This window comes from Sediminibacillus terrae (genome assembly GCF_009602435.1).
Lineage (GTDB): Bacteria > Bacillota > Bacilli > Bacillales > Amphibacillaceae > Sediminibacillus > Sediminibacillus terrae.
Window position 1 is genome coordinate 57672 of the sequence record NZ_VZDQ01000011.1, and the last position, 57671, is coordinate 115342.

The 57671-nt window shown below is 43.7% G+C and carries 49 protein-coding genes (2 of these 49 cut by a window edge); 7 read left to right on the forward strand and 42 right to left on the reverse strand.

Annotated features, from left to right (window positions below):
* The 5 genes from F6X55_RS02880 to F6X55_RS02900 all read right to left on the reverse strand — a co-directional run.
* Positions 1-721 carry the 5' portion of a dienelactone hydrolase family protein gene (locus tag F6X55_RS02880; protein ID WP_037329053.1) on the reverse strand. It extends 290 nt beyond the left edge of the window, so 721 of the gene's 1011 nt are visible here — the first part of the coding sequence; the start codon lies at positions 719-721; the stop codon falls past the left edge of the window.
* Positions 722-948: 227 nt separating this feature from the next.
* Complete coding sequence (gene kduI, locus F6X55_RS02885) at positions 949-1782, reverse strand: 5-dehydro-4-deoxy-D-glucuronate isomerase (RefSeq protein ID WP_153461870.1); 834 nt, start codon at positions 1780-1782, stop codon at positions 949-951.
* A 25-nt stretch (positions 1783-1807) separates the two neighbouring features.
* A complete protein-coding gene (gene kduD, locus F6X55_RS02890) occupies positions 1808-2563 on the reverse strand; it encodes a 2-dehydro-3-deoxy-D-gluconate 5-dehydrogenase KduD (RefSeq protein ID WP_026570606.1) in 756 nt (251 codons plus the stop codon).
* Positions 2564-2674: 111 nt separating this feature from the next.
* Complete coding sequence (locus F6X55_RS02895) at positions 2675-4210, reverse strand: tagaturonate reductase (protein WP_153461872.1); 1536 nt, start codon at positions 4208-4210, stop codon at positions 2675-2677.
* A 27-nt stretch (positions 4211-4237) separates the two neighbouring features.
* Entirely contained in the window at positions 4238-5734 is a 1497-nt protein-coding gene (locus tag F6X55_RS02900) for a UxaA family hydrolase (protein ID WP_153461874.1), read from the reverse strand.
* A 186-nt stretch (positions 5735-5920) separates the two neighbouring features.
* On the opposite strand from F6X55_RS02900, the gene F6X55_RS02905 reads away from it, so the two are divergent.
* Genes F6X55_RS02905 through F6X55_RS02915 form a run of 3 tightly spaced genes read left to right on the forward strand, consistent with a single transcriptional unit; the run spans position 5921 to position 8476 of the window.
* Positions 5921-6898 (forward strand): LacI family DNA-binding transcriptional regulator, encoded by a 978-nt coding sequence (locus tag F6X55_RS02905; RefSeq protein WP_026570609.1) that lies wholly within the window; start codon positions 5921-5923, stop codon positions 6896-6898.
* Positions 6899-6925: 27 nt separating this feature from the next.
* Positions 6926-7624 carry a rhamnogalacturonan acetylesterase gene (locus F6X55_RS02910; protein ID WP_026570610.1) on the forward strand — a complete coding sequence of 233 codons (699 nt, stop codon included), beginning with the start codon at positions 6926-6928 and terminating at the stop codon, positions 7622-7624.
* A gap of 12 nt (positions 7625-7636) precedes the next feature.
* The gene (locus tag F6X55_RS02915; RefSeq protein WP_153461878.1) at positions 7637-8476 is read left to right on the forward strand and encodes a sugar phosphate isomerase/epimerase family protein; all 840 of its coding nucleotides are present in this window, start codon (positions 7637-7639) and stop codon (positions 8474-8476) included.
* A gap of 285 nt (positions 8477-8761) precedes the next feature.
* Here F6X55_RS02915 and F6X55_RS02920 read toward each other — a convergent pair whose 3' ends face one another.
* The 25 genes from F6X55_RS02920 to F6X55_RS03040 form a co-directional block, all read right to left on the reverse strand.
* Positions 8762-9682, reverse strand: coding sequence for an AEC family transporter (locus F6X55_RS02920; RefSeq protein WP_026570612.1), 921 nt, complete (start codon positions 9680-9682; stop codon positions 8762-8764).
* Between the two features lie 154 nt (positions 9683-9836).
* Positions 9837-10472 (reverse strand): YesL family protein, encoded by a 636-nt coding sequence (locus tag F6X55_RS02925; RefSeq protein WP_153461880.1) that lies wholly within the window; start codon positions 10470-10472, stop codon positions 9837-9839.
* A gap of 54 nt (positions 10473-10526) precedes the next feature.
* Positions 10527-11819 carry a Gfo/Idh/MocA family protein gene (locus F6X55_RS02930; RefSeq protein WP_026570613.1) on the reverse strand — a complete coding sequence of 431 codons (1293 nt, stop codon included), beginning with the start codon at positions 11817-11819 and terminating at the stop codon, positions 10527-10529.
* Positions 11820-11842: 23 nt separating this feature from the next.
* Positions 11843-12961, reverse strand: a complete 1119-nt coding sequence (locus tag F6X55_RS02935) for a glycoside hydrolase family 88/105 protein (protein WP_371068660.1) — start codon at positions 12959-12961, stop codon at positions 11843-11845.
* A 27-nt stretch (positions 12962-12988) separates the two neighbouring features.
* A complete protein-coding gene (locus F6X55_RS02940; protein ID WP_026570615.1) occupies positions 12989-13828 on the reverse strand; it encodes a carbohydrate ABC transporter permease in 840 nt (279 codons plus the stop codon).
* Positions 13829-13846: 18 nt separating this feature from the next.
* Positions 13847-14761 carry a carbohydrate ABC transporter permease gene (locus tag F6X55_RS02945; RefSeq protein WP_035426839.1) on the reverse strand — a complete coding sequence of 305 codons (915 nt, stop codon included), beginning with the start codon at positions 14759-14761 and terminating at the stop codon, positions 13847-13849.
* A gap of 202 nt (positions 14762-14963) precedes the next feature.
* A complete protein-coding gene (locus tag F6X55_RS02950; protein ID WP_026570617.1) occupies positions 14964-16277 on the reverse strand; it encodes an ABC transporter substrate-binding protein in 1314 nt (437 codons plus the stop codon).
* 499 nt (positions 16278-16776) lie between these two features.
* A complete protein-coding gene (locus F6X55_RS02955) occupies positions 16777-18339 on the reverse strand; it encodes a response regulator transcription factor (protein ID WP_026570618.1) in 1563 nt (520 codons plus the stop codon).
* Positions 18340-18344: 5 nt separating this feature from the next.
* Positions 18345-20069 carry a sensor histidine kinase gene (locus F6X55_RS02960; protein WP_026570619.1) on the reverse strand — a complete coding sequence of 575 codons (1725 nt, stop codon included), beginning with the start codon at positions 20067-20069 and terminating at the stop codon, positions 18345-18347.
* Positions 20070-20149: 80 nt separating this feature from the next.
* Positions 20150-21469 (reverse strand): multi antimicrobial extrusion protein MatE, encoded by a 1320-nt coding sequence (locus F6X55_RS02965; protein ID WP_161993047.1) that lies wholly within the window; start codon positions 21467-21469, stop codon positions 20150-20152.
* Between the two features lie 43 nt (positions 21470-21512).
* On the reverse strand, positions 21513-22586 hold the full coding sequence (locus F6X55_RS02970) for a M24 family metallopeptidase (RefSeq protein WP_161993048.1): 1074 nt from the start codon (positions 22584-22586) through the stop codon (positions 21513-21515).
* Positions 22587-22798: 212 nt separating this feature from the next.
* Positions 22799-23599: a 5-deoxy-glucuronate isomerase gene (gene iolB / locus F6X55_RS02975; protein ID WP_153461886.1), complete on the reverse strand. Its 801-nt coding sequence runs from the start codon at positions 23597-23599 to the stop codon at positions 22799-22801.
* A gap of 380 nt (positions 23600-23979) precedes the next feature.
* Complete coding sequence (locus tag F6X55_RS02980) at positions 23980-28095, reverse strand: bacterial Ig-like domain-containing protein (protein WP_153461888.1); 4116 nt, start codon at positions 28093-28095, stop codon at positions 23980-23982.
* A 190-nt stretch (positions 28096-28285) separates the two neighbouring features.
* On the reverse strand, positions 28286-29182 hold the full coding sequence (locus tag F6X55_RS02985; RefSeq protein ID WP_153461890.1) for an ROK family protein: 897 nt from the start codon (positions 29180-29182) through the stop codon (positions 28286-28288).
* Between the two features lie 90 nt (positions 29183-29272).
* Complete coding sequence (locus F6X55_RS02990; protein ID WP_153461892.1) at positions 29273-29881, reverse strand: 3'-5' exonuclease; 609 nt, start codon at positions 29879-29881, stop codon at positions 29273-29275.
* Between the two features lie 403 nt (positions 29882-30284).
* Complete coding sequence (locus tag F6X55_RS20010) at positions 30285-30596, reverse strand: hypothetical protein (protein ID WP_051382050.1); 312 nt, start codon at positions 30594-30596, stop codon at positions 30285-30287.
* Positions 30597-30672: 76 nt separating this feature from the next.
* On the reverse strand, positions 30673-31575 hold the full coding sequence (locus F6X55_RS03000; RefSeq protein WP_026771483.1) for an ROK family protein: 903 nt from the start codon (positions 31573-31575) through the stop codon (positions 30673-30675).
* A 76-nt stretch (positions 31576-31651) separates the two neighbouring features.
* On the reverse strand, positions 31652-33082 hold the full coding sequence (locus F6X55_RS03005) for a glycoside hydrolase family 1 protein (protein WP_153461894.1): 1431 nt from the start codon (positions 33080-33082) through the stop codon (positions 31652-31654).
* Positions 33083-33136: 54 nt separating this feature from the next.
* Complete coding sequence (locus F6X55_RS03010) at positions 33137-34696, reverse strand: response regulator transcription factor (RefSeq protein WP_153461896.1); 1560 nt, start codon at positions 34694-34696, stop codon at positions 33137-33139.
* Positions 34686-36455 carry a cache domain-containing sensor histidine kinase gene (locus F6X55_RS03015; protein WP_153461898.1) on the reverse strand — a complete coding sequence of 590 codons (1770 nt, stop codon included), beginning with the start codon at positions 36453-36455 and terminating at the stop codon, positions 34686-34688. Before F6X55_RS03015 ends, F6X55_RS03010 begins: the two co-directional genes overlap by 11 nt.
* Positions 36456-36492: 37 nt before the next feature.
* Positions 36493-37374 carry a carbohydrate ABC transporter permease gene (locus tag F6X55_RS03020; RefSeq protein WP_026570628.1) on the reverse strand — a complete coding sequence of 294 codons (882 nt, stop codon included), beginning with the start codon at positions 37372-37374 and terminating at the stop codon, positions 36493-36495.
* A 14-nt stretch (positions 37375-37388) separates the two neighbouring features.
* Positions 37389-38264 (reverse strand): carbohydrate ABC transporter permease, encoded by an 876-nt coding sequence (locus F6X55_RS03025; RefSeq protein ID WP_026570629.1) that lies wholly within the window; start codon positions 38262-38264, stop codon positions 37389-37391.
* 60 nt (positions 38265-38324) lie between these two features.
* Entirely contained in the window at positions 38325-39593 is a 1269-nt protein-coding gene (locus F6X55_RS03030; RefSeq protein WP_153461900.1) for an ABC transporter substrate-binding protein, read from the reverse strand.
* Between the two features lie 516 nt (positions 39594-40109).
* Positions 40110-40553 carry a DUF5392 family protein gene (locus F6X55_RS03035; RefSeq protein WP_153461902.1) on the reverse strand — a complete coding sequence of 148 codons (444 nt, stop codon included), beginning with the start codon at positions 40551-40553 and terminating at the stop codon, positions 40110-40112.
* On the reverse strand, positions 40553-40690 hold the full coding sequence (locus F6X55_RS03040; protein ID WP_152525520.1) for an FbpB family small basic protein: 138 nt from the start codon (positions 40688-40690) through the stop codon (positions 40553-40555). The genes F6X55_RS03035 and F6X55_RS03040 overlap by 1 nt, the downstream gene beginning before the upstream one ends.
* A gap of 390 nt (positions 40691-41080) precedes the next feature.
* On the opposite strand from F6X55_RS03040, the gene F6X55_RS03045 reads away from it, so the two are divergent.
* Positions 41081-41386 (forward strand): iron-sulfur cluster assembly accessory protein, encoded by a 306-nt coding sequence (locus F6X55_RS03045; protein ID WP_026570633.1) that lies wholly within the window; start codon positions 41081-41083, stop codon positions 41384-41386.
* Between the two features lie 175 nt (positions 41387-41561).
* Here the strand turns inward: F6X55_RS03045 and F6X55_RS03050 are convergent, their stop codons facing one another.
* Genes F6X55_RS03050 through kynU form a run of 4 tightly spaced genes read right to left on the reverse strand, consistent with a single transcriptional unit; the run spans position 41562 to position 45744 of the window.
* Complete coding sequence (locus tag F6X55_RS03050; RefSeq protein ID WP_026570634.1) at positions 41562-42914, reverse strand: sodium-dependent transporter; 1353 nt, start codon at positions 42912-42914, stop codon at positions 41562-41564.
* A gap of 47 nt (positions 42915-42961) precedes the next feature.
* Positions 42962-43801 carry a tryptophan 2,3-dioxygenase gene (gene kynA, locus F6X55_RS03055; protein ID WP_026771491.1) on the reverse strand — a complete coding sequence of 280 codons (840 nt, stop codon included), beginning with the start codon at positions 43799-43801 and terminating at the stop codon, positions 42962-42964.
* A 19-nt stretch (positions 43802-43820) separates the two neighbouring features.
* Positions 43821-44450, reverse strand: a complete 630-nt coding sequence (gene kynB, locus F6X55_RS03060) for an arylformamidase (protein WP_026570636.1) — start codon at positions 44448-44450, stop codon at positions 43821-43823.
* A gap of 1 nt (position 44451) precedes the next feature.
* Positions 44452-45744: a kynureninase gene (gene kynU / locus F6X55_RS03065; protein WP_153461904.1), complete on the reverse strand. Its 1293-nt coding sequence runs from the start codon at positions 45742-45744 to the stop codon at positions 44452-44454.
* A 234-nt stretch (positions 45745-45978) separates the two neighbouring features.
* On the opposite strand from kynU, the gene F6X55_RS03070 reads away from it, so the two are divergent.
* A complete protein-coding gene (locus F6X55_RS03070) occupies positions 45979-46440 on the forward strand; it encodes a BsuPI-related putative proteinase inhibitor (RefSeq protein WP_153461906.1) in 462 nt (153 codons plus the stop codon).
* Between the two features lie 476 nt (positions 46441-46916).
* Here F6X55_RS03070 and F6X55_RS03075 read toward each other — a convergent pair whose 3' ends face one another.
* The 5 genes from F6X55_RS03075 to F6X55_RS03095 form a co-directional block, all read right to left on the reverse strand.
* Complete coding sequence (locus F6X55_RS03075) at positions 46917-47477, reverse strand: GNAT family N-acetyltransferase (protein ID WP_026570638.1); 561 nt, start codon at positions 47475-47477, stop codon at positions 46917-46919.
* A 26-nt stretch (positions 47478-47503) separates the two neighbouring features.
* On the reverse strand, positions 47504-48061 hold the full coding sequence (locus F6X55_RS03080) for a sugar O-acetyltransferase (protein ID WP_026570639.1): 558 nt from the start codon (positions 48059-48061) through the stop codon (positions 47504-47506).
* Positions 48062-48336: 275 nt separating this feature from the next.
* Positions 48337-49485, reverse strand: a complete 1149-nt coding sequence (locus F6X55_RS03085) for a M20 family metallopeptidase (RefSeq protein ID WP_037329058.1) — start codon at positions 49483-49485, stop codon at positions 48337-48339.
* A gap of 194 nt (positions 49486-49679) precedes the next feature.
* The gene (locus tag F6X55_RS03090) at positions 49680-50207 is read right to left on the reverse strand and encodes an HD domain-containing protein (RefSeq protein WP_026570641.1); all 528 of its coding nucleotides are present in this window, start codon (positions 50205-50207) and stop codon (positions 49680-49682) included.
* Positions 50208-50431: 224 nt separating this feature from the next.
* On the reverse strand, positions 50432-51364 hold the full coding sequence (locus tag F6X55_RS03095) for an aldo/keto reductase (RefSeq protein WP_026570642.1): 933 nt from the start codon (positions 51362-51364) through the stop codon (positions 50432-50434).
* Positions 51365-51632: 268 nt separating this feature from the next.
* On the opposite strand from F6X55_RS03095, the gene F6X55_RS03100 reads away from it, so the two are divergent.
* Both F6X55_RS03100 and F6X55_RS03105 read left to right on the forward strand, forming a co-directional pair.
* Entirely contained in the window at positions 51633-52985 is a 1353-nt protein-coding gene (locus F6X55_RS03100) for a glucoamylase family protein (protein ID WP_202616109.1), read from the forward strand.
* A 265-nt stretch (positions 52986-53250) separates the two neighbouring features.
* Positions 53251-55452, forward strand: a complete 2202-nt coding sequence (locus F6X55_RS03105) for an alpha-galactosidase (protein ID WP_153461908.1) — start codon at positions 53251-53253, stop codon at positions 55450-55452.
* 40 nt (positions 55453-55492) lie between these two features.
* Here the strand turns inward: F6X55_RS03105 and F6X55_RS03110 are convergent, their stop codons facing one another.
* The 3 genes in view from F6X55_RS03110 to F6X55_RS03120 are tightly spaced (at most 20 nt apart) and all read right to left on the reverse strand, a layout consistent with a single transcriptional unit that may run on beyond the window.
* Positions 55493-56401 carry a class II fructose-bisphosphate aldolase gene (locus F6X55_RS03110; RefSeq protein WP_051382054.1) on the reverse strand — a complete coding sequence of 303 codons (909 nt, stop codon included), beginning with the start codon at positions 56399-56401 and terminating at the stop codon, positions 55493-55495.
* Between the two features lie 20 nt (positions 56402-56421).
* Positions 56422-56886: a PTS sugar transporter subunit IIA gene (locus tag F6X55_RS03115; RefSeq protein ID WP_237648586.1), complete on the reverse strand. Its 465-nt coding sequence runs from the start codon at positions 56884-56886 to the stop codon at positions 56422-56424.
* Positions 56861-57671: the 3' portion of a PTS fructose transporter subunit IIC gene (locus F6X55_RS03120; RefSeq protein WP_026771496.1), read on the reverse strand. It continues 638 nt past the right edge of the window; the window shows 811 of its 1449 coding nt (coding positions 639-1449); its start codon lies off the right edge, out of view — the gene reads right to left on this strand; its stop codon occupies positions 56861-56863. The genes F6X55_RS03115 and F6X55_RS03120 overlap by 26 nt, the downstream gene beginning before the upstream one ends.

A 57671-nucleotide genomic window follows, 5' to 3' on the forward strand; every position in this document is an offset into this window, starting at 1 on the left:
CCCGAAACAGACCTGGATACCCCGCCAACACCGTCGCCTTCAGTCTCTCGTCTAAGATCGCTGTAAAACCAGCTACTGCAGCCCCGCCGGAAAAGCCAAATACTCCTATATTACATGGAAGAACATCATCAAAGGATGAAATGACATCTAGTAACTTTCCGGTTTCCCAAACCCTGGCACCTAGAAGTGTTTTTCCTTGCATTAAAAACAAACGGGCGAGCCGCTCACACGACTTGTCTTTCCCTTCCTCGGCATCTATTTGAAAAATCCTTTCCCCAATGCCCAATAATGCCGGTACGAACACTTTACACCCCTGTTCCACCAATTGTAATGCATAGTCTGCCTGATTAGCTGAAATGGACTCGGTTTTCCCTTGTTTCGTAAGCCCGATGATTTGTTTGGGACCATAACCATGTCCGTGCAGGGCAAGGACAACTGGATAAGCCGCTTTTTCCTGCCTGGGTGTAAGCACATAGAAAGGAACCTCAAGCTGATTGCCTAATCGAACATGCATTCGTTCCCGCCGATAAGAGTCAAATTGCTCGACATCTTCAATTACAGGGCTCGACGTCGCTTTATCCCACTCGGAAAAATCCCCCAACAACTCTTTCAGTTTCTGTTTCAGCTCAAAGCACTTACTTTGATACTGTTCAAGCGCTGGTTTCTCAACGGTGTTCCTTGTATATTCATCATTGAAAAACCGCTCTAATGTCTTCCCCATTTTTTCCAACTCCCCGATCATGTCTTCTTTTAATTAGCTGTTTCCGGGAAAAAGTTATTTCTCAGCTCAGGATAGTACATGCGGCATTATTACGACACACTCCTTCCGCCTGGAGCTGATGATGTAGAACTTCAAGGAAACGCAAAAGACGTTTGTAATAAAAATCCGATTCACTGTTTAGAAACAATGAACCGGATAAGGCTCGCTCAATTTTCTGTTGGAAAGGGTTATTTTAGTTCATCCATGGATACGCCGTCCATATCGGTAAATGTGTAATTTTCCCCTGCCATCGCCCAAATGAACGTATAGTTGTTGGTACCTACACCAGAATGGATGGACCATGGCGGTGAAAAAACGACTTGTTCATTTTTCATGACAATGTGTCTCGTTTCATCCGGTCGTCCCATAAAGTGAATGACACGGGAATCCTCCTCCATATCAAAATATAAATATGCTTCCATGCGGCGGTCATGAAGATGCGGTGGCATCGTGTTCCACATGTTGTTCGGCGCCAGAAGCGTCATCCCCATCATAAGCTGACAGCTTTGGATACCACCGGCATGGATATATTGATAGATGGTCCGCTTGTTGGACTGGCTGTCAGAACCCAAATGATTAGGCGTTGCTTCTTCAATGGCGATTTTTTTGGTCGGGTATTGTTTGTGGGCGGTCGCAGAGACAATATAAAACCGGGCAGGACTACTGCTATCCTGGCTGGCGAAAGTTACATTCTCATGTCCGAGACCAACATAGACACAATCCCGTTTGTTCAATTCATACTTTTCTCCGTCAACTGTAACTATTCCGGTGCCATCGGCGATATTGATAATCCCCACTTCCCGTCTCTCCAGAAAATATTCTGTTTTAAGAAGATCGCCGGCTTCCAGCTTTAGCGCCTCTTTTACCGGTACTGCCCCTCCTGTGATCAGACGATCATAATGAGAGTAAACAAGGTTCAATTCTCCGATGTTAAAAAGGTTTTCCACTAAAAACTCTTTTCGGATTCTTTCTGTGTCGTAATGTTTCACATCTGTTGGATTGGTCGCATGCCTGATTTCCATTTCTTTTTCCCCTCTCCTTAATTTTTTATGAACTCATCCATCCGCCATCTACGCATAGCACATGGCCATTCACATAATTGGCAGCGTCCGAGGCAAGAAATACCACGGCACCTTTTAAGTCATCCGGGGTTCCCCATCTGCCTTGCGGGATTCTCGATGTAATGAAAGCGTTACGTTCACTGTTTTCTCTAATTGGAGCTGTATTATCCGTGGCCATATATCCAGGAGCGATAGCGTTTACATTAATCCCTTTGCTCGACCACTCATTGGCGAATGACTTCGTCAATCCGGCAACAGCGTGCTTACTAGCTGTATAGGCAGGCACCTTCAAGCCGCCCTGAAAGGATAACATCGAAGCTACATTGATGATTTTTCCTGAACCATTCTCCAACATATGCCGTCCCAGTTCCCTGCTCAGCTGAAAAACTGCATGCTGATTGATATCGATTACTTGATACCAGTCTTCGTCTGTAAAATCCTCCAAGTCCGATCGACGGATAATCCCGGCATTATTGACGAGAATATCAATGGTTCCTCCTAATTCAATCGCTTCATCGGCAAGCTCGACTGCAGCCCTTTGGCGGGATAAGTCTTTGTTCAAACCATGGAAGGTTCGACCGACGGCTTCCACTTTCGTTTGGGTCTCACGCAAATCGCTTGTCCCCGTTCCGATTATGTTTGCCCCAGCTTCTGCAAGACCGACGGCCATGCCCTGGCCAAGTCCCCTGGTGGCACCCGTCACTAGTGCGGTTTTACCTTTTAATGAGAATAGTTCGCCCATAACCAATCTCCTCTCTTGTTCCGTATCATTATGTTCGTTTTTGTTCGATATAGTTTGATTTTAACAAAGAATTGAAAGGATAACAAGACATATTTTCACCTTCGCCCTCATTCACGATAACGAAGAGTAACTTTTTTGAAGCATTTGCGATATTGTACTCTTCATCCCCACAGAAAGGATTTGCTGGACATATTTGCCGACCGTCTGTGTCAGCTGCTCTATTTCGTTTAAGTCTTCGTCCCAAATGGCACGGTTCCCCAAAACGGAAAAAACAAATTCCTCGACACCGACCTTTTCCAGTCGGTATTCTTCCCAACTTTTCGCCAGTGCCTTGCTGACAACCTCACCTTCGCGAGTTTGATAGTTTTGCCCATTCCTTACGCCGACAATCCCGGTATCGTTGATATGTACCGGACGATAAAAGACGAGAATGGCCGCCAGGGCTAGAACCACGGATTCGGGAATACGTCCTGTTTTCTCAGTGTATTTGATTAGAGTGGGAAGTAGTCTGGATTTGAATTTGGCCACGGCATTCATACTGATATCTTGAAGATAATGTCGATTATACGGATTCAAAAACCGGTGTTTTACCTCCTCGGCATAATCAAGTTTTTCCTGTTTGGCGAAAGGAAGTGTCTCACCGATTTCATCAAATCCACATTCGACAAACATGCGAAGCGTTTCATCCTCCATGACATCCAGCACCGTATCTGCACCCGCCAGATAACCAGCAGAAGCAATCATTGTGTGAGGCCCATTCAGTAAACGGACCTTCAATTCCCTGTATCGTTCTATATCTCCCCATTTAACATTCAAACCGGCTTGATCCAGGGGAAACACTTGCTTTATCTCTTCAGATCCGTCAATACAAAATAAATGGTATGGCTCTCCCACTGTAAGAAAGGTATCTTCATAGCCGAGCTTACTTGAAAAATCTGCCGCATTCGATTTTGGATATCCTGTAACAATCCGGTCGACCAGCGTATCGTAAAATCGATTGGCAGTTTCCAGCCACCGTAAAAAACCTTCAGACAGATTCCAATCCCTTGCAATCTGTTTAACAATACATTTAAGCTTTCCGCCATTTTCCTCGATCAGCTCACAAGGAAGGATATGCACACCTGCATTTATGTCACCTGAAAAGTATCGATAGCGATGGTAAAGAAGAGCGGTTAGCTTTCCGGGAAAGGACATCGGCGAGGAATCATGCCGATAAGGTTCTTGCACATAGGTGATTCCCGCCTCGGTAGTATTGGAAATGATTAATTCCAACTCTTCAGATGCAGCCGTTTCCAGTACTTGCCCCCATTCTTCATAAGGATTGATTCCTCTGGAAATAACAGGAACCACTTCTGCTTCGTCCACTTTCCTTCCATCGGAAATACCGCGAAGTATTGTGGTATAAAGCCAATCCTGTTCTTTAAGTTTCGGAAGTACACGCCCATGCGGGGTTGGCTGAACGGCCACTACGGAACCATTGAAAATTCCTTGTTTGTTCATCTGGTGGATCATCCAATCCACAAATCCGCGGAGAAAATTCCCCTCCCCGATTTGCAGCACTTTTTCCGGGTGTTTTTTGTCAGATTTTCGGTATGTCTGTTCAGTAAACGATTCCTCCAGGGCTCTACAATTTAATTTGACCCCCATGCTTTCCCTCCTCTTTTGAATGTCCGTCTATAAAATAACACCGTCTTTAAATATCGAAATTTCCTTAAAACCAAATTTTTCGTTGTTCGTCTGTTTGCTGCCTGAAGCGAGCTCGACTATATAATCAAAAAATTCGTCCGTCAGTTCTTCTTTGCTTTTTCCTTCTACCAATGCACCTGCGTTAAAATCGATCCAGTTCTTTTTCTTCTCGGCGAGGGCTGAATTAGTGGAAATTTTCACTGTAGGGACCGGACCGCCAAAAGGGGTTCCCCGGCCAGTCGTGAAGAGGACAAGATGTGCTCCGGCAGCCGCTAGTGCTGTTGTGGAAACCAAATCGTTTCCAGGCCCCTGAAGCAAATTCAACCCTTCAGATGCCATCCTTTCTCCATATGGCAATACATCGACAACCTCCCCGAATCCGCCTTTCTGCACATTCCCCAACGATTTCTCTTCCAGCGTGGTAATCCCGCCTTGCTTGTTTCCAGGTGAAGGATTTTCATAAACATTCTGGTCATGGCGCAAAAAATATTCCTTGAAATCATTGACTAGATCGACGATTTTATGGAAAGTTTCATCGTCTTTCGCTCTGCTCATCAATATTGTTTCCGCCCCGAACATCTCTGGAACTTCGGTCAGGACGGTAGCACCACCCTGCTGAATCAGCTTATCTGAGAAGGCGCCGAGCAGCGGATTCCCGGTAATACCCGAAAAGCCGTCCGATCCGCCGCATTTCAGTCCGACCTTCAATTTGGAAACTGGTAAAGTTTCTCTTTTGAAGGAACGGGCATAATCAGCCAGTTCATCAATCAAATCCAAGGAATGCTCGATTTCATCAGTGGTCTCTTGCACACTGATGAATTTGACTCTGTCTTCGTCGAAATCCCCTATCACTTTTTTAAACTCAGCTATATAGTTGTTTTCACAGCCGAGGCCCATTACCAGTACACCTGCGGCATTCGGATGATGCACTAGGCTGCTCAATAATTTCTGTGTATTATGCAGATCATCTCCAAGCTGGGAACAGCCAAATAGATGCGAAAAGTGAAAAACCCCGTCAATTTGTTCATCTTTGTGCTGTTCATTGGCCATTTTCGCCACGACTTCTGCTGTTTTGTTAATACAGCCGACTGTGTTGATGATCCAGATCTCGTTTCGGATGCCGACTTCTCCATTTTTTCTGACATAACCTTGAAAAGTTCGTTCCGATTGTCCCTGACTCGTTACTTTATCTGTTGTCGGCTGGTATTCATAGTCCAATGTCCCCGACAAATTGGTCTCGACATTATGGGTATGCACCCACTCTCCGATTTCAATCGGGCTGGATGCCTTGCCAATCGGATAACCATATTTGACAACGTTTTCATTTCGAGGTATAGGTTTTCTTGCGAGTTTATGTCCAGCCCGGACTGCCTGCTGGACAATGATTTCTTCCCCTTCGATTATAATGGATTCTCCCGGAGTCAAGTCCCGAAGGGCTATTGTTACATTGTCACGCTCATGTATCACGATAGTGGACTCACGCATGTTTAACCTCCTGTATGATTAATTTGAAAAATAATAACAACGTTGTTATTATTATAGAGTGCAACGAATATTCTGTCAATGGGAGCCTGGTGGCTGGCTGCCTTCTTCCGTATCTTGGCTTCGTTGTCTCCTGCACCCTGCCGTTATATACTTGGTATACATTTTAATCATAATGGAGGAACATTCATGGGCGTCACGATTAAAGATATAGCAAAATCTGCAGGGGTCAGTTACTCCACCGTCTCTAAGGCATTGAGGGACAGTCCCCTGGTGAAAGAACCTACCAAAAAACGCATTATCGAGTTGGCAGAGCAGCTAGGATATCAACCCAATGCCGCAGCCCGCAGCCTTGTATCGAAAAGGTCACATACCATCGGCGTTGTCTGGCCGACAATTGAGCGGGCCGCCCATGCTGCATTGGTCACGAGGTTGAACAAACAATTGGAGCAGTTATCCTATACGACCTTGATTTCCATCAATGAATTAGAGGACGCTGTGAAGACCTTTAACAGGTATCAGGTCGACGCGATTCTCACTTTCGAAGAAGGAACCAGTCAAACGGACCTGGATACGTTGGTGCCAATGGTTACTTATGGCATTGCCAGCGGCAATACGCCATATCCGGTCATTGATGCCAACCGCCATAAGGCCATCAAAGCAGCAGTCGAGCACTTGATTAAGATGGGACATCGACACATCGGTTATGTAGGTGATATGCAAGATAAAGACCGACTGCAAGCCGACAAAGTAAGTGGATTCCAATCGGCTGTTTCTTCCGCTTCGCTACCGGTAACCGGACGGTTGATTCAAGTATCTGGACTGGAACAATATGACGGGTATGCCGCAGTAAAAAACATGGTGCAACAGCATGAATTGCCTACTGCGATTGTCAGCGGAAGCCACGATTTGACAAAAGGTATCCTGCGCGCTTTTCATGAGCAGGACTTGCGAATTCCAGAGGACATTTCCATTATCAGTTACGATAATCTTCCTCAAAACGAAGGAATGGAAGTATCTTTGTCGACCGTCGGTGTACCGCTGGATACTGTTGCCGAAAAGCTCGCAGAAGCATTGATGGCAGCCATTGAGGAAAAGCCTTTAGAATCAGCCATTTATTTGGAACCCGAGTTGAAAATATCCGGTTCTTGCCGGCAGTTTCCTTGATCGGCGACTGGATGAGGAGGGATAAACATGAATAGGGTACGAATTTTTCTGGCTGGAGATTCGACTGTAAGTAACTATGGAAAGGATCGAGCCCCACAAGCAGGCTGGGGGCAGGCTCTTCCGCGTTTCTTTAAATCGGAAGCTGAAGTCATCAATCGGGCAGCCGGAGGCAGGAGTTCCAAAAGTTTTATCACAGAAGGCAAACTAAATGAAATAACTAATGATCTGCATCCTGGCGATTACCTGTTCATCCAGTTCGGTCACAATGATAACAAGCCCGACCCCGAAAGACGTACAGATCCATTCACTACTTATCAAGACTGTTTGAAACAGTATATTGCGGTCGCCAGGCAAAAGCAAGCCTGCCCTGTTTTACTGACCCCAGTGCAGCGTAGGATTTTTTCAGAAATCGGAAGTTTGAAAGACACCCATGGAAATTATCCAGATGCTATGCGTGCCTTGGCAGAACGGGAATCAGTCCCGTTAATCGATTTAACGAAAGAAACTACGGCACTGTTGGAAGCACTCGGTCATAAAGATTCAAAAAAATTGTTCATGTGGATAGAACAAGGCGAGTCTAAGAATTATCCAGACGGATTACAAGACAACACGCACTTTAACGAACAAGGAGCAATAACAATCGCCAATCTGGTCTGCAAAAACATGAAGAAAATGGAGATTCCATTGCTTGATTACCTTTCACCATCTTTTAATATATTAAATTAGTGGGGTGACGTGATGAGTGTAGGAGTATTAGCACATCTACTGGGAAAACAACCATATGATGATTTGGCTGAAACAGCAGGAAAAGAAGGGTTTTCCCATGTCCAGCTTGCTTTGTGGAAAGCGATCGATTCTCCAGATTTCCAACGCCCGGGATATTTAAGTCCAGGCCTGGCAAGAAATATCAAAGCTGCATTCGCTGGACACCGGATTTCTATCTCGGTACTTGCCTGCTACTTACATCTTTATGAGAGGGATCTGGAAAAACGCCACGAAAATCTGGAAAGGTTCAAAGAACTGATTCGATTTGCGCCTCTCTTCGACTGCTGCGTTGTGGCAGCAGAAGTAGGAAAAATGCCGGTCGGCTTCACTTCCGATGATTGGAGGGTGTTACAAGAGAGCCTGGAAATTCTTTTAGCTGAAGCAGAGAAACATGGCGTTTTCATCGGAATCGAACCAGCGAATGATCACTTGATCGGTGATATCGATACACTCGAGAGAATGATGGCACAATTACCCGCGAGCAACTTAGGCGTCGTTTTAGATCCCGGAAACTTGCTCACGTCCGATAATTTCTTCAGACAGGATGAAGTTATCGAACATGCCTTCAGTCGAGTGGGAAGCCGGATTATCGCCTGTCATGCAAAAGACAGAATCATCGAACAAGGGCAGATTGTCACAGTTCCTCCGGGAAAGGGGCAACTCAACTATGACTTGTATTTTCAGTTACTTCAACGTTATAAGCCTGAAGTGGATATTATTATGGAAGCCGCCAATACCCCAGAACAACGACAAGTCTCAAAAGCTTTTCTTGATAGAAAGCTAAAACTAGCACGAGAGGCTATCTCTTTTTAATAGGTTTTTCGCAGATTTTGTACTTTTTACGTTTTACACTGATGCTGTAAAACTGGACAGACCTTTGTCACGTGATCAGGATAGTGCAAATCCACCGCTGCGGAATTACCTTGTGTTTTCGCAGGCGACTGGTAAGCTTCCTTGTGCCAGCGCTCTGCGAAATCTCTCCGGGGCCTTCCACCCCGGCAAGGTTTATACCAAATCCCCCTGTTACCTTGATCCTGTGATGACAGCTTTCACCTGGATCATGGAATGGCCGAACATACACCTTTAAAGGTTTCCCTTTCAATAAAGCAAGTTGGAAAGATAGATTGTGAGCGTCACCGTAAACATACTGAGTGTCGTCGAAGCAAGAACAGTCTGTGCCGCAAGCTCCGGTTCGTTCTTGTATTCTTGGGCGATTATTGCGCTATTCACCGAGCTTGGCATTGCTGATGAGACGAGGAGCGCCTTGGCAAGCAGTCCCTCGTAACCAAGACACCATATCAAAAGAACCGCTAACCCGGGACCCAGAGCCAGCCTTACTGCCAAGCTGACATAAACAATCATTAGCTTGGGGTGGAATGTCAGTTGTGCCACTTGTGCTCCCAAGGTCAACAAAGCCATTCCAATCATGGCGTCACCTATATACTCTCCCGGTTTAAACAAGAAAACAGGCAGGTCCACTTCCAGGACATTCAACAAAATACCCACTGACATTGCATAGATGGCCGGCATGCGCAACAAACCGAGCAAAGCCCTCAACCGCCCTTCGCTGACCGCCTTCAACGAAAAGATACCGAAGGAATAGGACAATACATTTTGAAAGGTCATGACAATCACTTGAATCGTGGCAGCAAGCGGATTATGTTGAAAGGCCAAATCGTTGACGGGAATGCCGTAATTCCCGGAATTGTAAAGCAGGACACTGTTTGTAAACACTCCTTCTACGCTTTTTCTATATCTTCCTATTTTGGCAATCATTTTGACAATAAGATACAACCCCGCGATAAATAAAACGAAAAAGCAAAACACTTCCCAGAGGATATGAAGAGAAAATTCGGATTCGTATAGATTGATCAGGACGAATCCCGGGCTCAAAAAATATATATTAAGCTTGGCAAGTGTATAAAGGTCTAAGGTAAACAGCTTGTGCAGCCATGCTCCTATGCCAATAAGAATGAAAACAGGAAGGACGATATTTAAAAATATAAAAATAACTTCCATAAGCGAACCACCTATTATTGCTTCTTTTTGATCTGGGTTTCCCTGTTGAAAACCAGCTATCTCTATCGATAAAACATTCTCGATTCTTGACCACTAAGCAAAAAACATGGTCTGAAGGAGTCGTCCTCCGTCAGACCATCATACAAAATTCTCCCTATGAAGCTATCGTCTCAGACAGTTTTGTTTCCTCGATTTGGTCAAAACATTTCAGTGACAGCCACATATTTAAATGAGCAAACACGGTTAAACCGAACAGGGGAATCAAACCAGGGAAATAAATGAAAAAGTAGTAGGACGATAAACCGACGACAAGCATTAACACAAGGTTGGCAGGGTGAAGAAACCCAATTATCAGCGCTTGTTTGATATACCCCCGGATTTTCATATCATAGTGCACAAATACAGGAAGAATATACAACAACATAATCATATATATTAGACCTGTCATGATCATCATGTAATTCATCAGCGAGTAAAACCAACCCTCAAACTGCCGGAAAAAATGAAGGTCAAAATACCAAACAGCTCCTATTCCTGCCAATAGCCATGCCAGCCCGTTTGCCCGTAAAAATTCCTGTCGGTAAACGCTCCAGAACGCCTGGAAAAGCGGCGCATCCTCCGTGAGCATATGTTTGCGGGCGACGGCATACATCGCCGCTGTGCTTGGCGCCAGTCCGAAAACGACTCCGCCGAGGACAGTGCAACCTATCCATAGTAAATGGAGCATGGCAAAATGGGTTACCCACTTACAAAATGCCATAACGCCGTTCAATAACCTTCCTACCTGCATAGTGAACCCTCCCTGTTTCTTCCCTGTTCCTATTTTCGCCGGTCTGCTGCCCTGCTAACTGTTTATCGTTTGTTGGTTCAACAGCTCTTCTATACGAATCGGCCTGTTTTCCTTTGCCGATTTCCAAACTGCTTCCCCGAGTGTTACAGCATACGCACCATCTTGGCTGCCGGATAAAATGGTATAAGGCCTTTTTGGATCTTCTCCCATAAATATATCCTCTTGGATGATTGGATCGCCTCCACCATGCCCTCCTTCCCTTTTCACTACATGAATCGTTTCCTTTGACCCGAATAATGGGAAATATTCTATCGTTTGTTCCGGTACTGGAAAAGGCACCCTCGAAGGGGCATGAAATTCAGTGGTTTCTATCCGCCCTTCTGTTCCATTGATGGCCAGTCGATACCCTTCATATGGCAAAGAAAAGTTGATTGAATAACTTAATAGCGCTCCTTTATCATACTTCACCGTCGCAGTGTAGGTATCCTCAATATTGATTTCAGAATCAAACACACACTGGTCCGGCCGGTAACTGGTATAAGTATCTTTTCTCGCTTCATCTGAATCAATATGATCATCTTGAACAATTACACTGTTGCTTCGTGAATTCCAACGCATATAATAGCCACAATCATGCTTGACGTTGCAGGTCTTGCAATACCTGCCATCTTCCATCAATGGATTGTGCTCCCCTTCCGGACCGTAATAATTCAGCGCTCCAAAAGCAAAAGCCTCCACTGGCTTTTGACCTAGCCACCAGTTCACTAAATCAAAATGGTGGGAGCTTTTGTGGATGGAAAGACCACCGGAAAATTCTCTCATCCTGTTCCAACGTTGAAAATAACTCGAACCATGATACGTATCAATATACCAATTCAAATCTACAGAAGTAACACGTCCTACCTTGCCAGCCATGATCAATTCTTTGATACGCATATGGTAAGGACTATAACGATAATTGAACGTTACCGTAACCTTTGCATCGCTTCGAGCTTCCGCGTCCATAACTCGTTTGCTATCCAGCGCGGTGGTCGTCATCGGCTTTTCTGTAATCACGTCTATGTCCTTTTCCAATGCTTTCAAAATATAGTCCACATGGGTATCATCCCTGCTAGCCACAATGATGACATCCGGTTTCGTTTCGTCTATCATCTTATCGAATTCCGAGTCCCTGTACTCTGGAACATGTTCTATTTCAGGGAATTCCCCTTTACAGACAGCAAATCGCTTTGCATCCATATCAAGCAAAGCTGCCAGCTTACTCGTAGCTGCGAAACTTTCCAACATCGGTTTAATAAACATGCCCATGGCACGTTTACTGATCCCGCATACGGCAAATTTCCTCATGTTTTTTCCTCCACTTCCGCTGATTACAAAGTCGGTAACAGTTCTTGCATTTCAATACTGGCAAGAACAAAGGCACCGACACCATGTAAATCATTTTCTGTTTTCGGCCGATCGATATAGTGCTGATAGTCTCCCACACCTGTTCCTATACATATTTCCGGCATGATGAACCGTCCATTTTCGTCAAATTTCATACGCCCGATCAAACCTCGGTATCCCTTAACCGCAGATGGCAAATAACTTTCATCAAGATGGCCTCCCCGAATAGCTCGGGCAATCGTGTACACAAACAAAGCAGAACATGACGTTTCCATCCAGTTGCCTGGATGGCCCGGTTTATCGACCACTTGGTACCACAGCCCCGTTTCTTCATCCTGATAACCAATCAGGCTTACCGCCAAATCGCGCAAAGCAGAAGACAATTCGATTCTAGAGGCGTGACTCTGTGGTAGAAAATCAAGCATTTCATTAAAAGTGATGCCGTACCAGCCGATGGCTCTTCCCCAAAATTCAGGGGATTTCCCGGTCTCTTTATCTGCCCATGGCTGCTGTCTGCTCTCATCCCAAGCATGATGATACAAACCGGTATGTTGATCCCTCGTATGTTTCCTCATTAACCGCTCTTGTTCCAAAACCATTTCCATCAGTTCCGGCTCATTATATTTTTTGCTGTAATTCATGGCAAAAACGCCACCCATGTACAGGCCATCCAGCCACATTTGATAAGGATAGCCATCTTTATGCCAAAAACCGCCGTCCGAAGTCCTGTTCAAGGTCGGAAACATGTTTCGCAATTTGGCGGCAGCTATCCGATAACGTGGATCATCGGTTTGTTCATCCAGTTCGAACAACAACAAACCAGCCTGGATGGCATCCAATTCTTTGCGATTCCACAAAAAGTTTCCATTTTCATCGATGTTATAATCAACATAGGCTTTTATATATTGTTGGTAGTCTTCACCGCCAGTTCGTCCTTTTAGCTGGCGCATACTTTCCAAAAACACGCCTTGATGGTAATGCCAACGGCCGTCAGGCGGCAATTCGGAGGGTTTATAGGCAGCCATAAGGGAATCACAGGCGGCCTTTGCCCAGGCCAATGGGGTTTTTAATTGATCAATGCTTTTTGTTTGATTGGTTGTCACCACCACAAATCTCTCCTTTTGTTTAGCTTAAGATTTTAATCCACTTGTACTGATACCATCGACAATGTAACGTTGGAAGAGGAAGAAAATAACGAAAATAGGCACGATACTAAGCGTCGACATGGCGAACATCGCCCCCCAGTTCGTTACAGAATTGGGGTCTGAGAACAGTTTCAGCGCCAGGGATACCGGATACTTTTCAGGAGTAGATAAATAGATCAACGGCCCCATGAAATCATCCCATCTCCAATAAAAGGAGAAAATCGCCGAAGTCATCATAGCAGGAACAATCAACGGGACAATAATGCGATAGAAAATTTGAAACGTATTGCATCCATCTATTTTCGCTGCTTCATCAAGTTCTGTCGGTATGGTGCGGATAAACTGCATGATCAAAAAGATAAAAAACGGGATTCCGAAGAATGTCGGCAAAATCAACGGCAAGTAAGTATCTATCCAATTAAATTTGTTGAACATGATGTATTGAGGAATCATCACCATTTCAAATGGCAGCATCATCGTCAGCATCATACAAACAAACCAAATATTTTTCCCTGCGAATTTCACCCTTGCAAAGCCATAGGCAATCAACGTCGAGGATAAAATACTCCCGATAGTAGCCACCACCGAAATGATTGCCGAATTGACAAAAAACGTACTGAAGGAGATTCCGCCAAAACCTTTCCAGCCGGTGATGTAATTTTCAAAATGCCAGCCGTCGGGTATCAGGGAATGGGCGTCGACAAACACACTGGAACTCTCCTTAAGGGAACTGCTGACCATCCATACAAGCGGGTAAATCATGATCAGCGTGAAAATAATCATGATGGTATGCTGTGCTATCTTTTTCCATTTTTTATTTTTCATGCCCAACTTCTCATCTCCTTATTTATTGTCCGATTCATAATGCACCCAGTGCGGTGAACTTTTGAAAATCAATGCAGTGAAAATGGCAATAATGACAAGCATCACCCAAGCCATAGCCGAGGCATATCCCATGTCAAAGTATTCAAACGCACGCTGGTACATGTACAGGACATATAGCAACGTACTGTTGACCGGACCGCCATTGGTCACGACAAAACTCGGTGTAAAGGCCATGAATCCCTGGATTACCTGCATGATTGTATTGAACAAAATGACCGGTGTCAGCAGCGGAATGGTGATAATGAAGAATTGTTTGACCGGACCGGCGCCATCGACACTGGAAGCTTCATAATACGTTTTCGGTATGTTGCGAAGACCAGCAAGAAAAATCAACATCGACGAACCAAACTGCCAGCCATACAGTACGATCAAGGTCCAAATTGCCGTGTCAGGATCTCCAAGCCAGGAATGGGTCGGCAATCCCAATGCCCCTAAAATTGAGTTGACTGCCCCGTCATTCCCGAAAAGTTGTCGCCACATAATCGATACGGCGATGCTGCCCCCTACGACAGACGGCAAATAGAGAAGCGTCCGGTACAGTCCGACCATCTCAACGATTTTATTCAAAGCCATCGCTACCAAGAGCGCAAAAACAAGACGAATCGGAACGGCAATTCCTGCATAAAAAAAGGTGACTTTCATCGATTTCCAAAAGGTTGGATCATCTGTGAACATTCGTACATAGTTATCAAGCCCGATCCAGCTGGGTGTGCCCATCAGGTCATAATCAGTAAAAGACAAGTACAAGGAGTAAAGGATCGGAAAGATAGTCAACGTAAAAAATCCCAGCAAAAACGGTGAAATGAATAAATAACCAGTAGTGTTATGGTTGTCTTTCTTCACCTTGCGCCGGGCAGGCTTGAGCGGCTCCATTTGCTTATGTTTTGGTTTGGGAGACACCTTGGGTACGGTTGTTGTGGCTTGCTCTTCTCTTTTCGGTAACATTGCCCTCACCTCTTTTTGTGGTTTATCGAAGAAAAAGAACATAACGTGCTATTATCCGGCAGGACCGGAAGTGAACGATTTACATCATGAAAATGGCCCTGATCACCTGCTCAGGGCCATCCTTCTTATCTTATCTGTTCAAAATCGCTGTGGCTTTCTCTCTAAATTGAGTGGCACCTTCCTCTGGAGACAATTCTCCATACATTACAAGTTCATCCACTTCCTCCAATGCAGCTAACACTTCAGAAGATTCCGGCGGAAAATTGGAATCGATCGGTGAACTGTTTTCTGTCACCAATTCAATATAATCGAAGACCTTTTTATCCGTCTCGCTCAAATCATCTGCCATCTGGTTACGGATGTCTTCTTTAATCGGAACACCTCTGTCCGAACCGCCGATTTTATAAACCTCAATGTTGTTGGTGAAGAAATCGATAAAACGTACTGCTTCTTCCTTGTGCTCTGAATTTTCACTGACAGACCATAGCATGGCGGGTTTCAAATACATTCCTTCTGTATTGTTCGTTCCTGGCAGCAACGTCATTTCCAAATTACGATCCCCCGCTGCACTGGTCAATGCGGTTGCCTGGTTGGACCACCTGAAATCGAAAGGTGCTTTTCCGTGGACAATCAATTCATCCTCGACCCCTTTTATTTGCTGGATGGTATCGTAACCAGGAGCTACACCTTCATCTACCAACTGTTTGTTCATCGTGAAGTAGTCGGTAAGCAGCTGATCGTCCTCATAACCCAAGGCAGTGCCGTCTTCGTTGAAAAGCTTCTGCCCTTTTTCGCGCAAGTAATATTCAAATAAATTTTTAGGTTCCATCAATCTTGCACCGAATTCACCTGTCTCTTCATGTACTTTTCTTGCTGTTGCAACATAATCGTCCCATGTCCAGTTTTCATCTGGTATCTCCACGCCTGCTTCTTCCAACATATCGGTGTTATAAAAAGCTGTTAATGCATTTGTTCCCGTTGGTATCCCCAGCAATTTCCCTTCCTTCTTACCTGATTCCATTACCGTCTCACTTACACCTTCGACATTGATTTGACCGCTTTCCACGTATTCGGACAAGTCTGCAAGCAGTCCTTTGTCTGCATATTGATTGAGGTATTCTCCGAAGTTCTGTTGCATGATATCCGGCAGATTATTACCTGCTGCTTGTGCTGCCATTTTTTCAAAATAGCCGTCAAATCCTGTAAATTCAGCATCAATCTTGATGTCCGGATTTTCCTCTTCAAATTTTTTGATGATTTCCTGTGTTTGGTCATGTCGACTTTGAGAACCCCACCACGTCATCCTAAGGGTCACTTGATCGCCTTCTTTTCCATTGTCGTCGCTTCCACCCTCTCCAGACGCTTCATCCGAGCCTGAACATGCCGATAAGAACAAAATCAGTGCCAACCCCAAACAAAAACTCCACAACAAGCGTTTCTTCATTTCTACATCTCCCCTTTATGTTTGAAAGCGCTTTCTATAGCTTGATTCCATCATAATGCAAGCATCGAATATAAAAAATAAAATTTTCAGACATTTATGTACAAAAAACAGATATGATTATTTTTTTTAATGAAATTGCAAACGCAAAAGATGAAATGAAACATAGATATGAGCGAAACTATTCTTTGCTCCGATTTACGCTGAGTGAATGTCTGCGTTGCGGCAAGTGTAGCATTCTGCTGTAGTACCAAATGAATCAAAAAAATTAAGTGTATCCTCATTCAAAACAGAAAGCTGGTAAGAGCAGAGGGAGTATCCGAAGACTCCGGTAGGGGAGGCATGGCCTTGGAAAAGCGAGGATATTTTCTGTAACGATGGATTTACTCGGTTCAAAGTAGTCAGGGAAATCCTGGATCGCTTTTATAGTGATTGCGTTAAGGTGACAAGCATTCAAATTTGCGATTTAAAAAATCAAGGCTGATCCGTTGCTGGTCCAGCCCTAATTTAATGAATGTGTTTTATATTCGGTAGGAGTCATTCCGGTATGTTTTTTGAAAACCTGTCCAAAATAACGGGGGTTGTTGCCGAAACCCACCGCTTCTGCGACTTCGAAGACTTTGACCTGATCTGTCTCTTCAATCAGTTTTTTGGCTTTTTCCATTCTCTGGTTAATCAAAAAATTCGAAAAGCGTTCACCCTTCTCCTTCTTGAACAGTTTTCCCAAATAGTCCGGATTCATATAAAGCACATCAGCAGCAATTTGCGAAAGCGACATTTCCTGCTCGGCAAGATTGGTTTCCACATAGTCGATCACCCTGCTAATGATGGTTGTCTGGGTTTGTCTTGTCCGCTCATAATGGTAAGCGGTGATTTCTTCTGCAATTTCACATATATATTGCTTTATTTCCGAAAAACGATTGTATTGCTGAAATATGATAATTTGTTGAAAGTATCGATCCATTGCTTGCTGGTCCGCTTGTCTAATGATGGACATATATAATTCCAAGCAATGGGATTTCACCAAACCCGCCTCAAGCTTTCGACTGTGGATATCTCCGAAAAAATCATTCAAATAATGCCGCATCGCTTCTGTATTGCCACCACGGACCGCCAGCAGCAAATCTTCGTGATCGTATTGCAAGTCTTTAAATCTTGCATTGTCTGCTTCCCCTATGTCCTGGACAGTAATAATGCTGCCATCGGCAAGATAAAAACGCTGTGTCAGGCAATTGATCGCTTCATTGTATAACATCCTCAGTTCACTGATAGTCCCTGAGTTACTTATCGCCGTGGTAAACGTCTTTTGATAGAAATTTTTGTACGCCTTTTTCATTTCTTTCAAATATATGGATAATTCGGTCGCCGGCATGTCCTCCAGCATAAGGACAATCCTTTCTCCGATGGTTGTGGACAGCGGAACCGATTGAAATTCACCCATCCGTTCAGTGACCATTTCTTTCAAAGCGAATTGCTGTTCGTATTCATGTGCGCCATCCACCATCAACACCAACAGACGGAATAATTTGGAAGTTGTTTGCAGACCGAACATTTGACTGTAGTTTTCCCAATCCTGAATACTGTAGCTTTTATTGGTGATAAAGTCTTTCAGAAATTGTTCTTTCGCTTTTGGTAACACTGTTTGCAAATGTTTTCTCATTTTCTCCAAAAAATCGCGTTTTTGATTTTGTTCATCCAGATCAGCCACTACTTCCTTAAGTGCATCCTCGATTTTCTTTTCATTGCTCGGCTTTAACAAATAGTGCTTGACGTTACATTCCATTGCTGTTTTAGCAAATTCAAATTCGTCATAGCCGGACAAAACGATAAAACGGATCTCTGGGTACAGACGGTGTACCTGCTGAATCAATTCCACTCCGTTCATTCCCGGCATTTTGATGTCTGTAATCACGATATCCGGTGGATTTTTCCTGATCAAATCATAAGCCATCCGGCCATTCGATGCCTTTACCTGTAATGATGTATTACAACCAGACCAGTCGACCAATGCGGCAATCCCCTCTAGAATATTTATCTCGTCGTCGACCAACAGTACACGATACAAACCCCTCACCCCGCCATATTCGGAATTAATATTTTCACCTTTGTCCCCTGATTCATTTGGCTTTCAATCGCTATGCCGTAATCTTCGCCAAACATCAGCTTGATGCGCTCATTAATGTTTTTCAGACCAATTCCCGAGCTTTTCGAGCGGATTTCCCCTTTATAAATACCATCCAGTTTACTCTCTTCGATTCCCGGACCGTTATCTTCAATCATGATTTGCAAATTGTTATCCACTTGTTTAAAGCGAATGATTACCCGGCATGGTTGAATCATTTCTTCCAATCCATGCTGAATGGCATTTTCGACTATAGGTTGGATCGTCAATTTTGGAATTTGGCAATCCTCATATTCTTCCCAAGCGCTAAGGGTAAATTCCAATCTGTTTTCATAACGGTACTTTTGAATCGTTATATAATTATCAACAATCTCTAATTCTTCCTTAATGGTAATCATCGGAGCTTTCTTGCTGATTATGTTCCGCATCATGTTACCAAGCGCTTCAGCCATGACCGAAATCTTTTCTTGTTGGTTGATCTTGGCGAGCCAGTTGATTGAATCTAGTGTGTTGTATAGAAAATGAGGGTTGATTTGTGCCTGGAGTGCTTTATATTCTGTTTCCTTGATGATCAATTGTTTTGTGTAGTTTTCTTTAATGAGTTGATTGATTTTGTCCAGCATCGAACGAAAATTGACGTGGAGCTGGCCTACCTCATCATTATAGTATTTTTCCGGAACGGTAGCTTTTTCTTCGAAGTCACCCTCTTGGACTTGCTTCATCCTTGCAGATAACTCCTCCAAAGGTTTAGAAATATTCTCTGCCGCCTTCCTGCTCAGCAAGATTGTCAGTGTAAGCATGAACAAAAAACAAATGATCATAATCCGTTTGATGGTTTGAGACTGTTTGGTAATATCGTTGAATGGTAGTAAATGAAAATAAGTGAGCTTGGAAAAACGAGAATGCTTATAAGTGAGTAAAAAATCTTCCCCGGAAAAATCCATCACTCTGTAACCGTTGTCATTTATGTGGTCAGGCAAGTTTTGTACATCCAGCCCGTTTTCCTTGTTTTGATAATAAATATCTTCCCCATTGGTTACGAAGAAATTTTTATTTTTAGAAAAATCCAGAGTTTGGTCGACAAATTTGTTCATGTCTATAGAAACGATAAGGATACCCATGTTGGCTAGACTGACATTTTCCTTTCTCCGGATTAGCCTTGCTGCCGATATTCCATTTTCCCCTTCTATTTTGGACCAGGTATTGGAACCCTGGGATGCATAAACAAGCTTGCGTATTTTTTCCGCGTCGTTTTCTATTTTTGTATCATAACCAGTCGTGTACTTTTCCCCAAACCGGTCGATTACCTGAATGGAAGATATGTATCTTTCGCTTGAAGCAAAGATAAGCAAACGCTCCAACAAGTTTGCCTTCGTTTTATAATCTTCAAATCCCAGCTTTCGCTCGTTAATTGTCTCCATATATTCCTGGACAAGAGAATCTGTGCTGACTTGGAAGGTGAGATTTTCGATCTTTTTTAGTTCTTCATCGATGACAGTGGAAGATAATTGCAGCATATCTGCAGACTCTTGATAGATCCGTTCTTCGTATAGTTTGGTAAAATAGTGGTAAGTAATCATTCCGATTATGCAAAAAATCAATAAAAGCAGTAAGGAAATCGAAAATATCTTATTTTTTATTTTTATGCTGCTGTAAAAAGGACGAAATCGCATAACATCCCCCTGTCAAGCGTTTACATTTTCTACTATTATAGCATCTTTCATTGGACAGGAGAGGGGGAATCCTCTTATTTTTACCCAGCTTTACAATCCTGTTTTTGCCGTTTTGTTTTCCTCGTCATTCGATAAATGATCATGCTTACCATAATAAGGCCGGCGAATTCCCCTGCCGATGCGGCCAAAGACCCACTGATGCCGTTCCATTCAGGATAAAGCCGGACAAATAGCCATATGCTCATTACGACGGTGATTAAATTGACTAGCTGGGCAATGAGCATTTTTCTCGTTTGCCGGTGCAACATAAGGAATCCGTTCAAGAAGTCTACCCACGGGAATACAAGCGTTTTAATGATGAAAAATTTCATTACCAGCAGGGTCGACTCGGCCAGATCACCATTTGCCCCCATGATCGTTTCCATGAACCAGTAACCAGCGGTTGTATAACAAAGCAGCAAAAGAAACAGTGTCGGCAGTAAACTGACTGCTGCCATAAACCGGATCACCTTCTGCTTATTCGTTTCGTATAATTGCAAGACAAGTTGGTGCGTATACATAAAGAAACTCAATAACATCTGGGTAATACTATAGGCAAGCGCAAAGGAGGCAATGCCCAGTTCTATGTTTTCCGTTTTTGCCAAGAACACATAGATGACAGGAATCAAAATCGTTTGGATGAGAAAATAAAAGACCAACGGCATGTAAAATTGAAAAATCTCTTTTATTGTAAGGTGCTGGACCTGTTTTGGATAATGTTTGCCCAAAATTTGTCTCCCTTTCCAGACACTGATCCCACACTCCATAATCATTCCTGCCAAAAAGATGATCGAACCGGTGACGCTTTTTACATAATCGAACGCGACAAACAAATAAGCAATGACAAACATAGCCACCAGACGGATGACGACTCCGATGGTAAGCCACTTTGTCTGCAAGTGATTGATGATTATTCCTTGATAAATATCGCGGATCGCCGAAAAGATAATTACCAGGGAAATGACAGTAAAAGCTTCTGAAATGGTATGTACCATATTCTGGTCTGCATGGAAAAGATGAATATATACCCAGTCGCCAATCGAGCTAAAAGCCATTGTCATACTTAATCCGATGATGACGGCCAGTATCGAGACCATAAACAGCCTCAGCTTCCGGAATGCCAGCCTGTCATTCACCAAAGCAGAACATGTCTGCCGGAACACGATGACCGGGCGTTCAACAATTCCGAAGAGCGAGAAGGCCACTGCATAACAGGCTATGATAAATGTTGCATGATCTCCCCTGCTTAACGTACCATTTATGATCACATGGGTGATTGATGTCAAGCTCACCGAAAAACCAAGCGGGATAAAAAAACCTGTCAGTTGCTTATAGCCGAATCGTTGAGAAGATTTATTCACTTCAAGCCGCCTTTCTTTCCTGTTTCTCTCCATTCCCGGTTAGTCAACGAATCAGGATATCCGGACGTTCAACGACTTTAGTCCCTGCTTTCACTTCCAACATCGGATATTCTCCGGTATGTGTAACAATTGTTGCCTCCTTTTCACCAACAAGGATGGTGTCTTCCGATTTGACTCCGGAAATACTCGGATTCCAGGCAAACACCTGTCCCGTCTCCACATTCATTTCCGCATTTTCTGGCAAAAGCAGTTTTTCCCTTGTATTATATCCAGACAGACCACCCTGATGGTGGTATTTCCATTCTTCCGGATAACCAGCATCGCTGTACGCAGTCTGCATCACCTCATATAAGTCCTGAAAATCAGCGCCCGGTACAGTGGCTGCAATCAAACGGGAATCTACCGCAATTACTCCCCGGTGCCGGTCTTTCAAAGTGTCGGACGGTTCACCAAAGTGAACAAGACGGGATGCGGATACTATCTTCCCCTTTTTTCTGGTGCAAACAACCAACATGGCATAACGGTCCAATCGATTGGAGGTCGGAAGTGGGTGCCGACGCTTGAAGGTGCGACCATCTACCGCTGCCAGATTCACAATCGGTTCCAATTCCCTTTCGAGACAGCATTTGGCAAGACGTCCGACAAGTTGATACTCACTTTCCCCCCGGTTGAGTTCAAAAGCGACTTGTTCAATCGCTTCACCAGTCAGCACTCCCTGCTTTTGAAATTCTTCTCTATCCTCTTCCATCAATATGGTGCGCATTTGCAATAACTGTTCTTCGACATGAAGATCAAGTAAAATCTCTTGCTTGGCAATATACTTGGATACAAGCAATTCAAATTGATTTGGTTCATACCAGGGAAACACTTCAAGGTAATCGAATTCCAGATCAAATTCTTCTTCAATCAGTCGGTCTGCTTCAATGTTGCTTACAAATAACCCCACTCTTGTTTTTGTAACAAGAATACTTGCCGGTGATTTTTCTGATGCTGTGTTGATAAAACTACGTCCGTTTGCCAGCCATGAAATGTTTTTTTGCAAAGTAAGCAATAAACCGCTTTTTGCCGTAGAGGCTAATAAATCACGCAGACGGTCGATTTTTTGGTTTCCAGCCATTTTTTTCATTCCTTTCTCATTACTGCTTGCCTATTTAATAACGGTCAAATTATTATAGAGATGGGACGATGGCCGGTTATACGATGCATTTATAAAAAGCCGAAAGGGACAGATGCCGGAGCCTGACATCGCTGAAATTACATCTTTTTAGTCTCTCAAACAAAACAGGGAGGCATCCCTTTCCCTCCCTGTTCATCCCTTGCTTTTTTTGCTTATTGCTCGTGCAGCCACTTGTGGTCAGGATCTTCATAAGGATTCAATTTCCGACCTGATTCTCCGGCCATGAACCATAAGTAGTAGACTTGATAGCCGCCAGCAGCTCCAACCGGGTGATAGCCAATATCGATTGCAAAGCTGTCACCGTGTCTTATCGGATATGCTGTGTCGATTTTTCCGTCTTTTGTATAATGGTGCTGCACACCGAAGCCCTGCTCAGGATTTACTTGATAGTGGTAAATCTCTTCCAAATTAGGTTCTTCCGGCGCAAATTCTCCGTCATGTTTGTGCGGAGGATAACCGGACCATTGACCAGCATCATTGACTGTCTCTCCAAGAACCATTCGGTGCACTCTTCCGTCCGCATTATCTGCAATAATGTCATTTACCGTGCGATTCCATTCCTTTTCGCCTCGCTTATGTACGACGACTTCTTCCGGTCGTACGACGAAAGGCTGGTATTTATTTTCGGCTTTGACTTTACAAACCGCTATTTTAACATCCGTATCTGCTGTTATCTGATAAGAAGACTGACAGGGGACATATACTGTCGTAGCTTTCCCATAGAAAACGCTTTTTCTTCCACCCAGATGCTTCCAGTTTTCTCCTTCCGTTTCGACAGTAGCCGTTCCTGTCAGTATGACTAAGGCAGTTTCAAAAGAAGAGGTGTCTGCTGAAAAAGTCTCCCCTTTGTCCAGTGTCAATTTACCAAATGCCAAATATTCCAAGAGCTCATACTCCTCTGAAAAAATATCTCGATATCCTTTTTGGTCTACAGCTTTCACAAAACGTTCCATATGGAATCCTCTCCTTTTTATAATAACAACGTTGTTATTTTATTTTATATAATATTCTGATGATTTTCAAGTTTTTATTTATTCCTGTAAAAATGCCCGAGGTTAACGCACGCATCCCATAAGAAAAAGTATCCGCTCTCTGTCGAAAACGTTTCACCAAGGGTGCTACATGAATCAGCATGTTCGCTCCTCATGAAATCACACGGAAGACTCTAAAGGGAGCCAAGGCATCGGTGAGACCCCACAGAGCCAACGCCCGAGAAGACTCACCAGCACGCCCGTAAAAACCAGAATAGCACGCTTCACAAGCAATGCAAAAAAGACTCAAGGTAAATGCAAAAAGGATAGAAAAAAGCCTTCAAAAACCCACCTTTATCTTTCTATTTTACCAGAATTTCCGCCTGTCCTTGGAACGACAGGGCAGAAGTAAGTTCACCATCAACGGTAATAAGCTGGTTTCCTTTTTCAAGCCTAGCTTCCAATGCTCTTCTGGAAAATTGAATTTTCAATTCTGGAAGACCATCTTTATCATGATCCACGATTTTTACAGACTTCGTCCCGACAGGACGTAAATCCCCATCAAGTCTGACTTTGTTGACTTCTATATCTTCAAGATTGATACCTTTCTCCAATTCTATAAAAACATTCAATTTAGGGCCTTTTTCACCAAGGTTTTTTCCATTGTTTTTCTTTATAACATGCGGTTTGGCGGTAATTTCAGCCGGTATCCGGACTTTAAGGAAGTCACCTTTGATAATCGATCCTTCAGCGTCACGCTGGTAAGGTAATTCCGGCTCCAGACTGACAAAACTATCATCTGTAAGCTCCACGCCTTTACTATTCAAAGTATGCGCGCCATCAAAGAAAAAGTTTGTTTCTGAAATTAATGCTTGTGGATAAACATCGCCGGCCGTATACTCAGATTGATAGGATATAAACCGGTCGATGGTAAAATCTTGGTTGATTGATTCGTATGTGGAAAAATCGATGTTTCCTCCGGCATTATTGTAGGCAATGTTATTTTCTGCAATGACCCCTGGGTTACTGTTGCTGGTAAAACCTGCTGCTCCATTGCCAAATGCGATGCTGTCTTTGATTATATGTGGTACGTGAATCCCCTCTCCACCAAGTTTGAAACCATTTTTATCTCCGTCACCAACCGTGCCATCGCTTAATGTGCCATTCTGATAAGCAATACTATCCTCAATCAGGACGACGCCAATTGCACCGGTACCTGCCTTTGTATATAAATCCCACCCATCATCGATATTATGATGGGCGATACAGCCTTGGAATACGTTGTTTTCTCCGGCCGTTAGTTTCGCCGCAAACCCATCAGCATTATTGTCAGATGGATCCCGATTGTCGAAGGATTCACTGTTCAAAACCAAATTGTCGCTTGGCCACTCTTCTCTGGGTGCTTCCGGAACTGTCCGGCTGATTTGCAATCCTGTATCGCCGTTCTGATAAAAGCGGCTTTTTTCAATGATGTTATGGCTGCCTCCTACTGTAAACCCCTTTGTATTACCTGCAGATTTGGTGAAGTCAATGCCAGTTATATGCCAAAAGTTCCCGCTGAGTACCACGCCCTCTGATTTCTTGTCGAAGTCGATCACAGGCCTCGTCCCTTCTTCTGCAACCAAATACTTCCTAGCCTCTTCGGTTCCGTCATTGTACTTTTCAATTTCCAATTTTTGATTACGAACATACTTGCCTTCGGTCAGTATAATTTTTTGACCAGGTTGTACAAATGCGGTAGCAGTATCAAGGTCAAGAGGACTCTCTTTTGACCCGGTTCCTTCTGGTGAACCGCCAGGAGCTGTATAAATGTCCTGACCATCACGAAAGGTCTTCATCGATACAGTAAAATTTCTGACGATTTTTTTATAGTCAGTCAAATATTGAGTATCATCAGGAATAAAAGAAATACTGAAGTTATTTTCCTGGTCACCGTTAAGCTCTGTTGTTATGACTGAAGTCTTTCCTGCTTGAAGGGAGAGGAATCGGGTAACCTTCTCTTCTCCTTGCTTCACTGTTACGAATCCGTCCACATTCGGTCTTAACCGTAATTCATAGGAAGATTCGGAAGTTTTACTTCTAGACAACACTTCCAGCTTAGGACTTACCGGTTCAGCAGGCGGATTCACCTTAGGCGGATCTGTAGATTGAGCAGTAGTCTCCAATTCCATGTTGTGTACTTCAATGTCTGCCAGACGGGCTGTATAAAAACCGACATACATCTTGGAATCCTGTACGTTCAATATTGCTGGCTCGAAAAAGACAGCTTGTCCGCCTTCGTTGATTTGTCCGGATATACCGCTATTTGTTTTAGACAAAGTGAGACGATAAGCCTTTTCAGGATGTGTGTTGCCTGGTACTGGTTTCGCCTCGTCCAGCATCTTTTTCTGAATGCCATTGCTTCCAGATCCATCAGGGGTATCAACGCCTGTCCGGATAAACAACTGTGTACCGTTTTTTTCCTGAGTGCCACCGCTAAACCCGCCGATCGCAGCAATATTGGAAGCGAAAACGCTAGAATCTCCTTCCACCCCAATCGCATCCCGGGCCATGATGCCAAATGATTCCTGCCCATCATGTGCCGGACTTTTAGCATATTCACGGACAGAAATGTCAGCCGATAACTGAAAATTATCCTCTTCTGCGTCTAATTCTGTATAGTAGAATGTAATGCCATCATGATCTCCAGTTATTTTTCCTGCCCCTGGCTCGGCTACTAACCGAACGGTTCCACCATCCAGTTGTTCCACATAGTTTTTTTCTGGTCCTGTTGATTGTCCGAATTGTATCGTCTTCCATTCCGGTTGCAGCGTTTCTCTGACTGATACCTCGAAGGAGACCGGGTCGATTTCATCAATATCAGGGATGACTTGAATCGGATAAACCCCCGTTTTCCCGCCATCAAACGCAGAGGTATCCAGTTGGTAATCTGATTCACTGATTTGCTCTACATCTTGGTTATCGAACAGTTTTCCCACCTCTAGTCCGGTTGGGTTGAATTCCTCCCCTATTTGATAGGTTGTTTTTGGATAATTCATCACTTTCAAACCCAGTAAATCTCTTTCCTTCACTTGGACAGTAAAGGCTGTCTCCGCTTCCTTATAAAATAGTTGCACCTGTTGATCGCCAAGTGTTCTCGTATCTATTTGAGAGGCGCTCAGCTGCCGCCGCATTACCCGTTCCACCGAACCGTCACTGTAGGTCGCTTCGACAATCAACCCTGCCAAGTCAAGCTCATCGCCGGGATAATAGATTGTTTTCTGCGGAGCCTTTTGAATCTCTAAACCGGTTAGTTCCGCATCTGATACAAAGACATGGAAGTTAACAGAAATAGCAGGATTTTGTTTTGATTGAACAAACACCGTCTGGTTTCCTGATTCGGTAAATCGATATTCGGCTGGGTCGATAATCTCATTGTCGATTATGAATTGTAACTGCTCTTCTTCCACTTCTTCGATCAGATAACCATTGTCGAATTCTCCTTCCACGACTAATCCATCCGTTTCCATGATATCTTGCAAATAATAATCGGTTTTGGCGGGATTATATTTGATTTGCAGATCGGTCAGCGCCAAATCCCGAATCTCAATGTTTAACTCTGTGGAAGATCCTGCGTAATGTATCACTATAGAACCGGTTCCAACTGTGTTGCTGTCAAATCCGGTAACAAAAAAATCATCTGAGTCGAGCAACTCTCTGCTGCCATCTGAATAAACAGCTGTTACAAGAAGTCCTTCTAAATCAAGCTGTTCACCGATCAAATACGATTGCTTCATATTTACTGCATCGGCTTGCAAACTTTCCGGTACCTTGTCTGCGACTGTTAAAGAATAGTCTTCAAAAGTTACAGCCGCTTCTCGGGCAACATAAAAGCCGGCATAGAGCTTATCCGACAAGCCGTCCGGCAAAGAAACAGTTTGTTTGTCCCCGTTTACAGCAACCTCATATCCCTCTCCGGATTTCTTAATCGATAAATCATAAGTTTCCCCGGTAATCGGCGGGCTGCTTTCGGTAAAACCTTTCATTTTAGTCAACCCGTCCAGGTTGTAGAAACCGCGCATTTGATCGTCCAGCCCTCCGACAGCTAAATAATTGGAAGTGACTTTACTGGAATCCCCATTTTCAGCTACTTGGTCACGAATCATCAATCCAAACGAACGCTGGCTGTCAGGGGTGTATCGATCGATTTTCACGGTGGTATGCATCTCAAAGTTGGAATCAGCCGCTAGTTCCATAAAATAGAATGACAGTCCCTCTTCACTACTTGCTATTTTTCCTCCTGTTGCATCCATGCTGAATGAGCCATCTTCATAAAAAAGTGGGGATGGATTTTTTTCTTTACTCGTATTAGAACCGAAAGCGGCAAATTGCCAGTCGTTGCTCTTCAAAAATTTAGTGTATCCTGCTGAAACCGAAAAGGACACATTGCTCCACATAAGCAAACAGGATGCCAAAACAAGAAACAGCTTTTTCTTCATTTATTGATCTCCTTTACAAAAGTTTTCTCCCCTGCGATAAGACCTGAATTTTTTCACCACCTTCTTCATTAAAGAAAACGCTTACATCTTTAACAACGTTGTTATGTGCTGTATCATAAAACTCGGGCAACAAATTGTCAACCGAGTTTTACGAAAATTCATACCATTTACCTAGTAGTAATCTGTTATTTCAATTGGGAGAAAGATTGATTTGCTTCATCAATCCGTAAACCGCTCCGAGTAAATTTGAATTTTGCCTGAAGTGACATGCTGCAATCTTAGGCTCAACAGTGGCAATGTCTATCCTGTTGAGAATCATTTTTATTTTTTCATCGATTCGGTCGGTTAAATCGGACCTGGCACTTATCCCGCCACCAATTAATATCAACTCTGGATCGAATATGTACTGCAAATTATAGATTCCGACAGCCAGATTATGGTAAAATCGGTCGATTGCATTTATACAATCCTTATCCCCGTTTTCAGCCATGGAAAATATTTTTTCACCGGACAACGAACTGCTTTTAACTCGTTTAGCAGCTGCCACCATACGGACCAAAGCAGCAGTAGAAGCTGTTGCACTCCATGTGTTATCTTCTTCGGAAAGTTCGGGTCGTATAAGCATATAGCCAAATTCTCCGCCATGCAGATGTGCGCCTTTGTGCAAGGAACCATTTTTAATAACAGCTCCGCCTATTCCTGTACCTATGACAACCGCCAGTACGTCCTGTTTCCCCTGCGCTGCCCCTTTCCATACCTCGGCATACCCCGCACAGTTGGCATCATTCTCCATGAACACAGGCAAATTCGTCTTTTCTTTAACCATCTGTTTGATATTCGGCCCGTGTATATATGGCAAGGCACTCGATCCATATACTATCCCTTCCTCTGAAACTGCTCCGGGAGCACTTATTGCAATCCCGGCAGTTTCATCGCGGGTCTTCGCGTGATCCACGATGAAACCGATCAATCCTTCAAGGGCATCCGGGGTTGCCGTTTTGCCACTCTCCGCTAACTCTCCATCTTCCGTGATCACAGCATATTTTATAAACGTTCCACCTATGTCAAAAGCTAAATATTTTTCCATTGCTCCACCCTCTTATAGCTAAATAACGAATCCCTTATAATTAAAACAAAGAAGACAGCCAGTGGCTGCCTGTTTCTGCATGAATAGACCTTACCGTTTAGCAGACTTTCGCCGTTTGGTCTGAGTTTTAGGCGGAAAATAACCACGCTCGTAAACCCTGCCCTTCTTACAACCATGCAAAGCCGCCAACGCGTCGAGGTCCTCAACTTGTTGGTGCTTGATCGCTTCTACCATCAGTAATGCTGCAGCTCTGGCATCTTCGAGCGCATTGTGATGAAAGAACTCGATTCCATTATGTGCTGCTACTGTATGGAGCTTATGATTCGGCAATTCCGGCCAAACCTTTTTGGACATGGTCACTGTACAGAGATAGTCAAACTCAGGATAAATCAGTGCGTATCGGTCCAGGGTCTGCCGCAGTACACTCATATCGAAGCTGGCGTTATGGGCGACGACTAATCGGCCGGACAGGTAAGGAATCAACGCGGGCCACAGTTCGTCAAAAGTCGGAGCATCCAATACGTCCTGTTCATTGATGCCGTGGATGTACGTATTAAAGGAATCAAATTCCATCAATGGATTGATCAAGCTGTAATATTCATCTATAATGCCCTTCTCATCAGCGATGACGACTCCGATGGAACAAGCACTGGTACGGTAACGATTCGCCGTTTCAAAGTCTATTGCCGCTATTTGCAAAATATTCCCTCCAAATGAGGTTTTTTCCTCGCTTATGGCTATATTATATAATACTTGAAATAGACAAACAAAAAAATAGTCTTTTAAAATTTATGTTGGCAATACAGCATTCCCCCCCCCTCCCTGAAAAACGAATCAAATTCAGGAGAGGTATATAAACAAGTTAACCCGGAAGCATTGGCGTGGTGTTTAAAAGCAAATGAGGCGGAATGTTTTATACTCCACAAGCTCACTATCGAAAAACACCGGACGAACGCCCGAGACTCCTCGAAAGCTGCTGTTGGTTCTCGGTCGCCTGCATTTCCGCTGTCTCGCTTATTTCCTCTGCTACCAAAATTTTTTTCTCCTTTAAAAAAAGACCAAAGCTTATGGGCCCGGTCTTTAAGATGTTCCTTTATACCTGCTATTTTTGCTCTTGCTTTTTCAACAATTCTTCCATGTTACCATTCATCCGTCCTAATTGGCGGATAATCATCCAATTTTGTTCTACCAGTGTAGATAAATAGGTAACCTTCGCTTGTTCTTCTGCCTTTGCAAAACTCAATGCCATTCCAGCCTTGAAAAAGTTATTTCCTGCCAAGTCATTTGCAATGCGTTGTAGGACCACCAGATCCTTTTCATCCAAATCTTCTAACTGGTATTTTTCCATGAACTTTTGCAGCTGCTTTTCTTCTTTTGATTGTTTCTTTTCATCATTCCCGCCAAATAATCCCATATACTTATCCTCCTGTATTAAATCTCACTAAAACATTTTCACTTACAACAGGAGGGGAAATCAAGTAAAACATTTTTCACAGTCTTTCCCTGCTATCCTTTTCTTGTTTCAACCAGCCATAAACAGCACCAAGTATATTGGCATTTTGCCGGAAAAGACAAGATTCGATACGCGGTTTTATTTTTGCCAAATCGATCAAACCTAATATCCTGTCCAGCTTGCCGTTTATATGTTCGATTAAATCCGGACGTGCACTTACTCCACCGCCGATAAGAATAATTTCCGGATCATAAATATACTGCAAATTATAGATTCCGACAGCCAATAGATGATAAAACTCATCCACCGCTTCACGGCAGACAAGATCGCCAGCTTCTGCCTTTTCAAATATTTCTTCTCCTGTCAGTAGTGTTGGATCACTATGTTTTTTCTTTGCAACCTTCTTGACGAGCGCTTTCACAGAAGCAATCCGGCTCCAAACGTCATCACTGCTTTCGATATCAGGGGTAAGCAGCATGTAACCGAATTCTCCGCCATGCAAACGATCTCCTTTATGGAGTTCTCCATTTTTTATGACAGCTCCGCCGATCCCCGTCCCGATAACCATTACCATGACATCCTTTCTACCTGCAGCGGCTCCTCTCCAAATCTCTGCATAAGCAGCACAGTGGGCATCATTTTCCATGAAGACCGGCAAACCGGTTTTTTCTCTGATCAATGCTTTCATGTTCGGACCGTGGAGATAACGGACAGCACTTGAACCATATATAAAACCACTCTCCGACACGGCTCCTGGTGCACTCACGGCAATTCCTGCCAGAAATGGTTGAGACTTTGCTTCCGATTCAAGGAATAATAGCAAGTCATCGATCGTTTTCGGCGTCTTCATTTTGCCGCTTGACAGGATTTGTCCTTCTCTGGTAACAGTCCCATACTTCAGAAATGTTCCACCTATATCTATTGCCAGAACATGGTCCACGTTTCCCCCCCTCTCTTCCATTAATTAAGTGAAATGAGTTCAGGTCCTTACTGAGTCTCATGCATGAACAGTGATATCACTTATACTCCTCCATATTCGTTTCGAATTGTCTTTCTGAAATCAATCGTTGATACCAGTAGGCAGACTTTTTCAACCTGCGATTCCGGTTATCTTCTAAGTTGATTTCGACAAGACCATAACGATTTTTAAAAGCATTCATCGGGGAAACATTGTCAGAAAACGCCCATAGCATATAGCCTCTGCAATTCACACCTTCTTCGACTGCTTTTAGCAGCCATTTTAAATGGTCACTGATAAACTCTATTCGATAATCATCTTCAATCATGCCATCCTCATTTTTAAAGCGTTGTTCCTTTTCAACCCCCATTCCATTTTCGGCAATGAACCATTCGATGTTCCCATATTCCTCTTTCATTCGAAGGGCCATATCGTACATGATTTGTGGATAGATTTCCCATCCGCGGTAAGGATTCATTTTTTTGCCGGGTAGATCGAATTTTTCGTAGTAATAGGCCGGGTGGAAAGGAATCCGTTCATTCCATGCGGATGTACGTGCCTGTACCCGATGTGGAAAATAGAGATTGAGCCCTACATAATCGACCTTATTTCTGTTAATGATTACTAGTTCTTCTTTGGTATGCTCAAATGTTATATCATGTTTTTCCATTAAATCGAACAGTTCCTGGGGATACTCCCCTTTGATAGAGGGATCTAAAAAGACACGATTAAAGAACAAATCGTAGATGCGGGCCGCCTCCTGATCGTGAGGGGCAGAAGATCGGGCATACGTTACCTCCGGGTTTAGAATAACGCCTATCTTCGCACTTTGACTCAATCCCATTTTACGGAACAAAGATACCACCTTGGCTGTGGCCAGTGCTTTGTTATAATTCCATTGCATCCATTTCTTTGTATTCTGTTCAAACGGGTAACGAATGGCATCCAAATAAACCCTCGTCTGTACGACAACCGGCTCATTGAAAGTGAACCAGTTCCGTACTTTATCACCGTACCGTTCGAACACTTTCTCTGCGTATTTCACGAAAAGCTCGACTACATGCTTGGATCCCCAGCCGCCATAGTTTTCAAATAAGACTGCCGGCACTTCGTAATGCTCCAGACAAATCATCGGTTCTATACCGTTTGCGATTAATTCATTGATCATGTCATCGATATAGGCGGCATAATCTTCATCTACAACAGCAGTTTCATAATCTACCAGAAATCGAGACCAATTGATGGAAGTCCGGAAATGCGTCAGACCGATCTCCTTCATATAACCGATGTCTTCCTTATAGCGGTTTCGAAAATCGGTTGCCACAGCAGGTCCATACCCGTCATGCCAGACATTATGATTATTTTTGTACCATACATCCAAATAGGAATCCTGGCTATCTTTTTTTCCTGACCATCCTTCTGTCTGCCAGGCGGAAACTGCTGCACCGATCATGAAATCCTTTGGCACTTGTATCAATTTTTTTTGCATAGTAATCGCTCCTTTTGTATAATATCGGAATTCTGCTATGAGAGATTTGAAGATTCACTCTACTTTGGCCGTGTTCCATTTTCGATACTCTGTCGGTGTCATCCCCACAAATTTTTTAAACACTTCTACAAAATATTTGTATTCATGGTAGCCGACCTGCTCTGCTACTTCCCTTACTTTGAAAGGGGTGCTGGCGAGTAACGTCTTCGCTTGTTCCACTCGGAGTTCATTTACATATTCATTGAAATTCCTGCCAGTTCTTTGTTTGAACAAAGAGCTGAAATAATTCGGGGAAATATTAACGACATCGGCTACTTCGTGAGCTTTGATATCTGTGGTGTAGTAATTTTTCATGTAAGCTTCGGCACGCTCCATCAACCAGTCATTGTTTTCTGCATGAGTCAACTGGTACTGATCCATCAGCTTTCTGACATCATTCTCAAACAAAGTCTGGATTGCCTCATAGGTGTTGTAGTCCTGAAAGTCGAGAGAACGAAGCAAAACCGGGTCTGCATCGAGCTGTTTTCTCATCAACCCCTGACACCTTTCGTAAGCAGAGGAAACAACATCCCTTGCCGCTGAGATTGCATCCTCCAAAGAACAAGCATGATATCGGAAGCTGTCAAACAATTCATTTGTTCGGTCCCTTACCTTGTCTGTTTCGCCACGCAGGATGGAATCGATCAACTTGTCACTTGGAAAATCAGACAGACTGCAGTCTTTTTGCCAAGAATCTAGCAGGGGGAGTTGGAGGATTCCTTGATCTGCCAATGGCAAAAATGATAATGATTGCTCAAATTGACGGTATACATCCGCTAGCTCATTCATCCGTATGTACCTGTCATAGAGAAGAGCGTATAACGGTATTTCCATTTCACTTATTCCGGAAATCAGCAGTCGTTTAACCGCGTCGATCTTTAGCTCTTCCTTTTTTACAATCAGACTGGTCAACAACATGTTTTCTCCGGTAAAAAAAGAAATACAATTCACGTCACTACTCGTAAACAGTTGAGAAATTCTATTTTCCCAATGACGTTTCCATTCACCAAGCTGTCCGCGACTTTCTTCTGTTGTCAGGACCGAATGATTTTTGATCAAGGTGACGAAAGGGTATAGCTTCACTTTTCCAACAAGTTGTTTGTCAGGAAAATGGCTGACTGGTCTCTCGATAACCTGGTAGTATAGTTCGTTTCTGATCGCTGAATTTTCCATCTGAGCCGTCCTGAAGCGTTCTTCCAAAATCTCTTCGGTCGTGTTTCTGACCACCGCGATCAGTTCATCTATGTCTACAGGTTTTAATAAGTAATCTTTGACCCCTGCGTGCATTGCCTGCTTAGCATAGTTGAAGTCATCATAACCGCTTAGAATGATGATACGGATGGCTGGATAGTGTTCAGCTAAATAAGCAGCAAGCTGTAAACCGTCTTGATTCGGCATTCGAACATCCGTTACGACGATATCAATGTCATCTGCAGCGTTTATTTTATTCATTGCATCCAACCCGTCATGTGCTGTGTCCGCAATCTCGATACCATAATTTTCCCATGGTATCGTTTTTGTCAATCCATTGCGGATAATCGGCTCATCATCGACAATCAGCATTTTACAGGTCATTCCAATCACCCGATTCCTTTTTATTCTTCTTTTCCGGTTTCGTTTTCAGCAACGGCAGTTTGATTTGCATCCAGGTCCCGGTCCTGGAAGGTATTTGAACTATCTTTCCATCCTCTCCAAAAGCAAGCGATAATCGTTCCTGCAGCTGATTCAGCGCAAAGCCGCTGCCTTCGCTTCCAGCTTCACCATGCGGATGGAAGCCTGCCCCGTTATCCACTACATCAATCAAAATTTGATTCCCTTGTCTATATCCCCTGATTCGTAATTCTCCCTGATAAGAAATGTTTTTAAATCCATGGCGGATACTGTTTTCGACGAGTGGCTGCAAAATCTGTTTGATACTGTATGCCCCGCCGATTTCCGCATCATAAAAAATACTGTAATGCAGACGACTTCCCATCCTGCTTTTCTGCAATTCAAGGTAATGGCGTATGTAAGCAAATTCCTCTTCTAATTTGACCCACATGTTCCCTTTATTCAAATTCATCCTGAACATTTTTGAAAGCTGTTCGATCAAATGCCCCGTTTGCATCGCATTTTCCAGCCTTGCTGTCCAACGAATCATATCCAACGTATTATACAAAAAGTGAGGGTCTATTTGGTTTTGCATGGCTTGAAGTTCAGATTCTTTTTGTTTGATCTTCAGCTTGTATTCCTGGTTTATGTATGTCTGGATCGTTTTCACCATCTGATTGAAGCGCATGCCGAGCTTTCCGATTTCATCATTGGTGTTTACACTGACATTGGCATTGAAATCCCCGTTTTCCAATTGTGTGGTCTGCTCGGTAAGTTCCATGATGCGTCGGATATTGAAAAAATAAAATCCAGCAAAAGCGACACTTCCCAGCAGCAAAAGCAACAAAATCATGTCCACGATCAGGGACCGTACATTATAAAGTTCTTGAACTACTTCCCCCTGGTTCACGACAGCCACCGAAAACCAATTCATACCGTCTATTTGCTTTTTCACCACCAAAAAACGGTCTTCCTTCGTTTCATAGCTGATCGATCGATGACTGCTCACGATAATCCGATCGATCAGCGTCTGATCAGGGAACGGTTTACCAACCATCCCTTCATTCGGATGCAGTACCACATCCCCTTTATCGTTCATGACAAAGAAGTACCCCTGGCCGCCAGCATTGTCGCCTTTGATAGTCTGATATAAATCCTCCTGGTCCAGTCGAATTCTCACTCGTCCGATCGGCTTGGTGATATGATTGAGATCATTTATTTCTCTTGAGAGGCTGATCACTTGTTTTTTCCCCTCCCAATCACTATCGACCTGATAGGAACCGCTCCAGGACAGGCCACCGCCTTTCTTCGCGGCACCCTTGTCCAACACCTCTTCATCCGCTGTGACTGGGTTGCCAAAATGAAGCTCGTTTCCACTTCCTGATTCCAACATGATGGAATCGATATAATCAAAAGACGTCAACTGAAAAGTGAAATAGCCTTTTATGCCCTCTTCAGCCCGCTTGTAGTCCTCACTAGTCATTTCCGATTTCGACGAAGTGAAAAAAGTACGGAAGTTTTCGTCATAAATCATGAAGGAAGTCATGTTTTCCACGTTGCGTATAACCGATGTCAATGTTTCTTCGCTTGTTTCCAAACGTCCGATAGTATGGTCGGCTGCTTGTTGTTTAAAGGCTTTTGTTGTTTGATAATAGATCAAAACACCGAAAAACATCGTCGGAAGAGTGATCAATACCAGGAAAACGGTGGCAAACTGTTTTTTCAATCCCCATTGGCGAAACATTCGCATCCATCCTTGGCCATCTTGTGTTAGCTCTATCTTATCCTTTAACCGCCCCGGCTGTCATACCTTTCACGATTTCTTTTTCAAGCATTAAATAAATGGCGACTATCGGAACCAATGACATAGTCAAACCTGCCATCTGTGCACCATAGTTGGTTGTGAATTGTCCAGCGAAATTTGCCAGCCCCAGCGGCAGTGTCTGGAACGCTGGATCATTGATCAGTACCAGTGCGAAGGAAAACTCATTCCAATTATAAATGAAGTTGAGAATGACCACGGTGGCCAGAGCCGGGCGGGACATCGGAAGCACGATGGACCAGAATATCCGAAAAATGCCACACCCATCCATGATTGCCGACTCCTCGATGTCCTTGGGGAAGGCTTTCATGAAACTTGTTAAAATAAAAATCGTTATCGGTAAATGGAAAGCGATATAAGGAAATAACAAGGTGATCGGCGTATTCAACAATCCGAGATTGCGCATGAGGATAAACATTGGTACCAGGGTTGCATGAATAGGAATCAGCATTCCGAATATGAAAAATGTATATATGGTTTTATTCATTTTAAATGTGAATCTGGATAGAAAATACGCAGCCAGCGCGCCTGTTAGTACGGTGATGACAGTAGCAGCGACACAGATGAATATACTGTTTTTAAAAAGGACCCCAAAGTTGGCTATCTCCCAAGCGTTCTGATAGTTTTCCAATACAAATTCTTTTGGAAACCCGAATTGGTTAACAGCAAACTCACTTTCTGACTTGAATGAATTGATGACCATCCAGATTATCGGATAAGCATTCACAATGGCAAACAAGATAAGGATTATATAAATCAAAAGCCGTTTCCAACCAGGCTTTTTACGGCCTCTTCGTTTTTCAACCTGTGTTCCAGCGGCCGTTTTCACTGTCGTTTCCATCTTGTTCCTCCTTTTTATAACATTTTACGTCCCAGTAATTTGGTGACGATAAAAATCAAAATTAAACTAAAGAAAAAAATGACAACGGATACGGCACTGCCATATCCATACTGCAGCTGGCTGAAGGTTTCATTGAACATGTACAGCGCCATAACGTCCGTCGAATGGGACGGCCCCCCGTTGGTCATGACATAGATCAAATCGAAAGTCTTCAAACTTCCTGCAATGCATAAAATGACGGCAACGATGATGGTATCCCATATCATCGGCACTGTTATTTTCCAGGTGGTAGTCCATTCAGACGCACCATCGATTTTTGCTGCCTCCAAAACTTCTTCCGGTACATTTTGCAAAGCGGCAAGAAAAATAATTAAATACAGGCCGACAAATTGCCAGATAACCGTGACACAAACAGCGATCATCGACCAGTTCGTATCCCCGAGCCAGTTTTGCGCCAATCCTCCTAAGCCCAATGCCCGGAGTAGTTCATTGATCAAACCATTTTCCGAGTTGTAAATCAGGCTCCAGGTTAACGAGATGACCACAGTGGACAAAACGACGGGCAAAAAACCGATTGTCCGGAAGATTTTCAATCCCTTCAGCTTCCTGTTCAACAATAATGCAATAAACAGCGCGATCGGTACTTGACCCAATACCGATGCCAATACGACGTAAATGTTGTTTTTCACCGAATTCCAAAACAAAGTGTCTTGGAACAGTGCTTGAAAATTTGCCAATCCTACAAAAGACATATCGGAAAATCCATTCCATTCCATTACCGAATAATAAAACGATTGAATGATCGGCAGAATGGCAAATACACTATAAATCAAGATGGCAGGTAATAAACCGATGATGATGGCTCCTTTTGTTTTTCCGGCTGCCTGCATTTCCATTCCTCCTTTCATGGGAAAGGCCGCCATGACGGCAGCCTGCCATGCTTGTTTTGTTTACTCCGATTCCTTCTCCATCTCTTCCGCTAATTCTTCTGGCGTTTTCTCCCCAAGGGTGATCGACTGTAAGCCGTTGTTGATGATATCGGTCAATTCCGGCGTGAGGGTTGCATCATAGACAGGTGCCAGTCCGCCTTGTGCAAAGCTGTTGGCTTCCTGAAACACCTCTGGGATACTGTCGTCCATTTCTACGTCAGCCGGCACGATGATATTGGCTTTGACTAGCTTTTGGAACATTTCATCACTGTAGAAGTATTTTAGAAATGTAAAAGCTGCTTCCTTTTTCTCTCCACTCAAATCACTGTTCAAGGCAATACCGCCACCTGCAACTCCTGCTATTTTGGCAGGATCACCGTCCCCTCCTTCAAAGGATGGAAACGGGGCCACTCCGATTGCATCTTGATTTTCCACACTGTCCAATATCGGCCCTATCGCCCACGAGCCGGCAAAATGCATAGCCGTGTTGCCACTGACAAACTCGCTTCGCGATTGCGCTTCATCGATTGTATTCAAGTCCCCGTTAAACGCTTCCATATTTGCTAACTCTTCAATGACAGATAATGCTTTGACAAATCGTTCATCGGTGAATGAAGCTTCTCCATTCAACGCATTTTCTAAAAAATCACTTCCGGTATAACGGTCTGCAATCGTCGATATATACACCGATTGAAGCGGCCAAATCGCTTTGTTTCCAAGAGCGATAGGGGTGACGTTCTGTTCTTTCAATTTTTCGATCAGACTTTTCAGTTCTTCGTAAGTAGCAGGAAACGTATCGAAACCTGCCTTTGCCAATGCATCTTTATGGTAAAAGATCAAGCTGGTTTCACTGATATTGGCAGGAATTGCGTAATGCTCTCCATCGATGGCATAATCCTTCAAGATTCCCTCCGGTATTTTCCCTTCCCATTCATCGACAATTTCATTTAAGGAAAGCAGTGCGTTTCCCTCGACCAACGGAGCAATTCTGGTACCCGGCCAAACCCGGAACATATCCGGAAGCTGCTGTCCTGCAGCTTGTGTACGTAGTTTGGTTTCATACTGGTCATGCGGGATACTTTCTATTTTCACTTCGATTCCTTCATTTTCTTCGTTGAATTTTTTGATCATATCTTTGTATACAGTGTTCTCCGGGCGATCCTCCGTCCAATCATTCCAGACGGTCAGTTCGATTACATCACTCCCGGATGCTTCGTCGCTTTCCCCACCACACGCGGTTAAACTGATCAATACAAGCAAACTTGCCAACAGCCATCCTATTTTTTTCATATTATATCTCCTCCCGATTGCTAGCGCTTACATTGTATTGTAACAGCTTTCCGTTTTCTCACTATCCTGTAAATCTACAAAATCATCCGAAAATTTACGAACTTGTAAATCCGGAACAATCGACCGGGATAAAAGCATGGGGTCCCTTTACTCTTCGGAAATGAAAAGATGCAAACCAACACATGAAGGACAAGAAGCACTTCCGGTTTCCAAAGTTTAGCTTTTTTACCATTAAAAGCAATAGATAAAAAAGCAATCACACCTGCAGCGAAGCATCTCCATCCATCGCAGGCAATGCAGACTCCAGCGGGATGAGAGCGAGCTGAAGCTCCTCCCGCGGAAAGCAAAATACCTTTCCGGAGGGGAGAATCACACTTTTCATAAGAGAAGGGTAGAAGGTTTACTTATTTCCCATAAAAAAAAAACCGAACGAATTCAAAGTTTTTGAATCATCGATCGGTTTTCGTATTTCATATTTACTTGTAAGTCATGTTTGGATGAAGACAACTGCAGAACTTACTTAGAGCTGTTTTCTTGCCGATGTTTTTCTTCCTGAAGAAACTGGATGAAAACACTCATGGCCAAAACTGGCCGTTTTTTGATAGAGTCGATAAAATCACGTTTTTGGTAATCGTTTACTATATCGCTTGCCTCAATTCTTTCTACGATATGTTCACTGCTGACCTTCCTGATTTCTTTGCGGACCGCTTTGGCTTCTTTATACAGCGCTATGCCGATGGATCCCAGCAAGGCAAACAGTAGAAGCACATAGACCATATCGCTTTCCACTCCAAAACGAAAGACAAGGAAGAACAAGTTAAATACCGAAAAAACGATTAACGGTATGGACAGAAGTGTGAGAACCGTATTCTTTTTTATCAACGATTTTGCCTTCCTCATTACTCCTTCCATTTCCTCTTTGATATAGTCAGGCATGTTCTGGAACATCAAGTTATTCATCACTGTTTCACCCCTTTGTCTGCTTTCAGGTATTTATCATCCAAAGATTTTTCGATCCTCTCCACCTCCCGTAAATTACGGGTTAATTCCAGTTTATTTTGTTCTACTAAAGCAGAAAACGAAATATTTTTCCTCATATTCTTTCCTCCTTAACTGGTGTTCCCGCCGTCATAAGACAAAAAGACCTATACCGATTCCGGTATAGGTCCGAGAAAATAAAAATGACCTATACCTTCGAACAGGTAAGGTCTTGCTAACAACACACGTTGCCAACAAAGCCGAGAGTATGAAACTCTGTATTGACGACTTTGCCGTAAAAGCTACTCCCCTTAAAGGATTATTAACTTATAACATTAGAATACACCTGTCAGTCTCAATTGTCAAACTATTTTGTCGGTTGCTTCTGTCTTGCTGATTTGGAGATGTCCCGCCGTCTGCCGAAGATTTACCTTCTTTACAAAGCAAGCCTCATCTCTTTCTTTTTTTAATTCGAGAAGCGATAATGGTTTTCAAGGAGGAATGATACCATGAAATGCAAAATAAATCGAAATGCTGCCAAAAAAATCAAGCAGTGGCTTGCGGAAGATGGAGCAGAGGGCCAGATGCTTCGGGTCTTCGTTTCGGAGTTTCACGGAAACCATGCTCATTATGATCTGACTCTCGATTACCCGCAAGAACATGACAAAATAGTCAAAACAGACAAAGAGATTGATGTATTGATGGATAGCAGGGAAGATTTTCTGGACGGTGTATGGATTCAATACTTTTATATACCTACCGAAGGATTTAAAATCACGAACTCCTCAAAGGGCCACCCGCCTCACATTCATTAATCGACCCAGGGACAAAAAAGCATTGCATAGTGACCAAAGCGAAAACCGAACTACTCCAATTCGTTCGGTTTTTGCTTTGTCGGCCTTGCTTTTGCCCGGAAACTTTCAGAAAGACATGTTTTACCATAGCTAAATCTACAGAAAGGCAGCTAATAAAACAGTATCCATTACCTCATCAGGCAGACCCGAAAATTCCGATCGTAGCGAGAAAAACAACTACAATAGTTATCGGAATCACAAACCGCATCAGATTTTTCCAAATGATATACCACGGAGAAGCCAGACCTGAACTAAGCTTGAATTCCTGTTCCACAAGGGAACTCTCCATCCGATGTATAATAAAAATCGCGATGAGCAGACTGCCGACCGGAAGCAGGATATTACTTACCAGGTAGTCGGTCGCATCAAAAACAGTAAGGCCGAATAAATGGAAGCCGCTTATCGTACTTGAAGAAAGAGCGGCCGGTATTCCAGCGAAAAACACGACGATCCCGGCGGTTAACGTGACAGGTTTCCTGCGTCGTTTCCCATTTTCCGTAAAAGCTGAGACGATGATTTCCAGCAGACTGAAAGAAGAAGTCAGCGTAGCAAATAAAAATAACAACAGGAACAGACATAAAAACAGCTCTCCAAATGGAATTTGGGAAAATACGGAAGGAAGTACGATGAACAGCAAGCCAGGTCCTTCTGTCGGTTCCAGTCCGAAGGAGAACACGACTGGAAAGATTGCCAAACCAGCCAAAAGGGAGACAAAGATGTTCATACCGGCAACACTCCCGGCTGAAGACGGGATGCTCACTTGCTTGTCGAGATAAGAGCTGTATGTAACCATGCAGGAAAACCCGACAGCCAAGGAGAAAAAGGATTGCCCTAAAGCATATAGCACCGCTTCTCCAGTTATATTAGAAAAATCGGGCCGCAAGAAAAACCGAACCCCCTCCATGGCGCCATCCAGCGTCAATGATCTGCCAACCAAAATGATGAAAAAGATAAATAACAATGGCATGAGCAGTTTGCTCGCCTGCTCGATCCCTTTCTTGATCCCGAAAGAAACGACAATGACATTAATAAGTAAAAATAGGGCAAGACCGATTAATGTAACGGAAGGACTGCCTGTGACAGCACCGAACATTTCCCCATAATCGGCAGAATCGGTGATCACTGTTCCAGTAATTGCTTTTGCACTGTATACCAGCACCCAGCCCCCTACGACACTGTAAAAGGACAAAAGCAGAAAACAGCCTACTATTCCAAGCCTTCCTACCCAAGGCCAATGGGAATCCGGAGCCAGTACCTTGTAGGCTGTGACTGCTTCTTTTCCAGCTCCTCGACCTATAATGAGCTCGGAAATCAACAAGGGCAGTCCAATCAATACTGTAAAAATTACAAAAAGCAGAAAGAACGCTCCCCCGCCGTTCATCCCGGTAACATATGGAAATTTCCAAATCGCGCCGAGACCAATTGCCGCCCCCGCCGTCGAAAGGATAAATCCTATTTTTGAAGACCATTGCTCTCGATTTGTTTTCATATAAACCCTCCAATCACGCTATTTTAATATAAAGTGTAAGGTCTTCGCTATATTTTCGTCCTGAGATTCCAAAGCTCCGGGAAAAAATAATGATCAAGGACCTTTTTCAAATAGCCTACCCCAGAAGAACCACCAGTCCCTGTTTTATATCCTATGATACGCTCGACTGTTTTCATGTGACGGAAACGCCACTGTTGCATGGAATCTTCTATGTCGACCAGCTTTTCCGCCAACTCATAAAGCGGCCAGTACCGATCGGTATTTTCGTATACTTCCAGCCATGCTTTTTCCACACTCGAATCAGCCTCGTAAGGTTCTGAAAAATCCCTCGCTACCATTTCATGATTGATTGGCAAACCTGCCCTATGAAGAGCCCGAATGGCTGCATCGTACAGGCCGGGTGCTTTATATGCTTCCAATAGCTGTTGATAAATTACAGGATCCTGCTTATATATTTTTAGCACATGCGGAGTTTTGTAGCCCAATGAAAACTCAATCAGCCGATATTGGTAAGATTGAAATCCGGAAGCCTGGCCGAGCTTATCGCGAAATTCAATATATTCGCTCGGAGTCAAGGTCGACAACACATCCCAGGCTGAGATGATTTGTCTTTGAGTTTTCTTGACCCGGGACAACATCTTAAATGCTTCAGCCAAATCGTCCTTATGAATAGCTTGAATCGCAGACTGGATTTCGTGGAGAATCAGTTTCATCCATAGCTCACTCACCTGGTGGATGATGATGAACAGCATTTCATCATGGTGGTCTGATAAAGGTTTCTGACTGGACAACAAACGGTCAAGTTCTAAATAGTCACTGTACGTCATTTTTTCCCTGAAATCCGTATGGATTCCTTCTTCTCCTGAATCACTCTTCTTATCAGTCATTTTTATCCCCCCTCTCCAGTTACAGACAGCGAAGTACAGCACGTACCGGACTACCGTCAGCCTCTAAGAGTGCCAAAGGCAAAGCGATCAATTCATAATCTCCTGATACGATATGATCAAGCATGAGATTTTCCAGAATATAAATATCATTATCATACAAGGCATGATGAACTGGCAGTTCCTTGCTTTCTACCGGGTCGACGGATGGCATGTCGACCCCCAAAAGCTTTATTCCCCGTTTTTTTAAAAAGGGGCCGATATCCGGATCAAGTAATGGCATGCTTTCAGGGAATCGTTCCGGTCGATTCGGAAGAGAGCTATGCAAGAGCAGTCGTTCCACGCCATCAAATCGGAATTTTGACAGAATGTTTGCATCGATTTTTTCTGCATCTGAGACGTCGACGACTTTGGCCGGACCAATGTATGTGTCAATCGGGATATCAAGGACACGTTTTCCTTGATTGTCGTAATGGTAAGGGGCATCTATGTGAGTGCCTGTATGACAACTGGAACTGATTTGACCAATGTTCACTGAGCCGGTTTGTTCTTTGGAATAGGTCAGTTTGTAGGAAAAAGGTTCGTCACCCGGCCAGTGAGCGATCTTATCCGATAAGGGTTGCGTGATGTCGATCCATTCTGAGGATTTCATTTTATGCAATCACCTCCCGTTTCTTTTCAAAGCGCAGATAACGCTTCTCCTCCATAATTGTCCTCAACAAATCCACCACCTGCCAAACTTCTTCAAATGTGTTGTAAAGCGCAACAGGTGCCAGTCTTATACCGTTTGGAGACCGGAAATCCGGGATGACCCCTCCCTCCTTCAATGCTTTGCATATCCGGACAGCCTCCTCATGCTCAAGAAAAACATGGCCACCACGGGAATCGCGCGAAAGAGGATTTGCAATCGTAAACTGATAACTATGCAAGCGATGCTTTGCCAAAGCAAGGAAATAATCCGTCAGCTTCAGTGACTTGGTGCGAATTCGTTCAATTCCTGCCTCTGCAAACATATGTAAAGAACCAAGAAGCGGCGCCATGCTGAGAATATGAGGTGTTCCGATTTGAAAAGCGCCCGCATTGGCGGCCGGGCTCAACGAATGCTCCATATCGAATTGTTTTTCTTTGTTCGAACTGAACCACCCGGCCAGACCCGGTTTTTTGCCGAAATAGTGCTTGTTTACATACAGACCGCCGATACTGCCTGGACCGCCGTTCAAATGCTTATACGTACACCAAAAAGCAAAATCGACCTCCCATTCATTCAATCGGTGGGGAATTGCACCAATAGAGTGGCATAAATCAAAGCCAATCCGGATTCCACGGGAATGGGCAGCCTCGGTCAGACGTTTGATGTCAAGTACCTGGCCGCTGCGATAAAGGACACTGGGCAGCACAATCAACGCAATTTCGTCCGTCATCTCCGAAATGATCTGCTGCTCATCCAGTGTTTTGCCGTCTGTGCTTTTCACACGGATAAGATGTGTAGATGGATCATATCCCTTTTGCTCCAGTTGGCTCTGCAGAGCGTAAATATCTGATGGAAAATTCAATTCATCTGCCAAAATCTTTGTTCTTCTGCCACTCGGTTGATAAAAACTGGCGACAAGCTGATGCAGGTTGATTGTAGTAGACCCGGTGATGATGACTTCTTCCGGTTCAGCCCCTACTAATGGAGCAGATAACTCTCCCAGTGACTCCGCCAGGTAATACCAAGGGTTTTCTCCAGAAGTCCAGCCGTCAATGCCATTTTGTTTCCATGAACCCATCAATTGATGGACAGCCTTTTCTGCAGGTTTCGAGAGCAATCCCAAAGAGTTGCCGTCAAAATAAATAACATTTTCATCCAAGTAAAATTCATCGCGAAAACCAGCTAGTGGATCTTCCCGATCCAATTGTTTCGCATATTCCCTGTTCCACTTATCTGTTTGCTCTTTTGACGTCATCAGCTTCCCCTTCCTTTTGAAAAATTCTGTCAATTCGACTATATATTTTACCTGCTTGGATGTCAACGACAGCCCAGCATACGTTACGATTTGCATATTAAATGACTTGTTCTATTCTATATTATAGGTATGGTTTTGGGATTTTTTGTGCATTCCTTTAAAGAATACAGTTAGTTTTGTAACGTTAGAGCCATCACAAACGTCTAATCGACAAATGACACAGGAGGTAATGGAATGAAAAAAGCATTCCTTTTCTTATTAATGACAGGAGCCATACTGGCCGGCTGTGGCACAACCAATCATGAGGAGGAGGCAGAAGAAGTGAATGGAAACGGCGAAGAGACAACCAACCAGGTACATGCCGTATTGGAGGAACAAAGCCCACTCGTTTATCAATATTCCGTGACGAATGAAAGTGAGGAAAATATCAAGTTGGAGTTTACAAGTTCGCAGCGCTACGATTACGAAATCACCAATGATGCCGGTGAGCAAATTTTTCTTTACTCCAGTGTTACGTCCTTTGCCCAAGTGATGGGCGAAGAAACGATTGATTCAGGTGAAAAGCTGCAGTATCTAATAGATTTACGCGAACATGACATCGATCCTGGTGACTACAGGTTGGGAGCATGGTTGACACCAAGCAGTGGTAAAAAATACAAAGCCGAGCATTCTTTTACTGTGCCAGGAGAAGAATAAAAGGATAAGCACCGGAACAAAACAAAAACCGAACGAATGCTAAACACTAATCGTCATCGCTCGGTCTTTATTATTCCTTGGTTGGACTTCTTTTTAACCTGCTGTTTGATAAGTGTTGTATTGCCAGGCAGAATACTGCTCGTTCCACGGAAACAGCTTCCACCCCTGAGAAGCACCAACCGCTTTTTGCGGAGTGGAAACTCGGGCTGTTCCCGATTGAGTCTCCGTATCTTGCCTCCGCTGCGTTATCGGAGTCAGATTTCCACGTGTGAAAACAAGATGCACCGTATTCTTCTACTGACTTTTAAAATTTTAAACTGTGACGAAGAAGAAAAATCAGCAGGGGGGATCGGCCATTCTTCTGAAATGGGAGACTCCAGTTGGACAGCTCGACCTGAAGATCCACTTGGCAAAGCGGTATTCTGTGCCAAGTTAGCTGAAGCAGTGCCTGCGAAAAGCGTCCCATTCTCATCTTTTTACTTTACTTTTGCATAGATACAAGTGTTACTCATATGATTACCATCTACAGATACATCATCATTTTTCAAGATCCCCTCTAGTTCATAGTCCAGCTTTTCCGGTATTGCCCTGCTTTTAAAATTCTTTTCCTCACATCTAATTTCTACCCTCCTGCAGGTCAGTTCGGTAAATGCAAACGATGTCAAGGCTTTTATTGCTTCTGTCATATATCCCATACCGGTGAACTTCGTGTCGATCCAATAGCCTATCTCACATTTCGGAACTTTCCAGTCGATATTGTGGAAACCAGAAGATCCGATAAACCCGTTCGTTTCCCTGTGAAACAGCAAATACCTTAATTTTTCCCGTTTCAGGAAACGAATATGGGCTTCGCGAATATCTTCTTCACTTTCTTCTAAAGTAGGAGTAGTTTGAGCGAATGGCATCCAGGGACGTAATTCTTCGATTGACCTTTTGACCGCCCGATTCACCGCTTCTCCATCACCTGATTCAGGCATGCGTAACAGTAGCCTTTCTGTTTTTATTTCGGCGGGTATGTCCCATAACAGAGGGTTCAACAGAGCAGCTCCTTTCTTTAATTTTTTTACTTTACTTCCTTAAGAATAGTCGCCGGCGCTCCACCAGCAACTACATTTGCCGGAATATCCCTGGTCACGACAGAACCAGAGGCAATGATGGAGTTGTCGCCAATCGTCACACCAGGATTGATCACTGTTCTTCCGCCAATCCAGACATTGTCTCCTATTGTGACCGGTTTTCCGTATTCAGCACCAGCTTTACGGACTTCCGGATCAAGCGGATGAGAAGCTGTATAAATATGTACACCTGGAGCCAATAAGCAATCATCGCCAATGCGGACCTCGCAAACGTCGAGAATCGTACAATCAAAATTCGCATAAAACCTTTCTCCGATATGGATATTATAGCCATAGTCACATCGAAAGGTCGGCTCCACAAAAAAACTATCACCTGTAGAGCCAAACAGCTCCTTGAGGAGATTCATCCGCTTTTCATCGTCAGTCTCTGTGGTTTGGTTGTAAAGTCTCGTAAGGCGGCGCGCATTGAGTCGGTCTGCAACCAATTGTGGATCACTTGCATCGTATAACTCGCTGCCAATCATTTTTTCGCGTTCCGTTTTCATCTATATTCTCTCCTTCTTCCCAATGACAAATTTGCCAGATAATATAAAGGGTAACATAAAAAATTGAAATTATCAGAATAAAATGGTAAGCACAAGTACCTTGCAAAATCTGACAAAGAAAAAACTTGCCGATTGGCAATGGTTAAAACAACTAGCCGCTGAAAAGCCATGCAGCCATTCCAGAGCTGATCAACACCCTTTCAAAACTTCACGCAACAAAAAACACCCTGCCAAGTCACAATGGCAGAGTGCCGGGGACAGTCCCCTTGTTTTTTCTATTCTTCAGGTGTCAAAAGTTGGATGGTTCGTGCCAGCAAGGCAGTCCGTTTAGCAAAAGTTGTAAGGTCGACATATTCTTCCGTCAGGCTATGAGAATATTCTCCGAGCGGCCCCATGCCATCTATTGTCGGAACGCCTTCATCTGCTGTATATGCAGCATCCGATGCACCACCTGTTCCGACGTCCTTAATAGACATCCCCAACTCTTTTCCTGCCTCGCGGATTACCTCCAGCAGTTTTTCCGTTTCTTCTGTTTTTTCCATCGGTGGTTGGGCCATCCCGCCTTCCAAATGGGTCGTGGTTCCTTCGACTGTGTCCTCATCCGCAATATCGGAAATTTCTTTGGTGACCTCTTTCGCTTGTTGCTTATCTTTTACACGCACATCGACTTTGGCATCTGCATCAGGTGGAACCGTATTGCTCGATGTTCCGCCGTTGAATAAACCGACATTGACCGAAAGACCAGATTCATAGTCATTCAGATTCTGCAGTTTTATGACTTTATGCGCCAGTTCATTTATCGCACTCCTGCCAAGTTCCGGTTCTACTCCCGCGTGTGCACCTTTACCTTCGACCTCAATGTCGAACCGGCCGACTCCTTTTCGCTCTGACACAACCGCATCACCGGGTCTTCCGGATTCAACCACTAACGAATAGTGTTTATCTGCAGCCGCCTTTTTTATCAACGGCTTTGAAGTCGGGGAACCGATTTCTTCATCGCTGTTAAAGATGACATGGACGTTTTTATAGGCTTCCGAGCCACTTTCTTTTAATACCTTCAATGCATACAACACAGCGACATGGCTGGATTTCTCATCACTTACCCCCGGCCCGTAGGCTTGATCGTCGATAATCTCAAAAGGGCGTTCTTTTGCTGTTCCTTTCGGAAAAACAGTATCCATATGAGCGACAATTAAAATTCTCGGTTCGCTTTCACGTTCAGCCTTGACCTCCAGATTATTCCCCTGTTCTTTCTCCCGGTGGGTATGAACATACATCCCCAGTTGCTCGAATCTATTCTTCAGCAGTGCACCGACTTTGTCTACTCCTTCTTTATCATAGGTATTACTGTCCGTGTTGACTAATTCCTCAAGCAAAGCTTTCATTTCCGGCATTTGATTTTCCAATCGCTTTTCGAGATGCATCTATCAAAACCTCCTTATCATCTTCTATTTCACCTATTCCCACTAATAAACGGATGACACGTAAAATCTCTTTTAACAAAGGGAAAGAAAACATAAAAATAACACCATGCTTGATGGTGTTTGTCCGGATGTGCCGCAAGAGGAATAGTAGGAAGGGAAAGCCTTGCCCCGGTTCTATTCCCGATAATGCGGAGTTACATATTCATCTCTGCAGTCAAACTATGATTGATCCTTTCGTCGAGTAATTCAATCAGGTCAGATTCTTTTTGCTTGTCCATGTGACGGTAATGGTGAGAATCTCCCGGCTGCTTATCTTTTTCATCGGCCAAGTGAATCACTCGTTGTAAAGCATTTAATCGGACGTTCCCTTCCGGCAATGCAGATTCAGTATGAAATAGAATCGCATGAGCGATCTCTTTCGCAGCCTGCTTGTCTTCTCCTAGACGCACCAATAATTTATGTGCCCGTTCCGCTCCTTTGATAGGATGAATATCGTAAGCCCGGTACAATTGATAGTCCCATTCTCCGTTTCGATACCATTGATAATGGCCGATATCATGGAGAAATCCTGCTTTAGCCGCCCAATCCGGGTTAACATTGTAGGATAAAGCCAACTTATAAGCGTGAAAGGCTACCGAAATCGCATGGGCCATGCCGGAGCGCCTGACATATTTTTGGGCAATCGAATGCTGGTAAATATCTTTCAATGTGACGGTTCTCATCTTGATGCCTCCTCTGTTGTTGATTTTGGTTAAATTATCGAATATCTTACCATTAATGGTGGATCGAATCAATCTGTAGGTGAATTTATCTGACAGAAAAAACGCAAGATGTCTTTCCTTCAAATAGGAATTTTCAATGGTATACCCGATCATGCACTTTCTGAACCCCAAAAAAACGAGCACCTCCCCGTTTAGGTTCAGTACTCGCTTCCTCCTATCACAGATCAACGAAAAATACGGTCGATTTGACTGATATCATCTTCAGTCAATTTTACCTCCAATGTCTTCAAGTTATTTAATACTTGAGAAGACCGTTTAGCGCCCGGAATAATGGCGTCGATGGACGGACGGGTCAAGTACCAGGCGAGAACTACATGAGCAACTTCCGCCCCCTTCGCTTCAGCAATGCCGCGCACTCTGTCCACCTTGTCCAGGTTTTTCTTGAAATTATCCCCTTGGAAATGCGGCATTTCTTTACGCAAATCATTAAATGTTGTTTCTTCTGTATACTTGCCTGCCAATAACCCGGAGGCAAGCGGGAAATAAGGTATAAATGAAATATTGTTTTCTGCAGTATAAGGCAATAATTCTTTCTCTGCATCTCGTTGAAGCAAATTGTATTCTCCTTGGTAAACATCGACATACCCATCTTTATTTGCTTCTTTCAACTGGTCGATTGAAAAGTTCGAAACACCGATTGCTTTGATTTTGCCTTGGTCCTTTAGTTCTTTCAGCGCTCCGACAGCTTCGTCTTTGGGAGTATTTTCATCCGGAAAATGGATATAAAATAAGTCAATATAATCTGTTTGCAGTCTTTTCAAGCTGTCCTCGACCGATTTTCTCAGAAAGTCCGGGGAGTTATCCATGACGGTTTCGTCGCCGACGAATTTATGTGCCCCTTTAGTAGCAAGGACGACTTGATTCCGTTTACCGGTCTCCTGAAGGACTTCTCCAATCAATTCTTCAGAGCGTTCCGGGCCATAAATAAATGCGGTGTCTAGTAAATTGACTCCGTTGTTTATCGCTGTACGCACCAGTTCCTTACCCGCTTCTTCATCCAAATCGGGATAAAGATTATGTCCGCCTACTGCATTTGTACCGAGACCAATCGGATTCACTTTCAAACCTGATTTTCCTAATTGTGTTTGTTCTGTCATGTTATCAACTCCTTTTCTGATTAAGTATCATCATTACATAAAATGGATGGGAATTGAAATAGAATGCTTCATCTATTTCACGTAACCATGCGCAAGCAAATCTACCTATTTTCCATCCTTAACATGCTATTGTCCCAGCCTATTACTTGCTGAGGATGAGACAAACTACCTGTTTTTACTTTTTTGGAAGTAAATGATTGCGCTTACACATGTGTTTAGTATACTGTCAATTGAAACGTTTCAATCACAAATGAGAAAGGGTGCCGGGATGAAGAAAAAATTTGCTTTGATGTTAACAATTTTGTTGCTGGTCAATGCTGCCATTACCACGCCAAGTCTTGCAAACACTTCTCCAAAAGGAAAAGAAGTTGCCTTATCGAAGCAGTTAAGAGCGATTTCTAAACAAACATACCGTTACTTTGAAGATTTCACGGACAACGAGACAGGCCTTACCGCCGATGCAGTGCGCTGGAATGATGGAATGATGAACATCCAATCGCACACATCTCCAACCAATATAGGCATGTATATGATGAGTGTGGTATCTGCTGAAGAATTGGGATTCATCAACCACCGACAGGCCCTGAATAATCTCCAAAAAACCATTCATACGTTGGAAAACATGGACACATGGAACGGTCTTTACTATAACTGGTATTATACAGAGGATGCCACTCTTATGACAGATTGGGGCCAATTCATTTCCACTGTGGACAATGGCTGGCTTTCAGCTGGATTAATAGTGGCTGGACAAGCATACCCAGAGCTTTATGAAAAAACCAATGCCATTGTTGAAGACATGGATTACACTAGTCTCTATGATTCTGAAGTCGGCCAGATGAGAGGAGGTTATGATGTCGAGGCCGGAAGCTTAACCGCCCATCATTACGGAGCATTTTATACAGAACCACGACTAGCAAGCTACATTTCTATTGGAAAAGGAGATGTACCGAAGGAACACTGGTGGAAAATGTATCGGACAATGCCCGAGAGTTGGGATTGGCAATCTCAACTACCTCAAGGCCATATGGCAACATACGATGGAGTCGACGTTTTTGAAGGTCACTATAGTTACAATGGCGAGAAATATGTTCCTAGCTGGGGCGGGAGTATGTTCGAAGCTCTGATGCCTTCGCTTGTGTTGAAGGAAAAAGAACTTGGGACCCGAGCTTTGGGATTGAATAATCAAAGACATGTCGATCTTCAAATTAACTATGCCGAAGAACAAGGTTACCCAGCTTGGGGAATGTCCCCGGCTGCTACTCCTGATGGTTATTCCGAGTTTGCCGCAACACCTCTCGGTATGGATGGTTACAAGTCGGATGGAACAGTCACTCCTCATGCGACTTTCCTTGCATTGGAATACGCTCCGATGAAGGCATTCCAAAATATTCAAACGTTAAAAAGCTTGAATGTATATGGAAAGTACGGTTTCCACGATTCTGTCAATGTCGAAACAGGCGAGGTGACCAAGGCCTATCTGGCTCTCGATCAAGGCATGACCATGGCAGCCATAGCGAATTTTTTGGAAGACGGCATACTCAGAGATTATTTTCATGAAGATGAAATAGGAAAAACCCCGGAAGATTTATTGATAAAAGAGGAATTTTCGATTGATTGACGATTATGTGCCAAGCCCCGTATTTTCGGGATACTTGGCACTTTTCCATTCTTCAAAAACGGAACTACAGAATAGGGAAGCACCAGATGTCCGATCAGAAAACATTCCCTCCCCCTCCTCCTTCCACTCGGACTCACTATACAGAATAAATAAGGTCATTTCGGATATTGCGCCTTCATCTACTTAACAACTTATGATTAAATGCATGTAAGGGGTTTCGATATTAAAAGGGAGTATTTCTTCCTTTGAAGAGGAGTTTTTCAGAATGACAATAAAAATAAATACGGAGACCAAAGAATTTCATTTGACCAACGGAGAGATAAGCTACATTTTCCGTGTTATGGAGAAGATAGGTCAATTAGAACATTTATATTACGGCCACGCCATCAACCACAGGGATAATTTCGACCATTTGGCAGAACGTGAAGCAAGACCTGCTTCCGCAAATATGTTTGAAGGGGACTACACCTCCTCCCTGGAGCACATTAAACAAGAGTATCCGAGCTACGGAACAACAGATTACCGCTATCCTGCCCATAAAATCATCGATCAGTACGGCAGCCATATAACCAACTTCCAATATGAAAGCTATCATATCGCTAAAGGAAAACCAGCACTCGAAGGCCTTCCTGCAACATACACAGAGCAAGAAGAGGAAGCAGAGACGTTGAAAATTGTCCTTTTCGACAAGCTGTTGCAGTGCAGATTGATTTTAAGCTATAGCATTTATGCAAATCGCAAAGTCATCACAAGAAATGCCCGTTTCGTCAACCTCGGGACGGAGGCTTTCTTTCTGGATAGTGCGATGAGCACAAGTATCGATTTGCCGGAAGACCAATTGGAGATGGTGCATTTAAATGGCGCCTGGGCACGTGAAACCCACCTGGAGACTCAACCGCTATTCAAAGGGGTTCAGTCAATTTCAAGTTCGCGGGGTGCAAGCAGCCATATACACAATCCTTTTCTTGCTTTGAAGCATAAGCAGACGACCGAATCAAGTGGTGAGGTTTACGGATTCAGTCTCGTTTACAGCGGGAATTTCCTTGGCCAAATTGAAGTGGATACATTCGGGGTGACAAGAGTGATGATGGGAATCAATCCCTTTCAGTTTAAATGGAAATTGGCGCCTGGCGATATCTTTCAGACACCGGAATGCGTCATGGTCTATTCTGATCAAGGGTTGAACGGTATGAGCGACACGTTTCATGCCTTGTACCGAGAAAGACTTGCAAGAGGGCGCTGGCGGGACAAAGACCGGCCGATTTTGATTAATAACTGGGAAGCGACTTACTTCGACTTCAATGAAGAAAAAGTACTCGAAATCGCTGAGTCTGCAAAAGAACTGGGCATGGAATTGTTCGTTCTTGATGATGGTTGGTTCGGTTCGAGGAATGATGATACATCTTCGCTGGGCGACTGGTTCGATAATAAGCAGAAACTTCCAGATGGCATAGAAGGGCTTTCCAAGAAAATAGATGGAATGGGAATGGGGTTCGGCCTGTGGTTTGAACCAGAAATGGTCAGTAAAGGAACTAAATTGTTTTCAGAACATCCGGACTGGGTGCTTGCGGCCCCCGGCCGCCGTGCTTCTCACGGACGCAATCAATATGTGCTTGACTTTTCGCGTCCAGAAGTTGTGGATCACCTTTACCATTTAATGGACAAGGTTTTAGAAAAGGCAAAGATTTCTTACATCAAATGGGATATGAATCGGTATATAACAGAGGCCTTTTCCTCTGCTTTGGATGCTGATCGCCAAGGAGAAGTGATGCATCGTTATATTCTCGGTGTTTATCAGCTTTATGAGAGATTGATCAATAAATATCCTGGGATTCTGTTTGAATCCTGCGCTGGCGGCGGAGCAAGATTCGATCCAGGCATGTTGTACTACGCACCCCAAGCTTGGATCAGCGATAATACAGACGCAGTAGAGCGATTAAAAATACAATACGGCGCCTCGCTTGTTTATCCTATTAGCGCATTGGGAACTCATGTATCAGCCATTCCCAACCATCAGGTCGGAAGGAATACTCCCTTGCACACCCGTGCAAACACTGCTTATTTCGGGACGTTTGGGTTTGAACTGGATGTGACAAACCTTACCTCGGCTGAAAAAGAGGAAGTAAAGGACCAGGTACAGTTTTTTAAAGAGAAACGCTCGTTAATCCGAACCGGCCGATTTTACCGGCTGCTCAGTCCGTTCGAGAGAAATGAAACGGCTTGGATGGTTGTTTCCCCTGATCAATCAACCGCGATGATAGGTTATTATAAAGTGTTGGCTAAGCCAAACGAGAAATACAATAGAATTAAACTTCAGGGACTTGATCCGGATAAACAATATCTGATCAACGGTAGTTCGATTTATCACTATGGAGATGAATTGATGCAAGTCGGTCTATTGCTGAGCAGCAATCACTGGGACTACCAAGACTTCAGTTCTGAGGTGTTTGTGTTGAAGGAAAGGTAATGAAAACGGGCTGCTGATTTCATCTCGGCAGCCCGAAACATTAATTTGCCATTATAAGATCACTGTTCATCTTCCTTACATGCTTTTGTATCTCCTCAGCTTTTCCCGCACATCCAACAAGCAAGATTTTAGATTGCGCCAGGTCTTTTGCAGCTTTTTTTGCTTTGCTTAAATACTGGCGCGGGTCTAACGCTTCTGGTGTTTCCAGGAAGTGTTCCCGGATTGCCGCAGAATAAGCATTTTTCAATTCAGTCGAAACATTCATTTTAGCCATTCCCAGTGATATACACCTTTTAACGTCTTCATCAGGGATTGCAGAACCGCCATGTAATACCAGGGGGACTTCGACCAATTTGGCTATTTCTTGAATTCGTCGGAAATCGATATCCGGTTCTCCTTTATAAATGCCATGAGCAGTTCCAATTGCCGGAGCCAATGTAGGAACATTCGTCTGCTTAATGAATTCTACGCATTCACCAGGGACTGCTTTTTGTGCATCTTCGTCGGAAACAACAATATCCTCTTCAACACCGCCTACTTTTCCCAACTCCGCTTCGACATTGATGTCCAGGTACTTCGCTATTTCCATTACTTGATTTGTCTTTTTGACATTTTCCTCAAATGGATGCATGGATGCATCGATCATCACGGAAGTGTATCCAGCCCTGATGCATCGCACTAACACGGCAAACTCTGTACAGTGATCCAAATGAAGTGCCACAGGTACGTTAAATTGGTTTGATGCGGCTTCGGCAGCCGCTACAATATTTTCTGCCCCCAGTGACTTGACGGAACCCACTGTCGTTTGCAGGATAACGGGAGCTTTGACCTCGTCAGCGGCTTCCACCACGGCATAAATCATATCTAATGAATGTACATTGAACGCGACAATTCCGAATCCTTCGCTTCTGGCTTTTTCTAACATTGGTGTAGACGATATAAGTCCCATAATGTACCTCCTCCAGAGAGTTATTGTTCTAATGCTTCACTTATTTTGGATAAAACTTCTACCTCATCCACTGCATGAAGGAGTGCTCTCCTATTTTCCTCGCGGATCAGCATCCGGGATAAGGATGCCAATGCCTGGATGTGCGTATTACCTGATTCTTCCTTAGGGATTAGCAAGGCGATAAAAAATTGTGCAGGTTTACCGTCTAACGAATTCCATTCAATTCCTTCGTTGCTTTTTACAATAATGATGCCAGGTGATTCTATTGCCTCATTCTGTGTGTGAGGAATGGCAAAACCGTCTTGAAACCCAGTGGTACTTTCAAGCTCCCGTTGTTTCAACCCTTCCGCCACAAGGGCAGCTGACGAAGCAATCCCCGCTTCAACTGCCATTCTTCCAATCAACTCGAAAACCTTCTGTTGAGAAGAAACGGATTGATTCAAGCGTATTTGATTTGGACTAAGCAATCTGTTCGTTGTCGTCATCCTCTTCACCTCTCCGCTTTTCCTTGTCATGATTATGTTTTTTGTAGAATCCATAAATGAAAGCTCCTGTCAACGAACCTGCGAGTATGGCTATAACCCATTGCACAGCCCCCGTCACGACTGGCAGGACCAAAAAACCACCATGGGGAGCCGGTACTTGCACCCCCATCAAATATGTCAAAATTGCTGATACGGAGGATCCGACCATTAAAATCGGAATGACGACAATCGGGTTTTTGGCTGCAAAAGGAATCGCTCCTTCAGTTATATGCGTGGCACCAAGGATGAAGTTGACACCCCCGGCATTCCGCTCTGCCTGGTTGAAGTATTTCTTAAAGAAAAGGGTGGCAAAGGCTATAACAAGTGGCGGAGTTATACAGGCGGCTGAGACACCTGCCATGAAATAAAAGTTTCCTTCAGCAAGTAGTGCAGTACCTGTGACATATGCCGCTTTGTTTACTGGTCCGCCCATATCAAAAGCGGACATAGCCCCGACAATTAAACCGAGTAAAATCGGGTTCGCATCCTGGAAATTGGACAGGAATGTTTTCATCCCTTCATTGATAGCGGTCATTGGTTCTACTAATAACGTCATGACTATTCCAATCAACAAGATACCGATTAAGGGGTACAGAAATATCGACTTTAATCCATTGAGTGATTTCGGCATCTTGCTGAACAGCTTTACAAGCAATAAAACAATATATCCGCCAGCAAAACCCGCGACTATTCCTCCAAGAAAACCTGCCCCACCATTGCTTGCAATGAGTCCGCCTATGAATCCG

What these genes read in the sequence shown, in the direction of transcription:
- kduI (WP_153461870.1), bottom strand. Translation starts at nt 1,782, where the DNA reads ATGGAAATCAGGCATGCGACCAATCCAACAGATGTGAAACATTACGAC.
- kduD (WP_026570606.1), bottom strand. Translation starts at nt 2,563, where the DNA reads ATGGGCGAACTATTCTCATTAAAAGGTAAAACCGCACTAGTGACGGGT.
- F6X55_RS02895 (WP_153461872.1), bottom strand. Translation starts at nt 4,210, where the DNA reads ATGGGGGTCAAATTAAATTGTAGAGCCCTGGAGGAATCGTTTACTGAA.
- F6X55_RS02900 (WP_153461874.1), bottom strand. Translation starts at nt 5,734, where the DNA reads ATGCGTGAGTCCACTATCGTGATACATGAGCGTGACAATGTAACAATA.
- F6X55_RS02905 (WP_026570609.1), top strand. Translation starts at nt 5,921, where the DNA reads ATGGGCGTCACGATTAAAGATATAGCAAAATCTGCAGGGGTCAGTTAC.
- F6X55_RS02910 (WP_026570610.1), top strand. Translation starts at nt 6,926, where the DNA reads ATGAATAGGGTACGAATTTTTCTGGCTGGAGATTCGACTGTAAGTAAC.
- F6X55_RS02915 (WP_153461878.1), top strand. Translation starts at nt 7,637, where the DNA reads ATGAGTGTAGGAGTATTAGCACATCTACTGGGAAAACAACCATATGAT.
- F6X55_RS02920 (WP_026570612.1), bottom strand. Translation starts at nt 9,682, where the DNA reads ATGGAAGTTATTTTTATATTTTTAAATATCGTCCTTCCTGTTTTCATT.
- F6X55_RS02925 (WP_153461880.1), bottom strand. Translation starts at nt 10,472, where the DNA reads ATGCAGGTAGGAAGGTTATTGAACGGCGTTATGGCATTTTGTAAGTGG.
- F6X55_RS02930 (WP_026570613.1), bottom strand. Translation starts at nt 11,819, where the DNA reads ATGAGGAAATTTGCCGTATGCGGGATCAGTAAACGTGCCATGGGCATG.
- F6X55_RS02940 (WP_026570615.1), bottom strand. Translation starts at nt 13,828, where the DNA reads ATGAAAAATAAAAAATGGAAAAAGATAGCACAGCATACCATCATGATT.
- F6X55_RS02945 (WP_035426839.1), bottom strand. Translation starts at nt 14,761, where the DNA reads ATGGAGCCGCTCAAGCCTGCCCGGCGCAAGGTGAAGAAAGACAACCAT.
- F6X55_RS02950 (WP_026570617.1), bottom strand. Translation starts at nt 16,277, where the DNA reads ATGAAGAAACGCTTGTTGTGGAGTTTTTGTTTGGGGTTGGCACTGATT.
- F6X55_RS02960 (WP_026570619.1), bottom strand. Translation starts at nt 20,069, where the DNA reads ATGCGATTTCGTCCTTTTTACAGCAGCATAAAAATAAAAAATAAGATA.
- F6X55_RS02970 (WP_161993048.1), bottom strand. Translation starts at nt 22,586, where the DNA reads ATGGCTGGAAACCAAAAAATCGACCGTCTGCGTGATTTATTAGCCTCT.
- iolB (WP_153461886.1), bottom strand. Translation starts at nt 23,599, where the DNA reads ATGGAACGTTTTGTGAAAGCTGTAGACCAAAAAGGATATCGAGATATT.
- F6X55_RS02980 (WP_153461888.1), bottom strand. Translation starts at nt 28,095, where the DNA reads ATGAAGAAAAAGCTGTTTCTTGTTTTGGCATCCTGTTTGCTTATGTGG.
- F6X55_RS02985 (WP_153461890.1), bottom strand. Translation starts at nt 29,182, where the DNA reads ATGGAAAAATATTTAGCTTTTGACATAGGTGGAACGTTTATAAAATAT.
- F6X55_RS20010 (WP_051382050.1), bottom strand. Translation starts at nt 30,596, where the DNA reads ATGGGATTATTTGGCGGGAATGATGAAAAGAAACAATCAAAAGAAGAA.
- F6X55_RS03005 (WP_153461894.1), bottom strand. Translation starts at nt 33,082, where the DNA reads ATGCAAAAAAAATTGATACAAGTGCCAAAGGATTTCATGATCGGTGCA.
- F6X55_RS03010 (WP_153461896.1), bottom strand. Translation starts at nt 34,696, where the DNA reads ATGACCTGTAAAATGCTGATTGTCGATGATGAGCCGATTATCCGCAAT.
- F6X55_RS03015 (WP_153461898.1), bottom strand. Translation starts at nt 36,455, where the DNA reads ATGTTTCGCCAATGGGGATTGAAAAAACAGTTTGCCACCGTTTTCCTG.
- F6X55_RS03020 (WP_026570628.1), bottom strand. Translation starts at nt 37,374, where the DNA reads ATGGAAACGACAGTGAAAACGGCCGCTGGAACACAGGTTGAAAAACGA.
- F6X55_RS03025 (WP_026570629.1), bottom strand. Translation starts at nt 38,264, where the DNA reads ATGCAGGCAGCCGGAAAAACAAAAGGAGCCATCATCATCGGTTTATTA.
- F6X55_RS03030 (WP_153461900.1), bottom strand. Translation starts at nt 39,593, where the DNA reads ATGAAAAAAATAGGATGGCTGTTGGCAAGTTTGCTTGTATTGATCAGT.
- F6X55_RS03035 (WP_153461902.1), bottom strand. Translation starts at nt 40,553, where the DNA reads ATGAATAACTTGATGTTCCAGAACATGCCTGACTATATCAAAGAGGAA.
- F6X55_RS03040 (WP_152525520.1), bottom strand. Translation starts at nt 40,690, where the DNA reads ATGAGGAAAAATATTTCGTTTTCTGCTTTAGTAGAACAAAATAAACTG.
- F6X55_RS03045 (WP_026570633.1), top strand. Translation starts at nt 41,081, where the DNA reads ATGAAATGCAAAATAAATCGAAATGCTGCCAAAAAAATCAAGCAGTGG.
- F6X55_RS03050 (WP_026570634.1), bottom strand. Translation starts at nt 42,914, where the DNA reads ATGAAAACAAATCGAGAGCAATGGTCTTCAAAAATAGGATTTATCCTT.
- kynA (WP_026771491.1), bottom strand. Translation starts at nt 43,801, where the DNA reads ATGACTGATAAGAAGAGTGATTCAGGAGAAGAAGGAATCCATACGGAT.
- kynB (WP_026570636.1), bottom strand. Translation starts at nt 44,450, where the DNA reads ATGAAATCCTCAGAATGGATCGACATCACGCAACCCTTATCGGATAAG.
- kynU (WP_153461904.1), bottom strand. Translation starts at nt 45,744, where the DNA reads ATGACGTCAAAAGAGCAAACAGATAAGTGGAACAGGGAATATGCGAAA.
- F6X55_RS03070 (WP_153461906.1), top strand. Translation starts at nt 45,979, where the DNA reads ATGAAAAAAGCATTCCTTTTCTTATTAATGACAGGAGCCATACTGGCC.
- F6X55_RS03080 (WP_026570639.1), bottom strand. Translation starts at nt 48,061, where the DNA reads ATGAAAACGGAACGCGAAAAAATGATTGGCAGCGAGTTATACGATGCA.
- F6X55_RS03085 (WP_037329058.1), bottom strand. Translation starts at nt 49,485, where the DNA reads ATGCATCTCGAAAAGCGATTGGAAAATCAAATGCCGGAAATGAAAGCT.
- F6X55_RS03090 (WP_026570641.1), bottom strand. Translation starts at nt 50,207, where the DNA reads ATGAGAACCGTCACATTGAAAGATATTTACCAGCATTCGATTGCCCAA.
- F6X55_RS03095 (WP_026570642.1), bottom strand. Translation starts at nt 51,364, where the DNA reads ATGACAGAACAAACACAATTAGGAAAATCAGGTTTGAAAGTGAATCCG.
- F6X55_RS03100 (WP_202616109.1), top strand. Translation starts at nt 51,633, where the DNA reads ATGAAGAAAAAATTTGCTTTGATGTTAACAATTTTGTTGCTGGTCAAT.
- F6X55_RS03105 (WP_153461908.1), top strand. Translation starts at nt 53,251, where the DNA reads ATGACAATAAAAATAAATACGGAGACCAAAGAATTTCATTTGACCAAC.
- F6X55_RS03110 (WP_051382054.1), bottom strand. Translation starts at nt 56,401, where the DNA reads ATGGGACTTATATCGTCTACACCAATGTTAGAAAAAGCCAGAAGCGAA.
- F6X55_RS03115 (WP_237648586.1), bottom strand. Translation starts at nt 56,886, where the DNA reads ATGACGACAACGAACAGATTGCTTAGTCCAAATCAAATACGCTTGAAT.